The sequence below is a fragment of the Rheinheimera pacifica genome (assembly GCF_024809855.1).
Lineage (GTDB): Bacteria > Pseudomonadota > Gammaproteobacteria > Enterobacterales > Alteromonadaceae > Alishewanella > Alishewanella pacifica_A.
The window spans coordinates 57,672-109,111 of the sequence record NZ_JANUEM010000014.1 but is presented as its reverse complement, the minus strand read 5'-3'; the positions used below and the strand labels follow the sequence as shown (position 1 = coordinate 109,111).

At 50.2% G+C, this 51,440-nt stretch carries 56 protein-coding genes and 1 riboswitch (1 of these 57 only partly in view); of the genes, 5 read left to right on the top strand and 51 right to left on the bottom strand.

The window, feature by feature from the left end:
• From M2404_RS16485 to flgB, 47 genes are all read right to left on the bottom strand, one after another.
• The coding region (locus M2404_RS16485) for a fibronectin type III domain-containing protein (RefSeq protein ID WP_259240855.1) at positions 1-977 on the bottom strand (977 nt) is incomplete at its 3' end.
• A gap of 361 nt (positions 978-1,338) precedes the next feature.
• A complete protein-coding gene (locus M2404_RS16480) occupies positions 1,339-1,761 on the bottom strand; it encodes a hypothetical protein (RefSeq protein WP_259240854.1) in 423 nt (140 codons plus the stop codon).
• Entirely contained in the window at positions 1,754-3,082 is a 1,329-nt protein-coding gene (locus M2404_RS16475) for a FliI/YscN family ATPase (protein ID WP_259240853.1), read from the bottom strand. Before M2404_RS16475 ends, M2404_RS16480 begins: the two co-directional genes overlap by 8 nt.
• Positions 3,069-3,704: a FliH/SctL family protein gene (locus M2404_RS16470; RefSeq protein ID WP_259240852.1), complete on the bottom strand. Its 636-nt coding sequence runs from the start codon at positions 3,702-3,704 to the stop codon at positions 3,069-3,071. The genes M2404_RS16475 and M2404_RS16470 overlap by 14 nt, the downstream gene beginning before the upstream one ends.
• A 2-nt stretch (positions 3,705-3,706) precedes the next feature.
• On the bottom strand, positions 3,707-4,726 hold the full coding sequence (locus M2404_RS16465; RefSeq protein ID WP_259240851.1) for a FliG C-terminal domain-containing protein: 1,020 nt from the start codon (positions 4,724-4,726) through the stop codon (positions 3,707-3,709).
• Entirely contained in the window at positions 4,707-6,434 is a 1,728-nt protein-coding gene (fliF, locus tag M2404_RS16460) for a flagellar basal-body MS-ring/collar protein FliF (protein ID WP_259240850.1), read from the bottom strand. Before fliF ends, M2404_RS16465 begins: the two co-directional genes overlap by 20 nt.
• 10 nt (positions 6,435-6,444) lie before the next feature.
• A complete protein-coding gene (fliE, locus tag M2404_RS16455; protein WP_259240849.1) occupies positions 6,445-6,765 on the bottom strand; it encodes a flagellar hook-basal body complex protein FliE in 321 nt (106 codons plus the stop codon).
• Positions 6,766-6,772: 7 nt separating this feature from the next.
• A complete protein-coding gene (locus M2404_RS16450; protein ID WP_259240848.1) occupies positions 6,773-8,086 on the bottom strand; it encodes a sigma-54-dependent transcriptional regulator in 1,314 nt (437 codons plus the stop codon).
• 17 nt (positions 8,087-8,103) lie between these two features.
• On the bottom strand, positions 8,104-8,958 hold the full coding sequence (locus M2404_RS16445) for an OmpA family protein (protein ID WP_259240847.1): 855 nt from the start codon (positions 8,956-8,958) through the stop codon (positions 8,104-8,106).
• A gap of 148 nt (positions 8,959-9,106) precedes the next feature.
• Positions 9,107-9,196, bottom strand: a riboswitch (cyclic di-GMP riboswitch).
• Positions 9,197-9,499: 303 nt separating this feature from the next.
• Positions 9,500-11,572, bottom strand: a complete 2,073-nt coding sequence (gene flhA / locus M2404_RS16440) for a flagellar biosynthesis protein FlhA (protein WP_259240846.1) — start codon at positions 11,570-11,572, stop codon at positions 9,500-9,502.
• Positions 11,573-11,575: 3 nt separating this feature from the next.
• Positions 11,576-12,727 (bottom strand): flagellar biosynthesis protein FlhB, encoded by a 1,152-nt coding sequence (flhB, locus tag M2404_RS16435; RefSeq protein ID WP_259240845.1) that lies wholly within the window; start codon positions 12,725-12,727, stop codon positions 11,576-11,578.
• 3 nt (positions 12,728-12,730) lie between these two features.
• On the bottom strand, positions 12,731-13,510 hold the full coding sequence (gene fliR, locus M2404_RS16430) for a flagellar biosynthetic protein FliR (RefSeq protein ID WP_259240844.1): 780 nt from the start codon (positions 13,508-13,510) through the stop codon (positions 12,731-12,733).
• Positions 13,507-13,776, bottom strand: coding sequence for a flagellar biosynthetic protein FliQ (locus tag M2404_RS16425; protein ID WP_259240843.1), 270 nt, complete (start codon positions 13,774-13,776; stop codon positions 13,507-13,509). Before M2404_RS16425 ends, fliR begins: the two co-directional genes overlap by 4 nt.
• A 25-nt stretch (positions 13,777-13,801) precedes the next feature.
• The gene (gene fliP, locus M2404_RS16420; RefSeq protein ID WP_259240842.1) at positions 13,802-14,551 is read right to left on the bottom strand and encodes a flagellar type III secretion system pore protein FliP; all 750 of its coding nucleotides are present in this window, start codon (positions 14,549-14,551) and stop codon (positions 13,802-13,804) included.
• Positions 14,544-14,906: a FliM/FliN family flagellar motor switch protein gene (locus M2404_RS16415; protein ID WP_310503105.1), complete on the bottom strand. Its 363-nt coding sequence runs from the start codon at positions 14,904-14,906 to the stop codon at positions 14,544-14,546. The genes fliP and M2404_RS16415 overlap by 8 nt, the downstream gene beginning before the upstream one ends.
• Complete coding sequence (locus M2404_RS16410) at positions 14,903-15,787, bottom strand: FliM/FliN family flagellar motor switch protein (protein ID WP_259240841.1); 885 nt, start codon at positions 15,785-15,787, stop codon at positions 14,903-14,905. Before M2404_RS16410 ends, M2404_RS16415 begins: the two co-directional genes overlap by 4 nt.
• Positions 15,788-15,798: 11 nt before the next feature.
• Positions 15,799-16,206, bottom strand: coding sequence for a PilZ domain-containing protein (locus M2404_RS16405; protein WP_259240840.1), 408 nt, complete (start codon positions 16,204-16,206; stop codon positions 15,799-15,801).
• Entirely contained in the window at positions 16,193-17,200 is a 1,008-nt protein-coding gene (locus tag M2404_RS16400) for a flagellar motor protein MotB (protein WP_259240839.1), read from the bottom strand. The genes M2404_RS16405 and M2404_RS16400 overlap by 14 nt, the downstream gene beginning before the upstream one ends.
• Complete coding sequence (motA, locus tag M2404_RS16395; protein ID WP_259240838.1) at positions 17,200-18,057, bottom strand: flagellar motor stator protein MotA; 858 nt, start codon at positions 18,055-18,057, stop codon at positions 17,200-17,202. The genes M2404_RS16400 and motA overlap by 1 nt, the downstream gene beginning before the upstream one ends.
• Before the next feature lie 19 nt (positions 18,058-18,076).
• Entirely contained in the window at positions 18,077-18,796 is a 720-nt protein-coding gene (locus M2404_RS16390; RefSeq protein ID WP_259240837.1) for a FliA/WhiG family RNA polymerase sigma factor, read from the bottom strand.
• A gap of 9 nt (positions 18,797-18,805) precedes the next feature.
• Positions 18,806-19,231, bottom strand: a complete 426-nt coding sequence (locus tag M2404_RS16385; RefSeq protein WP_259240836.1) for a flagellar basal body-associated FliL family protein — start codon at positions 19,229-19,231, stop codon at positions 18,806-18,808.
• A 14-nt stretch (positions 19,232-19,245) separates the two neighbouring features.
• Complete coding sequence (locus tag M2404_RS16380; protein WP_259240835.1) at positions 19,246-20,370, bottom strand: flagellar hook-length control protein FliK; 1,125 nt, start codon at positions 20,368-20,370, stop codon at positions 19,246-19,248.
• A complete protein-coding gene (locus M2404_RS16375; RefSeq protein ID WP_259240834.1) occupies positions 20,367-20,693 on the bottom strand; it encodes a hypothetical protein in 327 nt (108 codons plus the stop codon). Before M2404_RS16375 ends, M2404_RS16380 begins: the two co-directional genes overlap by 4 nt.
• A 256-nt stretch (positions 20,694-20,949) precedes the next feature.
• On the bottom strand, positions 20,950-21,342 hold the full coding sequence (fliS, locus tag M2404_RS16370; RefSeq protein ID WP_259240833.1) for a flagellar export chaperone FliS: 393 nt from the start codon (positions 21,340-21,342) through the stop codon (positions 20,950-20,952).
• Between the two features lie 17 nt (positions 21,343-21,359).
• Positions 21,360-22,655 carry a flagellar filament capping protein FliD gene (fliD, locus tag M2404_RS16365; protein WP_259240832.1) on the bottom strand — a complete coding sequence of 432 codons (1,296 nt, stop codon included), beginning with the start codon at positions 22,653-22,655 and terminating at the stop codon, positions 21,360-21,362.
• Positions 22,656-22,748: 93 nt separating this feature from the next.
• Positions 22,749-23,615: a flagellin N-terminal helical domain-containing protein gene (locus tag M2404_RS16360; RefSeq protein WP_259240831.1), complete on the bottom strand. Its 867-nt coding sequence runs from the start codon at positions 23,613-23,615 to the stop codon at positions 22,749-22,751.
• Between the two features lie 96 nt (positions 23,616-23,711).
• Positions 23,712-24,677: a vWA domain-containing protein gene (locus M2404_RS16355; protein WP_259240830.1), complete on the bottom strand. Its 966-nt coding sequence runs from the start codon at positions 24,675-24,677 to the stop codon at positions 23,712-23,714.
• A complete protein-coding gene (locus tag M2404_RS16350) occupies positions 24,677-25,735 on the bottom strand; it encodes a VWA domain-containing protein (protein WP_259240829.1) in 1,059 nt (352 codons plus the stop codon). Before M2404_RS16350 ends, M2404_RS16355 begins: the two co-directional genes overlap by 1 nt.
• Before the next feature lie 10 nt (positions 25,736-25,745).
• Entirely contained in the window at positions 25,746-26,516 is a 771-nt protein-coding gene (locus M2404_RS16345; RefSeq protein ID WP_259240828.1) for a MotA/TolQ/ExbB proton channel family protein, read from the bottom strand.
• 148 nt (positions 26,517-26,664) lie between these two features.
• Complete coding sequence (locus M2404_RS16340) at positions 26,665-28,644, bottom strand: PEGA domain-containing protein (RefSeq protein WP_259240827.1); 1,980 nt, start codon at positions 28,642-28,644, stop codon at positions 26,665-26,667.
• A gap of 12 nt (positions 28,645-28,656) precedes the next feature.
• Entirely contained in the window at positions 28,657-30,093 is a 1,437-nt protein-coding gene (locus M2404_RS16335; RefSeq protein ID WP_259240826.1) for a hypothetical protein, read from the bottom strand.
• A 32-nt stretch (positions 30,094-30,125) separates the two neighbouring features.
• Positions 30,126-31,412 (bottom strand): hypothetical protein, encoded by a 1,287-nt coding sequence (locus M2404_RS16330; protein ID WP_259240825.1) that lies wholly within the window; start codon positions 31,410-31,412, stop codon positions 30,126-30,128.
• 79 nt (positions 31,413-31,491) lie between these two features.
• On the bottom strand, positions 31,492-32,040 hold the full coding sequence (locus M2404_RS16325) for a hypothetical protein (RefSeq protein WP_259240824.1): 549 nt from the start codon (positions 32,038-32,040) through the stop codon (positions 31,492-31,494).
• Between the two features lie 132 nt (positions 32,041-32,172).
• Positions 32,173-32,439: a hypothetical protein gene (locus M2404_RS16320; protein ID WP_259240823.1), complete on the bottom strand. Its 267-nt coding sequence runs from the start codon at positions 32,437-32,439 to the stop codon at positions 32,173-32,175.
• Entirely contained in the window at positions 32,439-33,746 is a 1,308-nt protein-coding gene (locus M2404_RS16315; RefSeq protein WP_259240822.1) for a motility associated factor glycosyltransferase family protein, read from the bottom strand. The genes M2404_RS16320 and M2404_RS16315 overlap by 1 nt, the downstream gene beginning before the upstream one ends.
• A gap of 7 nt (positions 33,747-33,753) precedes the next feature.
• Positions 33,754-34,776 carry a hypothetical protein gene (locus tag M2404_RS16310; RefSeq protein ID WP_259240821.1) on the bottom strand — a complete coding sequence of 341 codons (1,023 nt, stop codon included), beginning with the start codon at positions 34,774-34,776 and terminating at the stop codon, positions 33,754-33,756.
• Positions 34,777-34,789: 13 nt separating this feature from the next.
• Positions 34,790-35,686: a flagellar hook-associated protein FlgL gene (flgL, locus tag M2404_RS16305; protein ID WP_259240820.1), complete on the bottom strand. Its 897-nt coding sequence runs from the start codon at positions 35,684-35,686 to the stop codon at positions 34,790-34,792.
• A gap of 10 nt (positions 35,687-35,696) precedes the next feature.
• On the bottom strand, positions 35,697-37,019 hold the full coding sequence (flgK, locus tag M2404_RS16300; protein WP_259240819.1) for a flagellar hook-associated protein FlgK: 1,323 nt from the start codon (positions 37,017-37,019) through the stop codon (positions 35,697-35,699).
• Complete coding sequence (locus tag M2404_RS16295; protein ID WP_259240818.1) at positions 37,016-37,492, bottom strand: rod-binding protein; 477 nt, start codon at positions 37,490-37,492, stop codon at positions 37,016-37,018. The genes flgK and M2404_RS16295 overlap by 4 nt, the downstream gene beginning before the upstream one ends.
• Positions 37,493-38,587 carry a flagellar basal body P-ring protein FlgI gene (locus M2404_RS16290; protein ID WP_310503104.1) on the bottom strand — a complete coding sequence of 365 codons (1,095 nt, stop codon included), beginning with the start codon at positions 38,585-38,587 and terminating at the stop codon, positions 37,493-37,495.
• A 10-nt stretch (positions 38,588-38,597) separates the two neighbouring features.
• On the bottom strand, positions 38,598-39,263 hold the full coding sequence (gene flgH / locus M2404_RS16285; protein WP_259240817.1) for a flagellar basal body L-ring protein FlgH: 666 nt from the start codon (positions 39,261-39,263) through the stop codon (positions 38,598-38,600).
• A gap of 4 nt (positions 39,264-39,267) precedes the next feature.
• Positions 39,268-40,053: a flagellar basal-body rod protein FlgG gene (flgG, locus tag M2404_RS16280; protein ID WP_259240816.1), complete on the bottom strand. Its 786-nt coding sequence runs from the start codon at positions 40,051-40,053 to the stop codon at positions 39,268-39,270.
• A 12-nt stretch (positions 40,054-40,065) separates the two neighbouring features.
• Positions 40,066-40,800, bottom strand: coding sequence for a flagellar basal body rod protein FlgF (locus M2404_RS16275; RefSeq protein ID WP_259240815.1), 735 nt, complete (start codon positions 40,798-40,800; stop codon positions 40,066-40,068).
• 12 nt (positions 40,801-40,812) lie between these two features.
• Positions 40,813-42,006, bottom strand: coding sequence for a flagellar hook protein FlgE (gene flgE / locus M2404_RS16270; RefSeq protein ID WP_310503103.1), 1,194 nt, complete (start codon positions 42,004-42,006; stop codon positions 40,813-40,815).
• Positions 42,007-42,018: 12 nt separating this feature from the next.
• On the bottom strand, positions 42,019-42,702 hold the full coding sequence (locus M2404_RS16265) for a flagellar hook assembly protein FlgD (RefSeq protein WP_259240814.1): 684 nt from the start codon (positions 42,700-42,702) through the stop codon (positions 42,019-42,021).
• Between the two features lie 12 nt (positions 42,703-42,714).
• On the bottom strand, positions 42,715-43,134 hold the full coding sequence (gene flgC, locus M2404_RS16260; RefSeq protein WP_259240813.1) for a flagellar basal body rod protein FlgC: 420 nt from the start codon (positions 43,132-43,134) through the stop codon (positions 42,715-42,717).
• 2 nt (positions 43,135-43,136) lie between these two features.
• Positions 43,137-43,505, bottom strand: a complete 369-nt coding sequence (flgB, locus tag M2404_RS16255) for a flagellar basal body rod protein FlgB (protein ID WP_310503102.1) — start codon at positions 43,503-43,505, stop codon at positions 43,137-43,139.
• 99 nt (positions 43,506-43,604) lie between these two features.
• Between flgB and flgA the strand changes: the two genes are divergently transcribed.
• From flgA to M2404_RS16230, 5 genes are all read left to right on the top strand, one after another.
• Positions 43,605-44,375: a flagellar basal body P-ring formation chaperone FlgA gene (flgA, locus tag M2404_RS16250; protein WP_259240812.1), complete on the top strand. Its 771-nt coding sequence runs from the start codon at positions 43,605-43,607 to the stop codon at positions 44,373-44,375.
• A 63-nt stretch (positions 44,376-44,438) separates the two neighbouring features.
• Positions 44,439-44,729, top strand: coding sequence for a flagellar biosynthesis anti-sigma factor FlgM (gene flgM / locus M2404_RS16245; protein ID WP_259240811.1), 291 nt, complete (start codon positions 44,439-44,441; stop codon positions 44,727-44,729).
• Positions 44,726-45,157: a flagellar protein FlgN gene (gene flgN, locus M2404_RS16240; RefSeq protein ID WP_259240810.1), complete on the top strand. Its 432-nt coding sequence runs from the start codon at positions 44,726-44,728 to the stop codon at positions 45,155-45,157. Before flgM ends, flgN begins: the two co-directional genes overlap by 4 nt.
• Before the next feature lie 35 nt (positions 45,158-45,192).
• The gene (locus M2404_RS16235; protein WP_259240809.1) at positions 45,193-45,624 is read left to right on the top strand and encodes a bactofilin family protein; all 432 of its coding nucleotides are present in this window, start codon (positions 45,193-45,195) and stop codon (positions 45,622-45,624) included.
• A gap of 190 nt (positions 45,625-45,814) precedes the next feature.
• Positions 45,815-47,008 (top strand): GGDEF domain-containing protein, encoded by a 1,194-nt coding sequence (locus M2404_RS16230; RefSeq protein ID WP_259240808.1) that lies wholly within the window; start codon positions 45,815-45,817, stop codon positions 47,006-47,008.
• 187 nt (positions 47,009-47,195) lie between these two features.
• Here the strand turns inward: M2404_RS16230 and M2404_RS16225 are convergent, their stop codons facing one another.
• The 4 genes in view from M2404_RS16225 to M2404_RS16210 are tightly spaced (at most 47 nt apart) and all read right to left on the bottom strand, a layout consistent with a single transcriptional unit that may run on beyond the window.
• On the bottom strand, positions 47,196-47,549 hold the full coding sequence (locus M2404_RS16225) for an immunity protein Imm33 domain-containing protein (RefSeq protein WP_259240807.1): 354 nt from the start codon (positions 47,547-47,549) through the stop codon (positions 47,196-47,198).
• Positions 47,546-48,625 (bottom strand): RHS repeat domain-containing protein, encoded by a 1,080-nt coding sequence (locus tag M2404_RS16220; protein ID WP_473091815.1) that lies wholly within the window; start codon positions 48,623-48,625, stop codon positions 47,546-47,548. Before M2404_RS16220 ends, M2404_RS16225 begins: the two co-directional genes overlap by 4 nt.
• A 47-nt stretch (positions 48,626-48,672) precedes the next feature.
• Positions 48,673-49,152, bottom strand: coding sequence for a hypothetical protein (locus M2404_RS16215; RefSeq protein ID WP_259240805.1), 480 nt, complete (start codon positions 49,150-49,152; stop codon positions 48,673-48,675).
• Positions 49,153-49,156: 4 nt separating this feature from the next.
• Positions 49,157-51,440: the final stretch of a chitobiase/beta-hexosaminidase C-terminal domain-containing protein gene (locus M2404_RS16210; protein WP_259240804.1), read on the bottom strand. The gene runs 8,147 nt beyond the window's last position; 2,284 of the gene's 10,431 nt are visible here — the last part of the coding sequence; the start codon falls outside the window, past its right edge — the gene reads right to left on this strand; the stop codon is at positions 49,157-49,159.

Here is a 51,440-nt window from a genome sequence, read left to right as displayed (position 1 = left end):
TTCTCTACCACATTAACATAGTTCGCCGGCCCCGGTTGTGCCCAGGTTAAACTTACCGTTCCACGGGAAGTGGTTGCGCCGGTAATATTGGGTGCCTGTGCCAGCGAAATCACTCTCGTGGCCGACCAGCCGCTGCAGCCACCGGCATTACACGCCCGCACCCGGAATGAGTAACTGCCCAACTCATAATTTAGTAACGATACCGAAGTTTGGTTCGCCCTCACTTTATTTGTCCAGGTACTCCCTATTAACTGCTCCAGCTCATAACGGGTAGCCGTCGCAACCGTATTCCACGCCACGCTGAGGTTACCTTGATAACTGTATGTTGTCTGGCTGACATTCGAGCTAATACCCGGTGCAACGGCTGGCGGGTAGCTAACCTGCACCGTTGCAGTAGCACTATAACCTGAGCAATTACTGCCAATACAAGCTCTCACTCTATAGCCATAGGTACCATCTGCTTTACCGGTATAAGCTATACTCCGATCAGCAGAGTTTTGTACTTCAAGCCAACCTCCGGTATTTATTTGTTCTTCAAGGCGATAGCTATTTGCACCAGTAACAGCATCCCAACTGACACTATAACTGCCATTATTACTTAATGAGGGTGCTGTCGGTTTGGCAGGTGGCGGTATGGTTACAGACACAACAACTGAAATAGTGTCATGCTTAGTGGTTTCCCTTACCCACTCGCTAATTTGATTATTGTAATAACGTCGGGTTATCCACAATTCATAACTGTAAGTACCACTACTGAGGCCGGTAACAATCACAGAAGTGCCGCTATTTGCTACAACACGTGTTTCTACCCCTGCTTTTAGCTCCTGCACTTTGAAATTCTGCGTATCTGTGGGAAGAGACTGCCATGCCAGGGTAAAACTACCGGAGGTATTGGTAGAGGTAGGGTACTGGGTAAAGCTAACTGCCTGGCTAGCCAATGGAAATACAAACAATAATGCTAATATCCAACGTCGCATACTTCCTCATCCTTGAATAATAATGCCCCTGAATGACGAAGCATTTTGTACACAACGCAAAGTTGTAATTTATTTCTGCAAAATAAGCAAATTAATTTTATTTTGATATTAACAAACAATAGTTATGTAACGGAAACTACAAAAAATGAGTTATCGGCTCAATGTAGAATGTGATCCGCCATACCTGGCCCCACAGTGCGTTTTGATAAACCTTACACGATTCGGTTAAACCCTCGTCATCAGCGGTATATCTGCTTTAATTGAAAGCCTTTGGTGCAAACGGTATAAATGGGAAAACTAAAAAAATTGCCGCGAAGATAGATCGGGCTGCGCGTCTAAAAGTATCTTAATTTAGCTGTTTTCAGCAGTCGGAAGCCAACTGACGCTGATACATTTGCATTGCCAGCTCGTCCTGTTGTTTTTGCTCGCGCCGTTGTTGTTGCAGTAACTGATGCTGGCGGCGTTTTTCCAGTACCTGCTCTATCGCCAGATTATAGGCAGCCTGTTTGTTGCAGGCCTGTTGCTGCATGCTTGCTTCCTGCTGCGCCAGCAAGCTGCGGTGTTGTTGTTGCTGCGCCATATCATGCATGATCACCTTTAAACCCGACAAATTCTGCAGGCTGAGGCTGCATACCATCTGGCGGCTGGTTTCCATGCTGTCGATATGTTGCGCCAGCAGGCTGCTGCGCTGCTGCTCATATTCGGCCTGACGTTGCAGCTGGCTGTGCCGGCTGCGCATGATATCGAAGTTATCCTGTTGCGTTTGCAGATATTTTTTAAGCATGCTGCGCCACCAAAGTTGCCAGTTGTTGTTCGGTTTGGCTGAAATCAACCTGTTCATGTAAACCCTGACACAGGAACTGCTCTATTTTCGGATACAACGCCACGGCGCGATCCAGCTCGCTGTCTTTCCCGGCCTGATAAGCCCCCAGCGGTATCAGCTCTTGTACCTGCTGATACCGGCTGTATAAACGTTTTAAGCTGTAACAGCTTTTTAGCTGCTGCTCAGAGACAATATTCGGCATAACCCGGCTGATGGAGGCACCGATATCTATCGCCGGATAATGGCCGCGTTCGGCCAGCTCGCGGCTTAATACCACATGGCCATCCAGAATAGCGCGGGCGGCGTCGGCTATCGGGTCTTGCTGGTCGTCACCTTCGGCCAGCACGGTGTAAATGGCTGTCATACTGCCATTGCTGTCACTGCTGTTACCGGCACGCTCTACCAACTGGGTAAGTTTGCTAAACACTGACGGCGGATAACCACGGGTAGCCGGCGGCTCGCCGACTGACAGCGCAATTTCGCGCTGTGCCTGGGCATAGCGGGTTAATGAATCTACCAGTAACAGTACATGCAAACCCTGATCGCGAAACCAGGCTGCCAAACGGTGTGCCAGCTCGGCACTGCGCATCCGCAGCAACGGCGACTGATCGGCCGGTGCCGCCACAACAATGGCTTTTTTCATGCCTTCAGGGCCGAGGCTATGTTCAATAAAATCTTTTACTTCCCAGCCACGCTCACCTACTAAGCCAACTATCACCACATCAGCACTGGTAAAACGTGTCATCATGCCGAGCAATTTACTTTTACCCACGCCTGACCCGGCAAATAAACCCAACCGCTGGCCCTGGCCAACGGTAAATAAACCATTAATGGCTTTTATACCAACATCAAGCGGCGTACTAACGCCCTTTTTCTGCATCGGGTTTACCGCCGCCAACTGGCTGCTGATATGCTCACCTTTGGTTAATACCGGACCGCCATCAAGTGGCTGCATCAGGCCATCAAGCACCCGCCCCAGCAAAGCCCGGCTTACAGTTAATGCAGCCGCGTTTACCTGCGGCCTGACTCTGGCACCGGTTGTTAGTGCACTGGCGTTGGTAAGCGGCATTAAAAATGCCTGTTCGCGGTCAAAACCGACTACTTCAGCCTCAACCCACTGGCCATCCTGCATTTCTACCTGATAGCGCTGCCCCAGCGTATACTGGCCACCGGCGACGGTAAGCACCATGCCGTTTACCCGCACCAAAGTGCCAAAGCTCTGGTATAAGGCCCCGGCATCTAACCGGCTGCCTACCTGTTGCAAGCGGTTAAGCAGGCTCATCGGTGCTCTCAAGCTGTTGCTTCAACTGCGGTAACATCTGGCTTAAACGCTGGCGAAAATCGAGTAAATGCAGCTGAGACAGGCCAACAAATTCAGCGCTACGCGGTGCCAGCCTGGCGTCGGGTTGCAGGTTAATCGTACCAAGGGCGGCAATGTCCAGTTGTTGCCATAACGCAAAATCTGCCGGGGCCAGCCGGATAGTATGGATCTGTTCATCTACCTGCAATAAAGCCAGTACACTGGTGACAGCCTGCTGCAAGTGCGCAGGTTGCAGGCTAAGTTCAGCCTCAAGCGTCAGTGTGGCCAGTTGGCTGACCAGTTCAAATATGGCCCGGGCCAGTTGTTTTTCCTGCTGTTGCTGTTGTTGCAGCAGTTGCTGTTGTAGCTGCTGCAATTGTTGTTCAAACTGCTGGCGCAGTTGCTGTATCGCCTGTTGCTGGCGGGCATCAGCCTGTTGCAACGCCTGTTGCTCGGCTTGCTGTTGTGCCTGTTGGCGGCCTTGCTCTGCCCCTTGCAACCTGCCTTCCTGCATACCGCGCTCATAAGCCTGCTGCAGTTGCTGTTCGGGGCTTTGCCGGCTCAGATCGCGCTGTACACCGGGGAAACGATACAGATCGGCCATAGTTATCCCAGCGTTGCTTCTTCGTATAAGCGGTAATCTACTTCGCCTTTGGCCATCATCTGGCGGATCATGCGCATTATTTCGGCCCGGGCTGCTTCAACTTTGGTAACCGTTTGCGCTTTGGTGCCTTCAATTTGCTGGCGGTAAACCTGCGCCAGCCGTTTTGGCAGGGCCGACATAATGCTGTCCAGCATGGCCGGTTCGCAGCCTTTTAATGCCACTACCCATAGCTCGTCCGGTATTTCGTTCAGTAAGTACGCCAGCACATCTTCGCTTTGCCGTGCCAGTGAGGCAAAGTCGTACATTTTGTCCTGCACAGCTTCGGCCGTTTCAGCGTTATGCTGCTTTAGCAGTTCCATTACTTCAGCTTTATTGCCGTTGTAACGGTTCATAATTTCTGCCACTTTTTCCACGCCATTAACGCGGGCACCTACCTGTTCGCCAACAAATTCAATGCAGGCTTCCAGTGTATGGCGTAAATCATCCATTACGTGTTCACTAACTTCACGCAGGCTGGCAATACGAAACAGAATGTCGTCATGCTTTTGTTTAGGAAACAGCGCAATAACGGCAGAGGCTTGCTCGGGCGGTAAAAATGCCAGCAACAATGCCTGCATTTGCACATGCTCCTGCTCTAAAAAGCGTGCCAATAACTCAGGCGGTACCCATTCCAGCCGGCGTAAATCATCCGCCAGTGCGCCGCCGTAAATATCATCCAGCATGCCACGCGCCAGCTTACGGCCAACGGCTTTGTCCAGCGCCCGCTCCAGATACAGCCTTGAAGCACCACTGACTCCGCTTTCACTGCGGTAGCAGTCAAAAAAATCGTTTAAAATTAATGCTACGTCGTCCTGCGTTACGTTGGTGATCTTCGCCATCCGCTCTGACAACGCCCGCACTTCATGCCGGCTGAGCTTTTTAATAATACCGGCGGCATTTTCTTCGCCCATGCTTAGCAGCAATATGGCCGCCCGATCTAAATCGGTAATAGTGCGGCTATGTTCAGACCTTAGTTGATTCAATGCTGACTCCTCGCTCTACCCAATATTTAATCACTGCGGTTACCCGGTCAGATTCTTTACTGGCCAAAAGCTGCATATGGCTGATTTGCTCAGCAAATTCAGAACCAATTTTAGGCAGATTAATGGCGTTAAAACCCGGTTGTGGTATATCACTCTGAGCGGCATCAGCATTGCTGTCTGCGGTATTTTTTACATTTGCTTGTGCATTCAGTGCTGCCAGTGGTTCATCCGGCAAGGTGGCGTAAGCGTGGTCGGTTTCCGGTTCGCGCTGCTTTTTACCCGAGATCAGATGGTTAACCAAAGGCCGCACGCCAAACAGGATCAACGCCAGCGCGATTAAACTGCCAAATACATAGCGGGCATATTCTTTTACTTCAGGTAACTGCCACCAGGGTAGGCCTGCCTGCGGCTCGCCTGATAGCTCTGCAGCAACAAAACCAAAACTGGTAATATTAAACTGATCGCCACGCTCGGCCTGAAAACCGGTGGCCGTTTTTACCATTTCACCCAGTTGCTGTAACTGAGGCTGAGTCCAGCCGGTATCGCCTGCAGCAGCTTCATTTACCAGCACCGACACGCTCATCGACTTTAACCGGCCCACTTCAAAGCGGGTGTGCGTGACTGCACGGCCGTTGTCAAACTGGCGGCTGCTTTCATTGCGCTCTGAAGTACGCTGGTTATTATCATCGGCTTGCTGATTAGCTGGTAATGGCGGTTGATTTGCCAGCGAACCGGGAATGCCCATTGCCAGTTGATCAAGCATGGTATCGGTTTTTATTGATTCAGACCGCATGACCGAGGCTGGGTCTACCACTTCGCGGGTTTCTTCTATCACACTAAAATCAACGTCTGACGATACCTGGATCCGGTAGTTACCATCACCCAGAATAGGCAGCAGCATAATGGCGGCACGTTGCTCAATATTACGTTCCAGCTTTTGAATAAAAGCCAGTTTTTTGTCTGTTTCCTTGCCAATCGGGGCATCGTCGTACAATTCGCCGGTAAGCAACTTACCACGCTGATCTACTACCGATACTTTGCGTGGGTCCAGCCCCGGCACACTGCCACTGATCAGGCTGACAATTGCTTCAACCTGAGTTGGTTTAAGCTCATAGCCCGGCGCTAAATCAACCATTACTGAAGCAGCAGATTTTTCTTCCTGGCGGCCAACAAATAAATTGCGTTTAGGCACAGCCAGATGCACCCGGCTGTTACGCACACCATCCATAGTAATAATGGTACGGGCCAGTTCGCCTTCCAGTGCATGCTGGTATTGCATAGACTCCATAAACTGGCTGGTACCCATCGTCACTTTCTCACCGATGGTTGACAATCCCTCTGGCATGGCAGCTTTAATACCGCGTGCAGCCAGCGTAATACGGGCATCTGCCAGACGATCCTGCGGCACCATAATATTGCCGGTGTCGGTATCAATCCGAAAGGCGACTTTTTCTTTGTCGAGCACTTCCAGAATACCGGCTTTGTCGTAATGCTCCTGATTGCCATACAAAGGCACATAGTTTTTAGCTGAAGTCCATAAAATCAGTACTATCGTCGCCGCCACCAGAGTGGCCAGCAAAGCGATAGAGGCTATGCTGCGGTCGCCACCCGGTAACCGGTTAAACCTGCTGGACAAGTTAATGACTTTCTCGCGAAAGTTGCCCTCAATATGTGCAGCAGGCATTTTTTTTATCACTTCGCCTTTCATTACATTGTCCTTACAGTGACATCCGCATTACATCATCAATGCCGCTCAGTACTTTATTACGCGCCTGCAGCAGCATGGAGAAACTTAAACTGGCTTTCTGGCTGGCTATCATAGCGCCCACCACATCGTCAGACTGGCCGGTGTCTACTGCCGTCATCATGTCGGCGGCAATATTCTGCTGCTGGTTGATTGAGCGGATCACCTGTGAAAAGTCGCTACCGATGCCGCTGTCATTATTAGCCGGTGCAATGCGCTCATTACTGGCAGCCTGCTGCAATGCTGTCATCATCTCCAGCATCTGGCTCTGGCTGTTTATTGGTGAAATCATCATAAATTCCTTAAGAAGCTAATGCGTCTATGTCTACACCATGCTCACGCATAGCAGCTAATTTGTAGCGCAGAGCGCGGGTACTCACACCCAGCGCCTGTGCCGTGCGGGTGCGGTGGCCATTACACTTGTTCAGTACATCGAGAATGTAATCAAACTCGGCATTTTTCTTACTTTGCTTAAGCAGGCTGGCACAAATAGCGGCAGCCTGCGGGTGGCATTGCGGTAAATTCAGATCGGCTATCTGCAGTTCGATGCCGCGCGCCATAACCAGGGCTCGCTGCATAACATTTTCCAGCTCACGCACATTACCCGGCCAGTTGTATTGCAGCATCACGTCGGCCGCGCTGCGGCTTAAACGGTATTTGCCGTTACCGTATTTATTAATAAAAAACTCTGCCAGTGGCAAAATATCATCACGCCGCTCGCGCAGTGCCGGCCAGCTTAGTGGCAAAACATCCAGCCGGTAGAATAAGTCTTCGCGAAATAGCCCGTGTTCTACCTGAGTGCGTAAATTTTTATTGCTGGCAGCAATAACGCGGATATCCAGCTTAATGCGGTTGTTACTGCCAAGGCGTTCCAATTCCCGCTCTTGCAGTACCCGTAATAGTTTGGCCTGCAGGGCCAGGGGTAACTCAGAAATTTCATCCAGTAAAATGCTGCCGCCGTTGGCAGCCTCAAATTTGCCAATTTGCTGGCTGACAGCGCCGGTAAAAGCGCCCTTGTTGTAACCAAACAGCATGGCCTCAAGCATATGTTCCGGAATAGCCGCGCAATTAACAGCAATAAAAGGTTTACCGGCGCGGTCTGATGCCTGGTGAATAAACTGCGCCAACCGCTCTTTACCTGTGCCCGACTCGCCCAGGATCAACACGCTGGCTTCAGTCTGCGCAGCCCGGTTCGCCAGTTGCAGGATCTGACGGCTGGCATGCGACACGGCCACTAAATCTTTCAGCCCCTTACTCATGGCCGTAGCGTTACGGATTGAGGTTTTTAACTGCGAGGCAAAAAAAGGTTTAAGTAAATAATCAATAGCGCCGCTTTGTAAGGTATCTGAAGCCAATTCACTTTGGTCGTTGTTTACCATACTGATAATTTGCGCCGCAGGTAGCTTGCGGTAAACCAGTGTTACCAGATCCGGTAGTGTCATTTGCGGCATGCCACTGTCAATAAATACCAGTGCTGGCTGGTAGTCATGGCACAGGCTGATTATCTCAGTCACAGAGTGGGTGTGTAATAAACAATACCCTTCAGCACTGATACATTGCTGTATCTCGGCAGCGGGTTTATGTGAGTCTATCCATAGTACGTAGGGTGAATTCATGGTTAGTCAGATCCTGCTCAGGAAGTGGTTCGGATTAACCGGATGGACACCCGGCGATGAGACTGCTCAGCCTTACCCTGGCTGTGCAGCAACGGATAACGGTTACCATGGGCGCGTACTTCCAGCATGCTGGCTTTTACCCCCAGCTCTATCAGGCGGGCAGCCACATCATCGGCCCTTTCTTTTGATAGTTGCCGGTTAGCCAATGCCGTGCCAACGTCGTCGGTATGGCCATCAATCAGAATTTTCTTAACAGAAGGGTCAAGCTGCAGATAACGCGCCAGTTTTTGCAATACCGGCAATTGCGTACGGTCAACCACACTTTGGCCTGAGGCAAAAACAATGTCAGTGTCACGGGCCTGCTGCCAGGACAACGGCGACATTTTTGCCACACAACCGCGAAACTGCTCTACCGCCTCATGGCCTCGCACACTGGTAAGTAATAACTGTTGCTGCTGCCGGCTATTACCCAGCTCAAACTGCAGCCAGGCACCAGCCTGCACTTGCTGAAATAACGGTAATGCGGCCTGTAAGAAGCTTACCCGGCTATCGTGATACAGCTCGGCGATATAAGGCAGGCTTTCCAGTTGGATAACATCAGGTTGCCAATCAGCATTGCGGGCGGCAACAGTGGCTTGCTCTAAAGCGGGGTAAGGCTGCGCCAGTTCAACGTCAAGCTGTAACGGCTGGCCGGGTTCCAGCGCAAAGCTCACCTGGCCCAGCCCGCTAACCCGCTGCTGTAAACGGCAATGAAAGGCGCTGCTGTCAAGCTGCCACTGCGCCTGCTCGGCTGGCTGGATCAGCACAGAGCCCGCAATGGCAGTGCCAATTGCAGAAGTGCTGAACCACAAGCTAAGAGAAAACCAAGACACATTGATACCCTTTTATTTAACCGTAACCTGTATCGCAATGCGATACGCCACTGGCTTAAGAAAATAAAAGGAAAACTGCATAGAAAGCGCCCGGCACTAACGCGGGCAGCCGCGCAGGCAGAGACACATCACGAGGATGGCGCCAAGCTAATGCAACCCCGCTATCATAACGTTATTAAACGCCGTAGACCGGAGGCTTTGCGTCCTGCCCTTTCGGTGCAGTTTGCCTTTTAATTGTCTTAACCGGTTCATAAAACATAAAATGATTTATGAACCTAAACTGAATAATATAAAAGATATCTAAATTACTATTGTCTGGCAAGTCAAACTTTAAAAAGATCTTTCATGATCTTAAAGATCATATAGTTAAAACCCCAAATTGTTACATATTTAACCACTTTTCTGCCTCAACTGCTCAGACCAGATCTTATTTAAAAATGACTAACTATTTATAAAACCTGCACAACTATCTAAATACATTATTCAGCATACCGCAGTGCTGTGACAGCACGATGACAGCCCGGGCCAACAACATATTAGGTCAGCCCAGTGTACCTATTACATTTACCCGTAATGTTTCCGGGATTTCATTATATGAAAGCACTGCCAGCGAGTTTTGTGTAAAAGTGCGGGCATAGCGCGCTAGCAAAGGCCGTAATTGTGGCACTACCACTAATGCCGGAGTATTACCCTGTTGCTGCATCTGGCTGCAGATAAGTGGCATATTGCGCTGAAACTGGCTTAACAGATTGGGCGCTACCGGAAAACTGTCTAACGCAACTTTACCGGCCTGCATGGCCTGGTTCAGCGCACTCTGTAAGGTTTGTTCCAGCTTTTCATCCAGCGTAAAGGCGGCCAGTTCATCTTTATCACCGCTTATTTGCCGCACCAACGCCCGCTGCAGCGCACAGCGCACGTCTGAGGTAAGTAAAATAGGATCTTTGGTTACTTCGCTGCTGTCCAGTAAGGTGCTGGCGATGGTCAGAATATCGCCCAGGCTTACCTGTTCCCGCAGCATCAGCCGGTATACTTTTAACTGTACAGTGGCACTGAGTGCTTTATCCAACGCTTCTGCCAGCACCGGTGCTACTGCCGCCAGCCGTTTATTCAGCTGCTTTACGTCTTCATAAACAAACAGCTCAGACAAATTTTCTTTAATAACCTTGCCGGCATGGGTAGCAATAATAGTCGCCAGATCCACCACCGAATAACCCAGGTTCAGTGCCTTGGCGCGGGTATTGTTGTCAACCCATACCGCTTCGAGGCCATAAGCCGGGTCACGGGTAATTTCACCGTCAAGCTGACCATAAATTTCGCCGGTGTTAAGTGCCAGCAACTGCTGCGGGTTTAACCGGCCACTGGCTAACGGCACCCCGGCCAGTTTAATACGGTATTCCTGCGGGTTTAGCTGCAGATTGTCGCGTACCCGTACTTCCGGTAATAAAAAGCCACTTTGCTCTGACAGCGTTTTGCGGATACCGCGTAAGGTTTGCACCAGTTCTTCGCCTTTATCTTTGTCGGCCAGATACACCAGACGAAAGCCCAGCTCTATTGATAAACGGTCAATATGTGGAATGTCGTCCCAGCCCAGTGCTTTTGGCGTTTGCGCTATGCTTTCGGTTAACAGCTCTGCCTGAACCAACTCGCCTTTATCTACCTGCTGTTGTAAACGCCAGGCTACGTATACCAGAGGCAGGCCAAAGCTGATAAAAGCCAGCGCCGGCATACCCGGCACCAGCCCCAGGATCAACATAATACCGCCGGTAGTCAGCAACACTCTGGGAGAGGCCAGCAGCTGTTTGCCTACCTCATCAGACATTTCGCCTTCGTCATTCATCCGGGTGACGATAATTGCTGCCGCAACGGCCAGCAGTAACGATGGGATCTGAGCTACCAGGCCATCACCTATGGTGAGTAACGCAAAGCGTTGAAACGCCTCACCCATGCTCAGACCGTGCTGGAATACCCCGATGCTGATACCACCAAGCAGGTTAATGACCAGAATAACTAAACCGGCAATCGCATCACCACGGACAAACTTGGACGCACCATCCATTGACCCGTAAAAATCTGCTTCGCGGGCAACTTCATTACGCCGCTCTTTGGCTTGTTCCGGGCCAATCAAACCGGCGTTCATATCGGCATCTATGGCCATTTGCTTGCCGGGTAAAGCGTCCAGCGTAAAACGGGCAGCCACCTCTGAAATACGCTCGCCACCTTTGGTGATAACCACAAAGTTAATCACCATCAGAATAATAAATACCACCATACCGACAACATAGTTGCCGCCAATGACTACCTCACCAAAGGCCTGGATCACCCGGCCAGCAACGTCTGTCCCCTCATGGCCATGTAGCAATACTACCCGGGTAGAGGCAATATTCAGCGTCAGCCGCATCAGCGTTGCCACCAGCAGCACGGTAGGAAATACCGAAAAGTCCAATGGCTTTTTACTTGAAACGGCTACCAGCAGCACAATCACCGACAGCACTATATTGAAGGTAAACAGCGCGTCCAGCATCCAGGCCGGTAACGGTAATACCACCATCGCCAGAATGGCCAGCAGCAGTATGGGAATAGCGGTATAAGGTTGGGTAAGAGTACGCCAGTTCACTGTTTAACTACCTCTGACATTAGCGTTGTCTAACAACGATTTCGGAATATCCAGCGCAGGCAACGGTGCAGGTTGCTGGCCACGGCCATATTTGTAGGCTTTTAACTGCATTACGTAGGTCAATACATAGGCTATTGCCGTATACAAGCCTTTAGGCACTTCCTGATCCACGCGGGTGGAATAATAAATAGCCCGCGCCAGCACCGGCACTTCTAACACTTCTATCTTATGGCGCTGGCCTACCGCTTTGATCCGCAGCGCCATTTCATCTATGCCTTTGGCGACCACATAAGGTGCTCTGGCATCTTTTTCGCTGTAGCGGATGGCCACTGCATAGTGCGTTGGGTTCATTACGATCACATCTGCTTTAGGCACGCGCTCTTCAATACGCCGGTTGGCCATTTGAAACTGGATCTGGCGGATCCGGCCTTTTATCTCCGGGCTGCCATCAGCAGATTTACGCTCTTCTTTTACTTCCTGCTTGGTCATTTTCAGTTCTTTCGCAACTTTATGCGCCTGGTAAGGTACATCAATTGCGGCGACCAGTAGCAACGCAGTGACCGTCAACATCAGGCAAAGTGCCAGTAAGCCCATGCCTTCCTGCAAGGCTGCATTCACATCCAGCCGCTGCAACATTAATAGCCGTTGCCATAATTGGCTGAGAAACAAGTACAGGCAGCCGGCCAGCAGCGCTATCTTTAAAATTGACTTAGCCAGTTCTACCAAAGAATTAAGGCTGACCATTCTGGCCAACCCTTTTAGCGGATCCAGCTGTTTAAAACGCGGGCTGAATAATTTAGCAGAAAAAATATAGCCTCCTGGCATACCGCCAATAACCAGCATCGCCATAAACAGCAAAAACAAAAACGGGAACAAAGTTGCCAGCATATCGCCTACAGCTTGTCCCATCGCCCGCGGCATCAATTTTTCATCGGCTAGCATCGCATTGTTCAGCTGTAAACTGCGCTGCATCAGTTGCATAAACAGCGTCAGAAACAGCTGGGCAAACCACAATAAACCGGCCACTCCCAGCATTAACAGTACCGCCGTATTAAGCTCTTTAGAGCGGGCTACCTGCCCTTCTTTTTGCCCTTTTTCTAACCGCTTTGCTGTGGGTTGCTCCGACTTTTCCTGAGCGCTGTTTTGCTCTGCCATCGGCTACCTCATCAGCAAATAAAGGTTATCCAGCATCTCGTTAATCATTACAGAAAAACGAAAGCCGGTTTGCACCACGGTCAGATACACACACACAAAACCCAGCACCATGTTCATCGGAAAACCAAGCACAAAGATATTCAGCGAAGGCGCAGCGCGGGTAGCGACGCCAAATGTCAGATTAACCAATAACATTGCAATGACGCCGGGCAGTGCAACCAACACAGCAGCGCCAAACATCCAGCCAAACATTTGTAACAACACGGTGATATTCAACTGATATAAGCTGCTACCTACCGGCCAAAGTGAAAAACTATCTACCAGCACCGCAAGTACCAGCAAATGACCGCCCAGTGCGAAAAATAACAATGCCCCCATCATCCAGAATAAATGCCCCAGCAACGGTGCAGAATCACCGGTAGCCGGGTCCATCATAGTGGCCATAGATAACCCCATCTGCATCGACAGCATCATCCCGGACATCATCAGTACTTCAAACAGCATACGTACCGCTAAGCCCATCATAATGCCAAAGCCAATTTGTTCGAACGTGATGACTGCGCTGTCTAAAGAAAACGGGTCTACTGTTGGCATAGCTGGCAACATCGGGGCGAGTAAAAAGCTGATAAACACTGCCAACAAAATTCTGGCTCGCGGCGGTACAGCAGGGTTATCAAAGGCTGGCATGGCCCATAATAATGCCGACAAGCGAACAAAAGGCCACCAGACAGCTCCTATCCAGCTCATCAGTTCAGCACTGGTGAGCGAAATTAACGAACTCACCCAAATACTCCGGGGATAATCACCATCAGGTTACGAAACCAGTCTACCAGGGTTTGCAAAATCCAGTTGCCGGCAAATACCAGCATTAATAATGTCAGTACCATACGGGGCAAAAATGTCAGGGTTTGTTCCTGAATAGACGTAGCAGCCTGAAACACGGCAATAATTAAACCCAGGATCAGGCTGGGCACCACCATTACCAATAAAATTTTGATGATGGTATACACAGCCTGGGCAACAAGTTCGGTACTCTGATCCGGGCTCATTATTTAACTCCGTTCATGGCTAATCTCACGGTATTGTCCCAAAGGTTGCTGCCAGAGTACCGGCCACCATCGACCAGCCATCTGCCAGCACAAAAATCATTAACTTAAACGGCAGGCTGATAATAAGCGGTGATAGCATCATCATACCCATCGACATCAGTACGCTGGCCACCACCATATCAATAATCAAAAATGGCAAGAACAGCATAAAACCGATCTGGAATGCCGTGGTCAGTTCGCTTAGTACAAAAGCCGGGATCAACACTTCAATTGGCACCTCAGCAGCGGCCATAGACGTAGGCTCCTGAGCTATTAGCAGCACCTGATGCAGCTCACTTTCGCGTGTTTGTGCCAGCATAAACTGCCGTAATGGTTGTTCTGCACGTGCCAGGGCTTGTTCAAGCGTCATTTCTTCGGCCTGGTAGGGTTTAAAGGCATTTTGATAAACGTCCTGCCACACCGGGCGCATAATCAGCAGTGTCAACATCAGTGAGATGCCAATCAGTACACGGTTCGGCGGGCTTTGCTGCAAACCCAGCGCCTGGCGCAAAATGGCCAGTACAATCACAATACGGGTGAATGATGTCAGCACCATCAACATACCGGGGATCAGGCTTAGCACTGTCATCAGCAGCACAATCTGCAGCTTTACGCTGTAATCCTGACCGCCATCTGCATCACGTACTGACAGCAGCGTTAAGTCATTTGCCATTGCCGTACCGCTTAGCAACATAGCTGCCAGCAGTAATAACAAGGTCAGCAGTGGCCTACTCATGATGCTCAGATGCCGCCTTACGGTTGACAAACTTAAGGCCATATTTGCCATCAACCATTACCACCTCAGCTTTGGCAAACAATACACCATTTACTTTTACATCCAGCGCTTCGCCTACGGCTTTGTCCAGCGGCAGCACATCGCCGACACTGGCCCGGCTAAGCTCGCCCAGCGTAACTTCAGCACTGGCCACTTCTAATGTGACCGTCAGCGGCACATCACGAAACATCGACAAACCATCGCCTGTGGTACCGGCACTGTCAGTACCCTGCTCGAAGATATCGTCCATCTCCATCATATCCAGCCCGGCCAAAGCCGCATCCAGACCTTTGCTGTTATTCAGGTTTTCGTTCATGCTTGTTTCTCTTTATTAACGATATCGGTAATCTGGAATACCAGGCTGTTGGCTTCTTCTGCCACTTTGCCCAGAAATAATGCTGTCTGGTTAAGCTGGAATGTCATAGCACTGCCAAACTCAATTGGCAGTACAGCGCCATCCAGACAGGCCTGTAACTGGCGCAGGCTGACTTTTTTGCGCACCATTTCAACCCGGCACTGCACCGGCACCTGCGGCCAGTGCGATATATCTGCTGCACTGGCACTAACAACACTGTGGTATTGCGGCGCAACAAAGAACTCCAGCGGTAGCCATAAAAACCAGCTAATCACATCACTGCCAAGCAACAGCCGTACCTTTAAAGGCAGATACTGAAACCGGGCCGGTTCCATTTGCTGCTTTACTGCACTGGCCGGTAGTGCTGATTGCTCTTTAAACAACAGCTGCTGCATGGCCTGTAGCTGGCGCTGGGCAATGCGGCTGCAAATGCGTAGCTCTGAAGCGCTTAACTCGGTTTTTTCTTCACCGGGCAGCACTTTGCTAAGCTGGCCGCCAAGCGATAAATCCGCCAGATGGTGTACGCTGGTGTAATCCAGTGCCAGATAACAATTGGTGTCGGTTGGCACCAGCACCGGACACTGTAATAACAACCGCCCCGGCTCTGCCAGCCAACTGTCCAGCGCAGTGCCCTGACATAACGTCAGTTCAATACTAAACTCAATATCGGTCAGCAATTTGCTCAGTTCTGTCTCTGCCGCCTGTGCCAGATCTGCTAAGCGCTGTTTCGCCTGTTTACCGGCCGCGCTGAAGCGGCGTTGGTCCAGTGTCAGTGCAAAAGGCTGGCAATGAGTGGCCTGGTCAGCCGGGATCAGCAAAGTAGGGGTTTTCATCTTATTCATCTGCAGTTACGTTATCCGTGGCTTTGGGCTTTGGCATCGCGCGATGCCCGGTAGGCTTTTTTACTTAAGCGGCGCAGTAAATTCAGCCGCTGTTCGCGCTTAGCGTCCAGCCAGCTGATACCCAGAAACACCAGTTTGTCGCTAACCTGGCGGCGGTATACCACCTCAGCTTTAATTTTGAACTGGTTGTCATATTCAACCACAACGATATCCGGTACTGTTTTTGTCAGCGGTGCCAATAAACCTGCGCCACCCAAGCTCATGTCTTTTACCACGGCCTGGCATATATGGCGGCCAAACAGGCCGCTTTGCCACAACTTTACCGCTATACCTTTGGTCTGCGTTTCATGGGGTTGACTTGCCGAACTAAAGTACCAGCGCAAATATTTGCGTGACACATCAGGCTTAGTTGCTACCATCTTCTACCCTCACTCCTGAACGGCCAACGGGCTGATTACGCTGTGCTTCCTGTGCGGCCTGCTGTACGGCATTGTTCTGATTATCGGGCGAAAACAGCTGGTTGAGTTCAGCCTCGGCGGCACTGGTTAAGATCAGTAATTCAATGCGCCGGTTAGCGCTGTCGCCACTGTCTTGCTCGTTTAGCGGCCGGGTAGCCGAAAATGCAGCCACCTGTGCTACCCGCCCAACCGGCATGCCCCCGGCAGCCAGTACCTGGCGGGCCTGCAAAGCGCGGTCCCCGGACAACTCCCAGTTACTGTACTGGCTGCCACTAAAAGCCGTGCTGTCGGTGTGGCCGGAAATAATCAGTTTGTTTTGTACTTTTTTAAACACCGGCCCCAGGCTAAGCAATAAATCTTCAAAAAACGGTGTCATACGCATTTGGCCGCGGATAAACATTTGCTGCTTTTTGTTGTCACGGATAATAACCCGTAAGCCCGATGGCACGATGTCCAGTTGGATATGCTCCTGTGCCATCAGCTCAGCAGCTAGCTGTTCAAAGGCCTGCAACAACAAACTCAGTTCAGCCGGGCTGTCGAACTGGCCATCAATCAGTGAATTCAGCTTATCGCCCTTACCTGCCAGTGGCCTGTCCTCACCTGAAGGCACCTGCAGATATTCTGACATGCCGGGCAACGGGTTATCCGGCGGCAAGGCATTGGCAGAATTCTGATCAATTACCGAAGGGGTACCGCCTAAATCGACCGGGAACGGGCTATTGCCCGGTTCAAACGGTGCCGGGCTGCCTTCAAAAATAGAGTGGGTACGCATATAGTTGGCAATTTCAGCGCGCTCTTTTATATTCGAGACTTCTAAAATCCACAACACCATAAAGAACGCCATCATCGCCAGCGTAAAATCGGCAAAGGCGACTTTCCAGGCGCCGCCAGATTTGGTTTTGCCAGAGCTGCGCTGACTGCGTTTAATAATAACCGGCGAGCTGGAGCTGTTCATCAGGCGGCCTTATCGTTAATCCATTGTTCCATCGTGGTAAACGACGGCTTTTGCTCTTCGTTAATCATGCGACGGCCGGAGTCGGTTGCGACTATCGCCACATGACCTTTGGCGTGGGCCACCAAAATAGCGCGCACACATTCAAGCAGAGCCACCTGCTTTTTAACGTATTGCTCCATAGCGGAACTTAACGGGGCCATCAGACAATAGCAGCCAAAAATACCAATAAAGGTACCCACCAGTGCAGCCGCAACGTGATAACCAATATTGCTTAGCGGGCCATCCAGATGCTGCATAGTAATAATAATGCCGCCCACCGCAGCCAGAATGCCAAAACCAGGCATCGCCTCTGCAATGGTTGCCATCGCAGATGAGGGCTTTAGCTTTTGCTGTTCAATGGTGTAAATTTCCTGCTCCAGCAGGCTGTCAAAGTCGTGGGCGTTTAACTTACCCATGCTCATCAGACGTAGGTTGTCGCAAACAAACACCACCAGTGCTTCATGTTCCAGCACCAGTGGATAGGCAAGAAAGACCGAGCTGGTTTGCGGGTTTTCAACATGCTCGTCCAGTTCACGTAAGCCTTTGCTTTTGGCCAGATCCAACAACGAGTACATTAATAACAACAGCTCGCGGTACAAGGCACTGCTGTCTTTGTGTTTTATAAACTGCGACTTCAGCTGCGACCACATTTCTTTTAACACATAGCCGGAATTACCCACTACCAAAGCACCGAAACCGGCACCAAAAATAATAAGAAATTCGGCTGGTTGCCATAATGTCGCCACATTACCGCCAGCAAACATATAACCACCTACAACGGCGCCCAGTACGATAATAAAACCTATTATTTTTTGCATTGTTCTGCTTCCTGTACCTTTACCATTGCGCCAGCTTTTTGCTGAGCATTTCCACTGATTGCTTATGTAACTGGCAAACTCTGGACTCAGTTAACTCCAGTACCAGTGCAATCTCTTTCATATTTAACTCATGGGTGTAATACAGCTGTAGCAGCAATTTATTGCGTTCAGGCAGCGATGCCATCGCCTTTGTCAGTGACAGCTTAAGTTCAAACTGGCTTAAACTGCTGCTGCCAAGCTGAGCCTCAGCCTGTTGTTCCAGCAATAAATCCAGGCTTTCCATCGCTTCGGCCTGGCCGACATATTGCAGCTCAAGCAAGGTTTTTTGATCAATGTCCAGCGCCTGGCACAGCTCGTCATCAGTGGGCACACGGCCCAGTTGCCGGGTAAGCTCACGGCTTTTATCCCGTAACTGATGTGACTGCTGGCGTAATTGCCGTGGCCGCCAGTCGATGCGGCGAAATTCATCCAGCATGGCACCACGGACACGCTTAAAGGCATAAGACTCAAACTGGTCGTCTACATCACGGCCATAGCGGCGCAGCGCACTTAGCAGGCCCATCAGACCAATTTGTTGTAAGTCGTCTCTATCTACCATACTGCCAACCAGGCTGCGTAGATGTGCCGCCGCCCGTTTTACCAGATAGCCGTAACGGTTCAGCAAAGCACTTTCCTGCGCCGGGCTGAACTTAAAACTGCTCGGTTGTTCCGGATCAGACCATTGGGACGTAGCCAGCATAAAACGGCCTTACTGAATAAACACATTAGTAACCAGTACCTGTTCAATCTGATAACTGAACTTGTTCTGGCGCAGGGTTTGGTTAAACTTATCCAGCAATGTGCCTTGCACCTGAGGAATATCCTTAAAGGCATCTTTCGCATCGCCATGGCTGATATTGCTAAAATGCGCCACCAGCGTATTACGCAGTAACGGCGAGGCATCGGGCAGTTGTGCCATTACCTGGCTGTCGTGGCTGAGCAGTGTCAGCTCCAGCACCAGATAACGCGAATGTTGTGCATGGTCAACGCTGATAACAAAGCGGTCCAGCGGATAAAACAGTGGCTTGCTCTGCTCCGCAACCGGGCTTTGTTGCTGGCCAAACCAAAAATACGCTGCACCACCGCCAACGGCCAGCAGTAACACTGCTGCAATGACTAACACTAAAGCTTTCATGTCTTACTGTTCTCCTATATCAGCCGGTTAAGCCAGCCAGTGGTTAGCTGCGCTGACGCTGAGCTACTTAGTTCTGTCACGTCGTCGGCAAAATGGGCAGCAATATGCTCAGGCTCAGCATGTTGCTGCCCTGCCTGCTGCTGTGATTGCTGGCGTACATCTATATCAAGCAGTTGTTCACTGTCCAGCCGCTGTGCCAGTTGCTGGCGCAGCTGCTCCAGGTTTTGTTGCATAGCGTCACGCATCTGATTATTGCTGGCGTATAGCTGCACCGTAGTGCGGTCGCCATCAACACTGACACTCAGTTCAATTAACCCCAGTTGTGGTGGGTCCAGCCGGATTTGCGCCCGCTGAATTTGCTGGCCCAGCTGTAAATTAATTTTGTCAGATAATAAATACACCAGCTTCTGGCCCCACTGGCTGCTTTGCAGGCCCAGTTGGTCAGCCTTCCACTGAAACGCTGGTTCTGCGGATGTTGTGCTGGCAGCTATCTGCGCGGTGGCTACGCCGCTAACTGCAGCAGTGTCACTGCTAAGCGGGCGCACCAGCTCAGTAGCCTGGCGGATAAAATGCTGCAAAGACATTGGCGTAACAGGCAAAGCCGTGTTTGTGCCTGTCAGCGGCAAATCTTTTGTAGTGTTGTAGGCGCTGCTGTTTAGCAGTGCAGCGCTATAGTCTTTGTCAGTAAAACCTGATAACCCTGCACTGCTTTGCGGCGTACTCTCCGTGCGCATTTGGTTTAGTGTGGGCAATGGCCCAAAATTAAGTGCGGATAGCAGTAAAGGGTCTATTGATATTTCTGCGGCATCGTCTGGCAGCAGCACAGTATCAGTTATGACAGCGCTATTATCCGTTTCGGTGCTACTTTCAGGCACTTCGGCCCCTTCAGGTAACATACCGGTTTCAGCTATCGCTGCTGTTATCAGGTTTACCTGTGTTATTTCTGCCAGCAGCATCTCCGTCTGTGCCGATAGCTCTGTATAACGGCCAGAAGATGCGGCGGTGTCTGGCTGGTTTAACACAAACACTAAACTGTCAGCGCTCTCTTCAGCGCCCCCACCAGAGTTGTGGTTTGGCAGCACCCCGGCTGCAGCGCCGCTGCTGTTGGCAATAGGCTGGCCGACCTGTAACTGGCTCATAGCCCTTCACCCTCAATAGTTTGTTTATAGGCCAGCACACCCGGCCGGTTTTGATTAAATTGCTTCATCTGCGCCTCCGTGCGGTGCATCTCATCTTTAGCCAGCGTGATCACCTGCTGGTAGCTCTGCTGCAGGGCAGTAAGCTGGCTTGAAAATTGCTCGCGGGCACCGGCAAGATCTAGCTGCCGGAGCAGCGCCATAAACTGGTGATCCAGGTTGCGCAATAGCGGCCAATTCTGCGCCTTTGCTGCCAACAGCAAGTTCTGCTGCAGTTTTAACAGCTGTTTTGCCACATCAACTGCCTGTAAATGGTTTAACGGCACATTCAGCCCCTGTTCAACTTCGCTAAGCAGAATGATTTAGCAACTGTCAGGCCACAATTCAAACCAATGATTTATAAGTGTTTTTAAAGCAGCACTGCTAAAAAGCGGAAGTATTACTTCCGCTGATCGGAAGCAAGCAGCTACCGCTTGCCGCACATTTAGCAGCCAGATAGCAAAAACCGCTGCCTGGCAGCGGTTTTCAAGGGGTCAGAGCACTTGAAACAGCGGAAAGATACCGGCAGGCCGTAAAGTGGTATCAGGCCGCGCTTTGTGCCAGCCCTTGCCAGCCTTCTTGCAGGTTGGTCATGATCACCCGCACGGTATCCAGCGAAGTTAAATCGTTTTTCAGGCTGGCGTTAAGCAGTGCCTGGCCGCAGTGCTGATACAGTTTCTGCATATTGGCAGCCACTTCACCACCATTTTGCTGGTCCAGCGATGCATCCAGCCCGCCCAGAATTTTTAGCATGCGCTCAATACCGGCGGCTTTTTTATCAAAACGTTTTGCCTGAATATGGCCCTCGGTGCGCGACAGTTCATCAAGAAAACCATCAAATAACATTAGCACCAGCTTGTGAATATCAGCCCCGGCAGCTTTGCCCTCTACTGCTGTACTTTTATAAGCCTGATAACCATTGCCAAAATCTAACATAAGCTGTCTCTCACTAGTTAAAACTGACCCATAGAGCTTTCAAGCTGCGCTATGGTAATTTGCATCTGGGTAAACTGACTCAGATAACGCTTGTAGGTTAATTCCATGGAATAATCATGCCGCTTTTGTTTCTCGGTCACTAAATCCAGGCTGGCCTGCAGTGTTTTTTGCTTATCACCCAGTAAACCACCATAACTTTTGCTGTAGGGTTCTACTGTCTTTTCCAGCTTGGCCAGCACCCCGGTGTCAGAGGTTAGCATGGCTTCCAGTGCCGCCGGGTCATCCGCCAGGGCTTTTTCAAACCGGTCGCTGTTAATACTCAGCTTACCGTTGCGGTCAAACTCCAGGCCAACGCTATATAGTGTTTTACCGTCAATCTCGCCCTGAAAAGCGGCACGGAACTGGTTTTGTATACTGCGCGCCATACTGTCATTTTTCAGGTTGGCATCGCCGGTAATACTGCTGACAATGCCATTGTAACCATCAATAAACTTTTGCACATTGGCTTTAATCGCTGTCTGATCCTGGCCAATTTTGATATTTACCGGGCTGTCGCCGGCAGCCTGAGCTTTAACCAGATCAAGCGTTACACCTTCAATCACGTCGGTTAAAGTATTGCTGGCGCTGGTAACATTAATGGCACTGTCACTACCTAAACGCACTATCGCGTCCTGAGCCTTTTTTAACTCCTGTTTTGCTGCCAGGGCCGCCGTAATATCGGCACCAGCCGCATCTGCACCAGCGTTAAAACCCAGTGTCAGCTCATTGGCTGCACCGCTTTCATCGCTTGAGATCACTAAAAAGGTTTCATTGCCGCTGCGCATTAACGTGGCGCTAACGCCAGGGTTATCGGCATGGCTGTTAATTGCCTTGGCCAGATCTGCCAGCTTGGCATTAGCGGGTAGCCCGGCCATATCGACAGAAAAACTGCTGCCGCCCAAATCAATAGTAAACTCACCATCTGTTGCCAGCGCAGCTGTGGGGTCAAATGACATGGCTAACTGATGGTTTTGTGCCAGTTGCTGCACAAAAATATCGTAACTACCAGCCACCGCTTTACCGCTGGCTGTAACAGCTAAAGTTGACTCGCTGGTGCTACTGGCGGTATTGGCCAGCAAGCTGCTGTCAGCTTTGCGGAAATCTTTCAGTTGGGTTAAAAAGCTACCCATCGAGGTTTGTAATTTTTTAATGGCATTAAGCTGGGCAGTAAACTGTTTTGACTTAGCCGACAGTAAATTATCTTTACCGGCACGGTCAATCTGGGTGTACTGGCGGGCCAGAGTCTGGGGATCAATACTTAAATAAGACGCCATAATGTATACCTTCTGCCACCAACTATTACCTGAAAAACACCCCGCCAGCTAAAGCCGGCAGGGTTATAACACTGTTGTTACCCTGGCAGCGTATTAACGCAGCAGTGAACCAATCATTTGTGTTGTGCTGTTAGACGCGCTCAGTACAGAAATACCTGAGTTCATCAGTAACTGCTGTTTGGTCATATTTGAGGTTTCTTTGGCGAAATCTGCATCCATCAGTTGGCCAGCTGCAGACTGAGTATTTTCCATCATATTGGTCACGTTATTAATAGAGTGATCCAAACGGTTCATACTGGCACCCAGCTCAGAACGGGCTGCGCCAATTGCATTTAGTAAGGTATCTACCTGGCCCATAATGGTCTGGGCATCAGTTTGGTCATCTGCGTTAACACCACTAGCGAAACCAGCAGCAAACTCTGTTGCTGTCATAGCGGTTGTAATATTGCCTAACTGCGTGCTGATATCAACTTCTAAGGTTTCTGCGCTCGTAGCACCAATTTGAAAGGTCACTGCATCCTGAAGTTTACCATCGGTTTCATCAAGTAACTTGGTGCCAGAACCATAAGACGTATTGCCGATAATATTTTCTAACTCACTTTTCAACGCTGTAAACTCAGAGTTTAATGCCGTATATTCAGAAGAGTTGTTGGTACCGTTAGCACCTTGCGTTGCCAGCTCTTTCATGCGGTACGCAATGTTAGTCATTTCTTCAAACGCACCTTCAGCGGTTTGCAGCATAGACATAGCATTGTTAGCGTTATAGATAGCCGCTTCCTGGCCACGAACCTGCGCATTTAAACGGTTGGCAATTTGTAAGCCTGCTGCGTCATCTTTAGCAGAGTTAATTTTAAAGCCTGAGCCTAAACGCTCTAACGCTACCGATAAATCGTTATTAGTACGGCCCAGTTGGTTTTGAATTGATTTTGACGCTGCATTAGATTGAATTGATAAAGCCATCGTGAAATCTCCTGTGATTGATGCTCACAGAGTTAAAGCGACAGCGGTGTGGCAGAACTAAAATCTTTTTTAGCAGATTTTTTTAAGCCGCTAGCCCTAAAATGCCAGGCCGACAAAAGCACCGCGGTTGCGCTTAGCCACAGCCTGCATAAAGGCGGCAAATTGTGCTGCGTCACCACCAACGGGCCGGTAAAAACCGATACCATGAATTCGAAAACGTGGCTCACCGGCCGCATCGGCATTTTTGCCGGTAATAGTGCCAACAATGGCATCCAGGCTGGAGGAGCGGTAATCATCGCCAAATACATACAGGCTAACTTTGCCTTTTGTTTTGCTGTACAAGTCCAGCGCACGTAAAATACCCACCTCAGGTGCACTGCCACCACCGGTAAAACGCTTCATCCGGTCCATGGCACGCTGGCGCATACTGGTTGAGTCACTCAGCCACTGGCCTTCCTGGCCGGGGTATAAAAAGGTGCCATCGGCAGCCATAACCTGAAAACCTTTCATTTGCGGGTGATTCACTAAAATATCATTTACGACATTAATCACCTGCTGCCATTTATTGCCTGCTACCATTGAGCCCGAATTATCAATAACAAAGATCACATAATCGGCATCGGTTGGAATACCGCCCACTTCGTCTGACGGTTTATCGGTAGATTTAGGCACATTCAGCATGGCTGTGGCCTGACGCAGTTCATTGCGCAATGAACTGGCCTGATCCTGCAATTGCTGTAACGTTTGCTGGGCACGGGGAATAGAAGACTCCAGCGATTTCAGCTGCTCTGTGACAGAAGCCGAACGGGCCTGAGCAGCCGCAAGCTGCTGCTGTTTATCTGACACCGCGCCTTTTAACAGCTCTACGTTAAGTTGCGCCGCCAACACCTGCTCTACCATAGTGCTTAAATTATCCGGCCCCAGTTCAGTTTCGCTTTCACCATTTTTAGCCAGCAACACCAGTAGTACCACAGCACCAAAGGCACAGGAGATAATATCGAGAAACGACAGCGTAAAAATTTCCACCGGCGGCCGTTTTATTCTGCGCATACGTCCTGCCACTATGGCCACTCCTTTGCCGGCGCCAAAAAGGTACCCTGCGTTACCTGCGACCAGCTCCAGTACATAGCCGACGCATAAGGATCACCCTCTATTGGTAGCAAAATCACATTCATCCGCAGCCCCTGACCAGCGCGTTTAACGGTTTCAACCAACAGCTCCTGCCGGCACTGTGACGAAATTGACTTTTTACTGGTCAGCAAACCACGGCAGCGCACGCCAAGGCCATCACCCAGTGTTGGTAAGCCATCGGTAATTAAGTACACGTCTGTGACATTTGGGTGCAACTCTCGCAGTTTTTGCAAGCCAATTTGCAAATTGGTACCACCATTTGGCACCAGCTTGCCAATATCACGCACTATAGCATTCATTGAGTCAGAAACCTGGGCAGAGCTGGCCGGGCGTTGGCCTAACATAATGGCGTCTTCAGAGAAAGCCACTACGGTTACTTTGGCGTTTTTTGGTAAACGGGCCAGCAGCCACTGCGCTGCCCGCCTGCTACGCTGCCACTTGGGCAGCGCCAGCTTCTGGTTATCGGGCAGCGCCATATAGCGCAACACTTCAAGCAGGTTTTCGCCCATCATCGATGCTGACTTGTCCAGCAAAATACCAATTTCCTGGCCCTCGACCTTCAGCCCGGTAATATAATTTTGCTGGCCGCTGCCGCTTAGTTGTACGTTGGCATCCGGTACCGGCAAGCGGGCGATGGCGGCCAGTTGTTTTTCCAGATCGGCCACTACCGCCAGTTCAGTGGAAATTTGCTGCAGCAGTTTGCTTTGGTCGCTGCTGGTATCGCTTTGCGACAGCTTAACATCCTGCTGGCTGGCCGATTCCAGTGCAATTTTGTCGTTCAGTTCATCAATTGATTTTTGCAGTTGCTCGCGCTGCTGCTGGGCGGCGTTTAGCTCCTGCTGCAACTTATTGGTTTCGTCGGTGGGTTCTGGCACAAAGGCGTTAAAATCGACCAGAATTAAGATCAGAATAACCGCGCCCAGCCCACAGGCCATCACATCCAGAAATGACAGATTAAAACCATCTTCAGCGCGCCGTTTTAGTTTCATAGCGTACTAATCAGTTATGTAAATGCGCTAACAGGTGTTTCTCGCAGGACTGCTGTGTATTTAACACCATGGTGTCCTGCCTGCCATTAAGAATATGCATAAAATACATTAAAATCAGTGAAATAAATAACGCTACCAGCGTTGAGTTAAAGGCAACCCCCAGCGAGGCTGTCATACCGGCAATATCACCGGCCAGCGCCTTATCTGCCTGCGCCAGTGCCTGGCCAATACCGCGCACAGTACCAACAAAGCCAATACTGGGAATGGCCCAGATAATATAACGCACCATACTATTACCGCTTTCCAGCTGTGCCGCCAGGCTTTCTACAGAGGATTCAATAGCGTCGGCAGCATGCTGTACATTACGGGTATTTTTAAAACGCCGGATACAGTTGATCCAGGTTGCCATGGCCGGGTTATCTTTGTAAGACGAGGCTTCCAGCTCAGACAGCGCCAGCTCTACGTCCAGCGGCAGGCTTTTGTCATAGTCACGCAAAAAATCACGGGTATACAGGGTTTCTTCATCTAGCAGCCGCCATAGTTTGTAACCCATCAAAAACAGGCAAAACAGCAGCAACGAAAAACATACCTGTTGCTCCATGTCTTTTATAATCACCCAGACAGAAAACAAACCACTGCTGCCCTCGGCAGCCAGAATTGCAGCTGCGGTTGGCCGCACTATGCCTTCATAAAACAAATGCACCAGGGTAAAACAACCCGCCAGCACCAACACACTGGTAATAATGCCGGGGTTCATTGCGGCAGAATCTTTGTTACGCATAAATGTGCTGCTCCGCTCGTCAGATATTAATAGGGAAATCCTGTGGCGCATCCAGTGATACAAAATAAGCCGCCGCAGATCCAGCTACAGCCAGTAGCACCAGGGCCAGTATGATGCGTTTTTTCATAGTTAACTCCTGCTCTTGATACTATTGATAGCGGGCAATCCGAAAGCCAACATCGTCTTGCGGCCCGTTCCCTTCGTTACGGATACTGGCTCTGAGCTCTTTTAAGCGGCCGGATTTATACGACGCTCCTTTGATCACATACCCCTGTCCGCCGCTGGCACCGCGATAATCGGTATACTGTTTTGTCGTATCGGGCGCGGTTACCGCATAAGCATCATGCACCCATTCTCGTACATTACCATCCAGATCATAAAAACCGGCCCGGTCAGCACGGAAACTGCCTACCGGCGCTTTACCGGCAAAGCCGTCGTTATAATCGCGGAAAAAGAAAGTTTGTTGCCCTTGTACCGATTTGTCGGCAAAGTTGCCCTGTTTATCGCGTAGCCGATCTTCATTGCCCCATACATAGGTGGTTCTGGCAGCACGCCGGTTGTGCTTGGCAATAAACTCCCATTCGGCTTCGGTTAGCAGCCGGTAACCGGGGCTGTCGGCATTAATGCCCACCACTCTGTCGCCTTGCAGGTTATAAAATACTGCCAGCCCTTCCTGCACACTTAACCAGTTGCTGAATTTAACGGCGTCCAGCCAGGATACCTGGGTTACCGGCAACGCCGAGCCACCGGTTTGTCCTTTAAAAGTGCCATACTGAGCTTCAGTGATCTCATGAGCCGACACCCAGATATTACGGCTGAAATTAACATTAAGCGGGTGCTCATTGCGGCCCCGATCTGCCTCATTGGCCGGTGAGCCCATGGTAAAGGCTTTAAGTTGTACTTCAATAAGACTAATGCCCAGTGTTTGGGCAAACAACGGTTTACCTTCACGGCGGCGGGCATCAAATTCTGTCAGCATGTCGGCTTGCACGGTCTGCGTTTGCCGCTGGCTGGGCGTAACAGTGCGGCTGACGGTACGGTAACCGGTTTTACGAAATTCAACATTCTGCGCTAATGCCTGCAACGACAAGGTGAGCGGGGTTTGCCCTACCGTCTTGCCATTGATCAGTACATCGGCCGTATGATTAGCACTAAAACGAACCTGACCCATTTCTGCTTTCAGCTCAAAATTCAGTGTACGCTGCTCTGCCGGTTTTAGCGTAACGCTTTGCGACTGCGCCAGGTAACCGGCCTTTTCATAGCGCACGGTATAAGCTTTACCGGCATCAATACTGGCCGGGCTACTGGCCGGTTTACCATTTAAAAGCAGCACGCCGTCTTGTGGCGTGGTAGCTACGGTGAGTACAGCTTGCAGCGGCTGTAAAAAATAATCCCGTGCCGCTTTGGGCTGGCGGTAGGTTATGTCGATAGTATCCTGCACCGGCTCATAGCCTTCCAGCTGAACCTGTACCTGATAGCTGCCGCCATTTTGCGGTATAACCAATGGTGTTTTACCCACAGCCTGGCCATTTACTGTAACGCTGGCCCCTGCCGGGCGCGACGCCAGTGTCAGGTCTCCCGATACCGGTGTTAATGTCAGCGTTTTGGCAATCTCATCAGCAATAGCCGCTGTCAGCATCAGGCTTTGTGGCTGAAAATACGGCTGTTCGGCACTGATTTGATACTCACCCGGTGCAAAACGGCCTGCCAGCGTTGGCCCCTGGCTGTGTAGCTGGCCATTGACTGTCCAACTGATATCCGCCACCTCAGGCACTGTATTCAGTGTAATACTGGCTGGCATTGGCTGTAGTGTAACCGCCAGATTGCTTTGTTCACTGCTTAGCACTAACCGCTGTAATGGCTCAAACTTATCGGCGCTGACTACAATTTCTGCGCGCGAGCCCAACATATAGAGTTTATTTTCGATAAAAAAGCCGCTGCCCGACACCACTGCAAAACGCTGGGTTTGCGCGGCTTCAGCTGGCAATACGGTAACGGTAAAACCTTTTAATAAAAACAGCCAGGCCAGATAGCTGGCCATAACCAAAGCCAACAGCACAATACTGCTGAGCACTATCCATTTGCGCTTGCGTTTATCTGATGCGATAGACGTATCAATCCGACTCACTGCTTATTCCTCTCAGATCCGGGTTTTGCATTGTAGCTGTACAGCAGGCATAGCCGGGCTAACCTCAACACTGATAATTTCAGTACGATAGCCTTTACAACTGCCTTCAAACTGATAAGTGCCGGGCAACAGGTTGATGGTTTTCTCTTTTACTTCACCGACATTACCCACCCCGAGTACCCGGATACTAGTGCGGCCATCACTTTTTACCAGCACCGGCACCGGTTGTGCCTGAGCCTGCAGCAAGCTTTGTAACTGGTTAAGCTGCTGCGCCAGCTTGTCGCTTTGCGTAGTTAACGGCTGCGCTGCCGCTATTGCTTCATTGGCGCGCTGGCGGATATTGGCATCGCTAAGGCGTTGCGGGCTGGCTAAAAATGTCTGCAAGCGCTGCCCGGCCTGAATAATCTGATTAGCGTTTTGCAACGCCTGCTGCAATACCGGGTTATCGGCATTTAATTTCAGGCCATTTTCTGCCAGCATTTTTACTGTCGGCCATTCATCAACCTCAATAAATACCTGAATTTGCTGCTCGGTCTGCGCAGCTGCTCCCGCTTTTTCTGCACTATCCAGCCGGCGCTGTAAACTCACTAACTCCGGCCGGTTGCTATCAATATTGCGCGCCCGGGCCAATGCCTGGCGGGCAGTGGCGTAATCAGCCTGATCCAAAGCAGCAACAGCCTGCGCCACAACATCAGCAAATGATTGTTGCTGTGCTTGCTGGTTTAACGCAGCCAAACGTTGCTGTGCCTGTTGCTCTGCCGGATCTAACCGGCGAATACTCTCCAGCAACGTTTTTTGCTTACTGACATTGTTTTCCAGCTGCGCTACCCGTACCTGTTGCCACAGTTCCTGCACTTGCGTTGCCACATCCAGCCGCTGCTGCAACTGCAATGCCGGCTGATATAGCGGATTTACCGTCAGCGCCCGGCTGTTGTTAAGCTGCGCCGCCGTCAGGTCGGTATTGGTAAATGCTGCACTGGCTGTCTGGTATGCGGTTTCATAAGTCTTGACATAGTTTTGCTGTAATGTGCTGCTTTGCTGCTGAATGTCGCGCAGCAAAGTACCGGTTTCACTGTACAGTTGCTGGCCGTACAGCCGGTAAGCTTGCTGCATGTTTTGCTGTAAGGTATTTACCGTAGCGCTTTGCCAGGCAAAAAGATGCGGATCTGCGGCCAGCTGATTAACCTGATTATTGGTGTCTGACAGCATTTGTTGTAAAGCCTTACGGGCTTGCTCGTCCTGAACCTCTGGTACAGCAGGCGCAGACGTTGCAGATAACGGCGCGCCCGGTGCGGTACCGGCAACCGGGGCCGAAGCAGCAAACCTGTTTGACGCCAGCCACACCACAAGCAATAAAAGTAACACCGCAAAAAAACCGGCTATTACTTTGATATAAAATGCCTTTTGTGACTGTTTATCGTGCTTTATTACATCATCTAACGCTGCCACATCCGGCTCCTTGCCCGAAGCTTAAGACACATTTACAACTGCTGATTTGGTGTTGCTTCTAACTGATAAATTTCAAACAGCTTTTGTCTTAACTGGGTGTATTGCTCAGTAGCTGTACCTTTAAGCTCAATAGTCTGCTCGTTAAGTTCGACTACCTGCGGTGTCACTTTAATATCCAGGCTTTGCCCCATTTCACTGAGCACGTCACGTTGTGCACTCAGCTCGCGGTTTGTTTGTATTGCCTGGCTAAGGCTGTAAATTGCTGCCGCACCTGCCGCAATAGCGCCAACTTCACCGATAGCTGAATTAGAGTTTTTCACCAACATAATGCCCAGTACTGCACTACCGGCAGCAACTAATTGCTGAGTGGTGCGCTCTGCTTTTTTCTTGCGGATATCGGCAGCAATCGGCAGGGTTTCGCGCTGATACTTACGATAGGCTTCGTCTGACTCGGCATAAAAAGCTTCATAGCTGTCTTGCAGTTGGTCAATAAACTGTTCATCTTTTGCCTGTAGCAAGTTTACCCGTTGCAACATCGGGTCATTTGCTGCCGGTGCACCGTTCAGATCGAATACGGTTTGCCGTGAGGTAAAGCTTTTTCTTTTGCTGACCAGATAAGGTGAAAAGGCTTCCTGGCTATACATAGCGGCATAGCGTAAATCTGATACCTGCTGAATTTTCTTTTTATCTGCCTCTGATTTTTTAATCAGCAAATCGTAAACATAAGCGGCAATATCGTTAAATACCGGCGAGTAAGGGTTTTGATCTTTACGCAGAGCATCACGATAAAAGGCTTCACCTACCTGATGCTCAAAGGTTTTCTCTCCCCAAATATCGTTGGTAGCATCCATTACCCGCACACTGATGCGCACGGTTTCGGTATCCGAATAATTGATTTTGCCAAGTACATACACATCGGCAGAAACCGACGCGTCCGGAGTAACATTAATCGAGCCAAATACTTTGGTTGCCGCCAGTGCTTTTTTGGTATCAATGGCAAAGCGGTTTGCTTCCAACCGCCGTACCTGTGGCCAGATATCTTCTTCAGCCACTTTTTTGTCATCAATATTGCCTTTGGCATCCAGCGGAATGCCCGGATCAAATACCGGCACGGCTACATCCAGATAAATGGCAGACTGATATTTAAACTCGCGTTCTGTCTTACCCAACTCAGCTGTTTTTGCCTGGCCGCCAATAGCAGGGCCTACGCTACTGACATTAGTTTGGGTAGACTGACAACCACTAAGCGCCAGTGCAATCAGGGTACAGGCAGCCGCCAGCCAGTTTTTATAGTGTTGCAAAAAAGAACGAGGTTGCATTGCCAGCTCCATTTCTAAATGATTCACAGCTATTTTAAATTATTCACAGCCAATCTGAATTATTCACAACTATTCTAAATTATTCGCAGCCATATTGTGTCATCAAAGCGCTGAAATGTTTTTTCTCAGTGTCAGTCGTTGCACCTGCCAGGCCTTGTTTTACCGTGTCACACACAGCAGAGTTACCTTGCTGCCCTTTACCTTTCTGGGTTGCTTTTGACGGTGACGTCTCTGGCTCTTTCGCATTATCAGCATGTTGTGTCTGTTCAGTACCGGCTGATTGTGCAGCCTGCGCATTATTGCCGGCAGTAGCATCTGCCTCGCTGCCTGCTCCGGCGCCAGCGGCACTGATCCGCCCGGCACCGCTACTTATTGCCTCAGTCATACATTTTTCAGTTTGATTCAGATTGGCGGCAAAATCAGCGTCCATGCGTTCCAGTAGCTCGGCTTTGGTCAATTCGCTGCCATCAATATCTTTAAAGTCAATCAGTGAACAATCGCCGTAAGAGGTAACCGCCCCGGCAGCAGGCTGCGGTGAATTTTGCTGGGCACAAGCCGGAAGTGTTAATAAGATTAACGAAAAGCTGAACAACCATGATCGGGCGCGGAAAATAGTTTCGCTGGGCATCCTTTACTCCTTACCGGCAAGGCTGGCTATATAACATTGCCTCTCAGGCTGGCAGACAACGATACAAGACAGCAGGTTAGCTCTGTATTATTACCCTATATTAGGGTTAATTTGGCTTATTGACCAGCTAAATCAGGCTGAAGATGTTGCCAGCAAGTCTTGCAGTTCGTATTCAAGATAATCAGCCAGGCCTGACCAGTCACGGTTTTGCTGGCACTGCAGCACGGCGGTTAATAGCTGGTGCAACTGAGCGATCTGTTGTGGTGCGGCACCGGCAAACAACGTAATAAGTTGCCCGGCAAGGGTTGCCAGCTCTAGCGCCGGCTGCGTAGTGATACCCAGCCGGAACTGCAGCGCCAGCGCTTTAAGGTGCTGCCTGTATTGCGTAACTGTGTCCATTAGCGTGTAAGCTCCGCATGGTATTGCGTACCGGCAATCACCGCACCGGCTTTCGAAGTATTAACAAAGCTGACAGCAGGTTGCTTGCTGATATAACGCTCTAAGCCGGTCAGGTAAGTAAGCAGGTTGCGTAAGGTGGGCACTTTTTCGCCAAAGCCATTAATAACCTGTTCGGTAGCCGCCTGGTACCCTGGCCCTAAAGCACCGTTTTGCCAGTTGGCGTGGGTTTTATTGTGGCTAAAGGCAAAGTCGGCACCAAACAACAACACACGCCTGGCGCCCATTTTTACCGCCAGATCAACGGCGGGGTGTATGACACTGCCATGGCTGAATAACGCCGCAGCCGCTAATTGTTTGCGCACCGGGTTAAACACTGCGCTGTCACTTAAGGCAATATAACGTGTACCGGGGAAATGCTGTAATAATTCGGGATTAGCCAGCGGAAAATACACCAAACTACTGGCAGCGGTTAAGCTGCTGCAGGGCAAATGCTTTAATGTAATTTTATGGTCACGGCTGACAATAATATCCGGCCTGATATCCTGCAATACCAAGGCTTTTACTGCGGTGTCCACACAGATCAGTAAAGGTGCATTAGCCTGCTGCTGCGCTTGCCTAATAAAGCCGTAATGTTGCTCCAGCGAAGGCCCGGCCCCTATCACGTAAACATCTTTATCTGCTGCTAAAGAGTTAAATAACGCCTGTACCTGTTGATCTTGCTGCCAGTAAGGCTGGTTTTGCTGCAGCCGCGGTAAAAACCTGCTGATATCCTGTTTTAAACGCTGCGCGGCATAACCGGCTTCAAGTTCGCTGTACAAACGATCGCGGGTTTTCATATTGCTATCACTGGCCAAAACTAATTCAGACGGCAGTACGGCAAATGGCAGCTGAATATCGCTCTGGCTGGCAGCCAGTTGTAAGCTTACCCGGCTATCACTCAGCCAGTGCCGTTGATCAAGCAATTGCAGCACCAGCGCAAAAATATACTCATTTAAAATACAGATACTTAACTGCTGCAGGCGATCACGGCTAAGCAACTGTTGCTGCATATCGCCAAGGCCGGTACCGTACAATGTTATATGTGGGTAGTGTTGCGGTAGTTTACTGATTTGCTGCAGGGCTTCCTGCTGCCGGTTATGGCGGCTGGTTAGCTGAATGCCGTTAATCAGCAGAGTATTGTCCAGCCCTTCTATCAGTTGCACTGCAGGTCGGTGTTCTTCAGCGGCAGCCTGTTGTAGCACATTGGCCAAAGCGGGCCAGCGGCTGGCAATTACGCGCATATTTTGCGCAAAACAGTCGTTATTCATTAATCTGTTAACCCAAACCAAATTCAACCAGGCTGCGGGTAATATTGGCTTGCGACATCACCACCGACACCGAACTTTTACTGCCACTTTGCATTTCGATACGCAGTTGCTGACTAAGCGCATTAAGTTCAGTGTTATCGTTCTGGCTTTGCGAAATCGCCACCAGTTGCGCCTGCAATGCCGCACGTTGTGCCTGCACTTTACCCAGCGCGTCTTTTAATTGTTGCTGCGCCAGCTGAATTTGCTGGCTATAAGCCTGCACGTTGTCGGCTGTTGCTGCGGCTTTACCCAACTGAGCCAATGTGCTGTCAGCAGCCTGTAGCTTTACACTTACCGGGTTACCTGCGGCAACGCGCACACCCTGGCCACTGATGAGCCAGGGTTCCTGCAGCTTACGGGCATCGCGCGCTTCGGCAGAGAAATACAGTTGCTGATTATTGCTGCTCACACTGATTTGCTGTTGAGCAAAGGCTTGCTGCACAGTGTGCAGATTTTGCTCTGCGCTTTGGCCTGCCGGTAAGCTGATACTGACAGCACTGCCACTGCGGCCCAGCAAAATACTAACTTGCTCGTTTTGGCGCCGCTCGGACAATAAATCTATATTGTTGCCCAGGCTGGCCTTTACCGGTGCCGGTTGCGCACTGGCTGGGGTAAGATCGGCATTAAGGCCAGAGCTGCTGTGTACCAGTTTCTGTTCAAGTTGCGCTAACTGCTGCTGTGCCTGTTGTTGCTGTTGTGCGGATAACTTGCTGTTACCCGGTGCATTCAGCTGCCGGCGCAGGTTTTCCAGCGCCTGATATGCCTGGCGGATATTGCGCTCGGTTTGATCTGTCTGGCTAAGCTGTTTACTGACATCTGCTGCCAGCGCCCATTTGCTTAATACCTGTATCTGCCGCGATTGCCGGGATACCGGTACCGTGCGGCCGGTATCGTCAGAACGTACAGCCTTGATCACAGCAGCACGGTCTGCCGCATTTAGCGGCGTTAGCGCACTGTTACTGACCTTATCAACCGCACCGGATAGCTGCATAGCTGCACCTTATTTAAACGTAAGAAAACAAGGTAAGCCGAGAGACACTGGAATACACTTTCAGCGACGACTCATAAGACGCCATAGCCTGATTCATTTTGACGTAGGCTTCCGGGTAATCCACTTCTTTAATGTCATCACGCAGTGTTTCGGTAAAGAGTGCTATATCCTCATTGCCCAGCGCCATATCGTCCAGCGAAGCTAAAGTGCCACCAATGCGGGTAATTTCGCCGCTTACCGTAGCCAGAAAGCTACTGATATGGCCCAGCATATCGCGTGATTCATCGCCCACACCGCCAGCAGGCGCGGTGCTGATTAAATCCAGATAGGTTTGCATTTCATTTAAAAAATTCACGCCCGGATCCAGTGCGCTACCAACGATATTGCCCGGCACACTGGAATTATCTGACACAGCAATCTGCCGTACACGGCTGTCGCCGTTGTACTGATACACCCCGGCGCCATCGCGTTCAAACGGTTTAACGTCGGTTAAGCTGCCTGAAAAGTAATAATTGCCATTGCCGTCTTTGGCATTAAGTAAATCCACTATACCCGGCATTAATACTGCCAGTTCCTGGCTAAATGCTTCCAGCTCGGCCTGGCCCATAGTGCCATCGGCCGCCGTGGTGACAATCTCCTGTACTGAGTACAGTGTATTGACAATGCTGCTCAGTTGGGTTTCCTGCTGGCCCAGATTAAAATGTACAGCGTTCATATTCGATTTGTACTGATCCAGTTTAGTCAGCTCGCTGTTTAACGTTAACAGCATCACTGAGCCTAAAGGGTCATCTGATGGGTTTTGGATCCGTTGGTTAGTTGCAAGCTGGGTAGATAACTTGCTGTATTCAGCAGTAGACTGCTGAATATTACGGATAGTGGTTAGGTGATACTGATTGCTGCTAACGCGCATAGCCACGGCCTCAGAAGATATTGATCAGGGTTTTAAACAATTGATCCGCTGTGCTGATCACCCGGGCATTAGCGTCATAGAGCTGCTGGTAATACATCAGGTTAGCGGCTTCTTCGTCCAGGTTTACGCCGCTCACGCTGTCACGCGCGGCCACAGCATTGTTGTTTAGTACCTGGGCAGTTTTCACGCTGCTTTGCACCTGCTTGCTTTGAATAGCCAGATCGCCGATTAACGTATCATAGCCAGCTGTGCCACCATTTAATGACGCCACCAGATTAGCAATATTGCCGTTGTCGCCACGGCCACCGGCCGGATTACCCAAACCGTCGTTACCGATAAAGGCCAGGCCATCCGGTTGCAAATCAGGGTTGACACTAATTGTGCCCAGTACATCAGCCGGGTTGTACAAAAACAGCGGCTCACCTGGCTGGCCGTTTAAATCGAAGCCCTGTGACAGCGCAGTATTTACTGAGTCGGCAATATTAGTAACTATTTGCTCCAGTTGCAGTTTACTCGGTTGCAGCACATTTACATCGACATTAAGTAAACCGCCGATACGGCCACCGACAAACTCGTTAAGACCGAAGTTCTGGCCGTTAAAGCTAACATTAACCGCAGTGCCATTTACGCTGACTGCCGAAGATTTAGAGCCAACCACCAGCGGTGCGCCGTTTTTACTGCTGATATTGATATTGCCATCACCCGGATCGACAATATCTACGCCCATATAACCAGACAGTTCGGTGATGAGCACTTCGCGGGCATCAGCCAACTCTGCGGTAGGCTGGCCCAGCGCCTGCGCTTTACTTATTTTGCTGTTTAGCTCGGCAATCTGTTGTGCCAACGAACTACTGTTATCTGCAAGGTTGCTTAATTCTTTGCCGAGTTTGTCTTGCTGATCTGACAAGGCACCATTAATTTGCGACAAGTCTTGTACCAGTGCCTGTGCGGCGGACAATACCTGCTGACGGTAAGCGCTTGAATCGGGGGCAGACATGGCGGCGTTAAAAGCCGCACTGATACCGGCAACGGCATCATTCAGGTTCAGCGACTCAGTGCCGAGTATTTGTTCCAGATACCCCAGATAGCTTTGAAAACCTTCGTAATAGCTTACATCTGAACTGGTGCGCCAGATATCGTCATTCAGAAAATCATTAACGATGCGATCAACCTTAGTCACCTTAACGCCGTTTAAGCCCCCGGCAGCGGTTTCCAGATACACCGTTTGGCGGCTATAGCCCTTTACGGCAGCATTAGCCACGTTCTGGCCTACCACGTTTAGTGCATTGTTAGCCGCGTTAAGGCCAGACACACCGTTTAAAAGCATACTCATAAGCTGGGTTTCCCGCCGCTGTCGGCCTGCCATAATGGCTGGCTAAATCCGCTGTTACTGTATTTTGGCGCAACCAGACTCAGCGCCGTCTTATCAGGTAAAGCGACGGCTTCGGCCAGTTGCTTAAATTTATTTTCAGTTTGTACCAGGCCATCGCCTAACTGCCGCACTATGGCTTCGGCTAAACCGAGCTGCTGCCTGGACGCCAGGTGTTGTGCCAGTTGGGCATCGTGCATATCGCGAAATGTTTGTGCCTCACTGCTGCCAAACAGGCCGTTATCACCGGCAATAGCATCGGTACCGGCGTGCATGTTTTTTAGTACCAGCTGCAAAAATATCGCTTCAAACTGCTCTGCCGCTTTAGTCAGCCGGGCGGCAGGATCCTGGTTGCTATCTATGCCTGCGGCAGCGCGTGGGTCTATCGCCAGCCCTTCGCCAGGTAAAGCGTAACTGGTTAACGAGGTTATATTCATTCAGATCACCAGCAAATCAGCATCCAGCGCACCGGCGTTATCCAGCGCAATCAGGATCGACATCAGTTCTGCCGGAGTTGCCCCCAGCGCATTAATGGCCTGTACTATAGCGTCCAGCGAGCTGCCTTCCGGCCACAACATCATGTTGGCTGTGCGCTCCTGCACATCAACCCCACTGTTTTGTACCGGTGTTGTCGTACCGCCACTAAAAGGCAATGGCTGGCTTACACCCTGTTGCTCACTGATCGTAATGGTTAAACTGCCGTGGCTGACTGCAGCGCGTTTTACCCGCACTACGTCGTTCATCACCACAGTACCGGTGCGGCTGTTAAATACCACGCGCGGCCGCTGGCTGCCTTCTTCTACGTCAATGTCCTGTAACATCGACATAAAGGTAATACGGCTGTTCGCGTCTACCGGAGCGCTGACAACCAGCTTGCCTTTATGCTCGGCTCTGGCAACGTCAGGCCCAAACACCTGATTAATGGCGGTAACAACATTGCGGGCAGTCTGATAATTGGGTTGCTTCAGGTTAAGCACGACCTGAGCGGCAGGTTCATATAATTGCTGCACGCTGCGCTCAACAATAGCGCCGGACGGAATAATACCGGCAGTGGGCACATTAACGGTAACCGACGAGCCATTCTGGCCGGTGGCATTTAAGCCCCCTACCACCAGGTTACCCTGCGCCAGCGCATATACTTTGCCGTCAACCCCGCGCAGCGGCGTCAGCATCAGGCTGCCACCATGCAGGCTTTTGGCGTCACCCAGTGACATAATGGTTACGTCCATGGTTTGCCCGGGGCTGGCATTGGCCGGTAACGTAGCGGTAACGGCAACCGCCGCCACATTTTTTGACTTCGGCAGGCTGTTTTCATCCAGCTGCACACCAAACTGTTTCAGCATATTGTTTAATGACTGGGCAGCAAACCTGATTTGCGCTTTATCGCCCGAGCCTGGTAACCCCACCACCAGGCCATAGCCCACCAGTTGGTTATCGCGCACACCCTGAATATCGACCAGATCAAGCAGCGGCCGGGCTTGTAACAATACGGGCCATAACAGCAACAGCACGGCAGTTATACAATGTTTCATAACACCTCAGTTAAAACGGGTTAAGAAAGCGGTTAAACAAGCGGGTAAACCAACCAGCCTGGCTGGCACTGGCTAAATCGCCTTTGCCGGAATAACTAATACGGGCATCGGCAATACGCTGCGACGAGATGCGGTTGGTAACATCAATATCTTCCGGCCGCACCAGCCCCTGCAGGCGGATATACTCATCGCCCTGGTTCAGCTTGATCCATTTTTCGCCACGGATTGCCAGAGCGCCGTTGGGCAATACATCGGTTACCCGCACGGTAATAGAGCCGCGCAGAAAGTTCTGCTGGCTGGCGGCACTTTCGCCGTCAAACTGTGAACGTGAGTTCAGCTGCATAGCCAGCTCTGAGGTATTTAAGTTACCTACCAGCGGCACGCCAACATTAATGCCGGTGCTTCTGTCTATGCTGGAATCAGCACTTTTACTCGATTGGGTACGCTCATTCAGCTCAACTGTCAGAATATCGCCGACCCTGTAGGCACGTTTATCTTCGTACAGGGTAAACATATAACGGTCGCTGTACAGGCTGCCGTGCTGCTGGCCCGGCAGCGGCTCATCAGCGCTGCGCTGCGCCACCACCTGCTCCCAGTCGGCTTCATGTACCAGCGGTGGCTGGCTGGCACAGGCGCTTAGCAGTAACATAATGATTAAGGCGCTACAGGCTTTCATAGGCTTACAGGCTCTGGTTAATAAAGCGCAGCATTTCATCGGCCGCCGATACCACTTTGGCGTTCATTTCGTAGGCGCGCTGCACCGCTATCATGCTGACCATTTCATCAACCACACTAACGTTAGAGCCTTCAATGGTATGTTGTTGCAAGGCACCCAGTGCGTCTTCTCCGGGAACACCTTCTACCGCTTCACCTGAGGCTGCAGTAGCGCGGAATAAATTGCCACCCAGTGCTTCTAAACCGGCAGGATTAACAAAGTTAACGGTTAAAATCTGCCCCAGTTCTACCGGATCAGCCTGGCCGGCAACAACAGCAGTAACGGTACCGTCGCGGCCAATGGTTACTTTGGTGGAGTTCTCTGGTATAGCGATATTTTGCAGCAGTGGCAGGCCGTTGGCATTGACGATTAATGAATCGGCGTTTAGCTGAAACTGGCCACTGCGGCTATACAATATTTCGCCGTCCGGGTTTTCAATCTGGAAAAAGCCCTGCCCGGCAATGGCGATATCCAGCGGGTTGTCACTTTTTTCAAAGCTGCCTTCGGTAAAAATTTTCTGGGTGCCGTTAATCCGTACACCGGTACCCACCTGAATGCCCGACGGCACCTGGTTTAGCTCGTCAGCCTGAGTGCCCGGCTGGCGCTGTACCTGATAAAACAAATCTTCAAACACGACGCGGTCTTTTTTAAAGCCTGCGGTACTAACGTTAGCCAGATTGTTTGAGATGGTGGTCATGCGCATATCCTGCGCGGCTAAACCGGTTTTACTAACCCATAAGGCAGAGTTCATGTGCTGCTCCTGTTAACTGTTGCCACTTACCAGCTTGTTACCGGCTACCGCCAGTTCGTCAGCGGTTTTCATCATGCGGATATTCATTTCAAACTGGCGGCTGATATTCATGGTGTTTACCATCTCTTCCACCGCATTAACATTGGCGCCTTCCAGCGCGCCGGTACGCAGGGTAATCGTTAAATCTGCCGGTAATTGCTCCTGCTGTTGTGGCCGTAACAGGCCATCCAGCCCTTTTACCAGAGTGTCATCACCCACACTGACCATTTTTAACCGGCCTTCCTGGGCAATAACACCACCGCCTATCGGCAACAAATTAATAGTGCCATCGCTGCTGATGTCGATATCACCAAACTCCGGTAACACTATGTCGCCTTGCTCACCCTGTACCGCATAGCCGTTTAGCATTAAGCGGCCATCGGCATCTACCTGCAGGTTGCCGGCACGGGTATAGGCTTCATTACCGTTGGCATCGGCTATAGCTAAAAAGCCGCCGTCGCTCAGTACAATGTCCAGATCACGGCCGGTTTGTTGCACCGGGCCATTAGCCAGATTGGTAAACACCGGCAGTAACTGCGCCTGATAACGGGTACGAAAGCCGTCACCGGCAATCATCATTGCCTGCGCCTGTTCAATATCTGCTTTAAAACCGGGCGTATTAACGTTGGCCAAATTATTGGCGCTAACACGCAGTGCCGTCTGGTTGAGTTCGGCCCCTGATACAGCGGTATAAATTAAGCGTTCCATAACGGCTTACCTTTAGGTGGCGTTAAATAAAACCTGCATCATCTGATCGGCCGTGCTGATAGTTTTGGCATTCGCCTGGTAGTTTTGCTGAAACGCCATTAAATCAACCAACTGCTCGCTGATATCTACGTTAGAGCCAACATAGGCGCCCGACAGCAAAGCACCAAAACTACCAGCATCCGGTGTGCCATACAGGGCTGCGCCAGATTCATTAGTGGCATACCAAACGGTTTTATTACCGGTTTGCAGGCCATTGATATTGGCAAAGTTAGCCAGTACTACCTGGCCTTGCAGCTTGGTTTCACCATTGGTAAAAGTGGCAAATACTTCACCGGTTTCGGCTATTGCTACCCCGGCAAACTCACCTGCGGTATAGCCGTTAGGGTCGTTTTTATAAATATTAAAACCGCTGCCAAACTGGGTGCTTTTGGTTAGGTTAATGCCAAAGTCCATTACCGCAGCACCGGTGGTTGGGGTGTAACTGAGCGCCACTGTTGCCGGAGCAGCAGGTGCAGTTAACTGGCCGTCGGCATCAAATGTCAGGTTGGCAGGTGTTGTCAAATCCGTGCCATTAACAAAGTAGTGCGCCTGCCAGGTATTGGGCCCGGTATGCACAAAATACTGCGTTAAGGTATGGCTGTTGCCCAAAGAGTCGAATATTTCGCTCGACTGTGAGTAGTTATAGCTACTGCCCACCGCCGGATCGAATGGCACAGCTATTACATCACTGGCTGAGCTTAAATTAAGCGAAAAAGCTACTTCGGTAGAAGCCTGTGCCGGGATATTGGCCGCTTCAATTTTTAAATCAGTGAGTACGCCAGGTACCAGGTTGCCGTCGGCATCTACGCCGTAGCCTTGTAAGCGGTTGCCGCTGCTGTTAACAATGTTCTGATCTTTATCCAGATCAAAGCGGCCTGCCTGGGTGTAAGCCATACGGCCGTTTTCAGCAACAACAAAAAAACCTTTACCGGTAATAGCTAAATCCAGCGCTGAGCCGGTATTTACCACACCGCCTTCACGGGTAAAGTTTTCTTTAATATCACTTACGTCTACCCCGCCGCGCTGGCCGCCGTTGTACACTGAGGCAAATTCAGCGCTGCCACTTTTAAAACCGGCAGTACCTGAGTTGGCAATGTTATGGCTGGTAACTTCCAGTGCTTTTTGCGTGGTTTTCAACCCGCTTAACCCGATATTAAACATAGACATAATACTGATTCCTTAACTGTTGCCGCCAAAGGCCAGCTGATTGGTATCTAACAGAGCGTGGTTACCCAGGCCGTTGACTTGCAAAATAATGTCGTCTTTATTACTACCGACAGACACCCGCTCAACTTCGCCACTTAACAAGGTGGTAAGCGGGTTTGGCTGTCCGTTAATATAAGCATCGGCCTGCACGTAATAACCACCAGCCGCCTGTTCATCAAAGGCAAACCGCAGGGTACCGATGCCACTGTAAGGCAGTGTTTGCTGCTGCATTAATTTACCTTCAGCGTTATATAGCCGCAGTTCAATGCTGTCGGCTTCAACACCCAGATTAAGCGCACCTTTTACCTGACCGGCCTGCTCCAGCACTATGGTTTCAGCGGCAACATCAACCTGAGTACCAATTAACGCTGTGGCCTGTAATGCCTGCTGGCTGCTTTGCAGAGCCAGGTTTTTACCGGAATCTATTTTCAGGCTTTGCAGGCTTTCAACATTGGCAAACTCGGCCAGTTGGCTGACATATTGGGTGCCTTCCATTGGGTCCAGTGGGTTCTGGTGGCTGATTTGCGCCACCAGTAACTCCAGAAACATGGTTGATAGCCCTTCTGCGCCGGTAGTACCGTTATCAGTACCGTTTTTTGCTATCGTACTGTCATTAGTCGTATTAACATTGTTTGCGAAGCCGCTGATTGCACTCACGCTATTGCTCCTTTACTGGCCGCCAAGCCGCAGCACGCTTTGCTGCATACTGGAAACCCGGCCCATTACTTCTACCGAGGTTTGATAACTGCGCGACGCAGACATCATGTCAGCCATTTCTTCCAGCACATTAACGTTGGAATAAAATACATAACCGTCTTGATTCGCCAGTGGGTTATTCGGCTCATAGCGCTGCTCTACCGGCCGGCTGGAGGTAGTCACACCCAGCATTTGTACTTCGGCAGACAAACTCTGGCTGTCTGCCGTTTGTTTATATAACGCAGCAAATACCGGCTTTAATGCCCTGAATGCCCCGGTTTCAGTAGCAGAAGCCGTGTCGGCATTGGCTAAATTTGAGGCGATGGTATCCAGGCGCATTACCTGAGCACGCATTGCGCTGCCGCTGACGTCATAAATGCTGTTAAATGACATGCTTACTCTCCTTTAATGGCTTTTTGCAGGCCGCTGATTTTCATATTCATAAAAGTAAGGCTGGTTTGAAAATCCATGCTGTTGGCAGCGAAATTAGCCTGCTCAATATTCAGCTCGGCCGTGTTGCCATCGGCAGATACCTGGTACGGCGTGCGATACAGTAACTGATGCCCGTTTTGTGCGACCTGATACGGTTTGTCCATGCCGTTGCTCATGTTGTAAGCCACATCCTGCATAACTTGCTTGTAGTTGATATCCCGCGCTTTAAAACCAGGCGTATCGACATTGGCCAGATTGCCTGCAATAATTTCAGCTCGGTCCAGGCGTAGCTGTAATGAAAACGGGTGTACACCAAGCGCTTTATCAAACATATTCAGGTTGCTCTCTTTACACAGATTGCCTTTGCTTACCCTGGGTTTTACAAGCTCTGTGCCACAATTAAAAAGCGATATGTATCAATGAATTGCTATATGAATACGCCAGAATCATCACCCAAAGCGGAAGTAACGCTTCCGCAGCGGAAGCTGGCGCTTTTTCCTGCAGCCTGCACCATCCTGGCGCTGTTACTGCTAATCGTCTGGCCAGCGCAGGCCACACCCGGGTCTACGCCAGAGCAACAGCTTAAACAGCATATTCAACAAGAGCTGCAACAGTACCTACGCCAGTTAGGGGTAAAAGCCCGCCAGCAGGAGATCCAGCTTAATTTACCCTCAGCACTGAACGACAGCCGCTGCGACAAGCTTGATATCAGCCGCCGCCAGCAAACCGAGCCACCGCTGGGCCGGGTTAGCTACAGTTTAAGCTGCACCTCGCCGCAGCGCTGGCAAAGCCGGGCGGTGGCACAAGTAAAACTATTTTTACCGCTGGTAGTAGCCAGCCGTACGCTGGAGCGCGATGAAGTGCTCACTGCTGATATGCTCAGCCTGCAGGATTTGGATATCAGTAACATACGCCACGGCCTGGAGTTTGATGCCACAACCCTGCTGGGCATGACAGTAAAACGCCGTATAAATGCAGGCAGCCCGGTTAGCCGCCATCTGCTACAGGCGGCTTATCTGGTGCAAAAAGGTGCGCAGATCACTTTGCAGTACCGTGGCGATGGCTTTGCTGTTGCCACCAGTGCTATAGCCCTTAGTGATGGCCAGCTGGGCGAGCGGATCAGTGTGCAGAATGTCAGTTCCGGTAAAGTAATTGATGCCATCGTAACCGGAGAAAATAATGCAGAAACCACACAGAAATAAATTAAAGTTTCACCGGTACCGCGCCGCTTTAATTCAACAGAGCCAAATTGTGGAACATACAGTATGCAAATAGATCCGAAAAACCCGCTACAGGTAAACCCGGTAAACCGGCTGACACAAGAGCAACACAGTGCAGAGCCAGCCAAAGCCCGGGTAGCAGACAAAACTGAAGCTGGTGTCAGTCAGGTCAGTGCCTTTAGCCGTTCATTGGAACAAACCTTTCAGGCACTGTCAGACAAAGACAGTGTAGATATGGCCAAGGTGCAGCAACTTAAACAAGCTATCGCCAATGGTGAGTTGCGGCTGGATGAAGACGCGCTGGTTAGCGCTATGCTGGAAATGCACAAACGATGAGCGCTCAGCTGCTGAAACAATTTATCAGCAGCCTGCAACAGGATGTGCAGCGGCTGGATCAGCTGAATCAGTTACTGGAACAACAGTATGAACTGATGAGCCAACGCGACAGCACCCAGCTGCAGCAGTTGAACCAACAGTCACTGCAACTGATGACAACACTCGAGCTTAGCCACAACGAACGCGACGCGCTGCTGCAACAGTTTGGTTTGCAAAATAACCGCGACGGTATGCGCCAACTGGTAAGCCGCTTACCGGCACCGGTGCAGCACGGTACCCGCCAGTTACTGCAGGAACTGACATTAAAAGCCCGCTTATGCCACGCCCAGAACGAAAAAAGCGGTAAGCTACTGGCCAGCCAGCGCCAGCTCATGCAAAAACTCACCGGGATGGACAGCCGCACCAGCTATCCCGCCATGCCGCTGTAACTGCGGCCAACCTTTACCACAGGAAGCCAACAACCATGTTTTCAGCTAAAGCTATGCAGGATAAAACCGGTACTAAACATGCAACATTGCTTTCTGAAGGCTGTGAATTACAGGGCGACCTGATGCTCGATTGTAATATGCAAATTGACGGCCAGTTGCTGGGTAATATCCGCAGTAGTCATGCAGTAACCATTAGCCAACCCGGCCGGGTACAAGGCAAAGTTTACGCCCGTCATCTAATCATAAAAGGCCACGCCGAAGGCGAATTTTATGCCGAGCAGGTTGAAATTCTGCAATCGGGCGTACTAAATGGTACTATTTACAGCGATAATCTGAGCATTGAATCAGGTGGCCGCTTTACCGGTGAAGTACAGGCAGCAGATGCCAGCAGAAAAACCGGCAGCAGTAAACCTGTATTGCCACTGCACAATGCCAGAGGCAAAGTGCTGAGTATGACTACAGCATAAAATGGCACCAATTAACACTACTTATACCCAATGGATTTCAAGATGCACGTAGGCGGCAAGTGAGCGAATCCCCATGAGCATAGCAATACTATGTGATTGGGGTGAGTGAACGCAGCCAACAACCGTGCATCTTGAAAGACGACGGGTATATTAACGCTACCAATTAAATATCACCGAGGTTTGGGTGCATTTGTTTGTTCTGTTACCGCTGCTGCTGATCCTGTTGTTGCAATGGCAGTTTGCTCCGCTGGCCTCAACCATCAGCGCTCAGTTTCCGCACATTGTTGCAGCCATGCTATTGCTAACAGCCACTCTGGCCAGCCTGATGCGGCAATGGCACTGGTTATACAGCCTAAGTCTGCTTGGCAGCCACTATTATGTAGTGCAACAGGCGCTGCAACGCCCGTTAACCGACCCAACAACTGCGGCCCTTAGTTTTACCCTGCCGCTGTTGTTCACCGTGCTGATACTATTACTGCAGCTGCAGCAAAAACCGCAATTGCTTACCCCACGCGGAGTATTACTGCTACTGCTGATGCTACTGGCGCCTCCGCTACTGCTATTGTTGCCACTGGCCGATTGGCTGGCATTGTTACCCCTGCCAGCCGCCTTTTTTCAGCCGGTATCAGCACAATTTTTGCTTAGTTGGGGCCAGTTATGGTGGGTAGCGGTTATCGCTGCCTGTTGGTTAGGGTTACTCAATTTTTACGCTGCCAACAGCCAGCGCTGGGGCCAGTTTGCCGCCTGGTTGGCCATAATGCTGTTTTATCTGTTAATCCAGCAACCACAGATGTCGGGCTGGATGACACTGGCAGCCAGTTTAAGTTTGCTGCTGAGCCTGGCCAGCCAGATGCTGCAACTGGCCTATATTGACGAGCTAACCCAGTTACCGCAGCGGCGCGCCTTGTTAAACCACTTAAGCCGACTTGGCCGGCGCAGTGCGGTTACTATGCTGGATGTTGATCACTTTAAAAAATTTAACGACACCTACGGCCACGATGTTGGCGATCAGGTATTAAAACTACTGGGTTCTTTACTTGGCAGCGAACGCGGCCTAAGTGCTTACCGCTACGGCGGCGAAGAGTTTACGCTGGTATTTCGCCACAATAATAAAGACACCCTGGCAGAAAAGCTGGAACAGGTGCGCGCTAAAGTTGCAGAATACCCACTGGTGATCCGCCAGCAAACCCGGCCACAAGACAGTAAGCAAGGCAAGCAACAACGCGGCAATACGCCAGGCAGTAAAACCGTGCATGTTACCATCAGCTTAGGCTGCGCCATCCGCGCCCCCGGCGAAACCACAGAACAACTGCTAAAACGCGCCGACGAAGCACTATACAGCGCCAAAAAAGCCGGTCGTAACAGAGTGGCTTTTGCAAAATAGGGTGTTAAATTCGCAGCAATTTTAATTGCTTATATGCTTCTTACTTTTACTTGAGCAAGGTGGCTATTGGGCATAAAAGAGTAAAATACAAAGCAACGCCCATTACTGACAGGACATCTCAAAATACTGAACCGCCTCTATAGAAATTTTATAAACCTCGCATTACATCACAGGCAAAAACCAAAATTTAGACGTCAAGCAAGCTCTCATCGAACCATACGTCTTCGTAATCCCCAGCGATAAGAAACCTCCATCCGGGCGCCAACCCCATATACTTTTTGACCTGGGGACACCAATCGTCAAGATGCTCAACGTGCAACGGTTTAAAGAAAACCGCATCATCGGATAACTCTTCACCAGCATAAATATACCACCCAGTAGTATCACCTTCCGGCGGATGGCGAAAACCATTAATAGGCACAATTCCTTCACGAACATTGCTAGCGATACCAACTTTAAGATCGCCTGGAGAAGCAAGAAATTCTGCGTCATATTTTTTACACAATTCCTTTTGCAAATCTTCTATAGCTGAAGTCGTCATAACCCTAGCTCCTGTTTCTGTTGCTTGGAGTATCGACTCATCTCTGCCCCCTGCCTTGCTGAACATGCTGGGCATTGTGGCTGAACCGCATCCAAGCTTCGCATCTTGGCCTGATCAATCGTACCCGTTTCGTAATACTCCTTAACGAGAGGAGTCTTGTGATCGGCAACCTGTCTGTTTGCGATATTTCCGCAATCAACACATGGTTGATTCTGTACTGACTCTCGCTGGGCTTTCGTCGTAGCACCAGATGGTCGTTTATATGGAGTCGTAATGTCTGGTGTTTTCTTTTTAACAGCATTAATAACACCTTCTGCGCCCTCAACCAGTTTACCGCCAACTTTACCAACTGCTTCAATTTTCTTTCCGACAATACCAAACATCGATTGGGCCGCGCCACTGAAATCCCCCTCCATGCCAGCATTAAACGCGTTTACAATATCCGGAACGGGATTTATAACATTATCAAATATCCATGTAGCTGCCTGCTGGCTCACAGAGGGCTGATAAAGCTGCTCCCACAGAACTTGCTCAGCTGATGGCTTTTGCCCACTGGCCACTTTAGCCGCATTTTGCAAATTAGCACTCTGGTTGCCTTTGCTCACGTCTTCCGTCTTCGAGCTGCCCTGCGTTTGGGCCGCTTTTGCCGTATCTTCCTTCTGCTTCTCTATCGCTGAGTTACATTGTTTTCCACGCTGGTTATGGCAATCATATCCCGTTGGGTCGGTATAGCTTAACGGGTTATTAAATACATAGGTATACCGGTTTAAACTCTGTGCATCGCGTGGGTCTTGCACGATTGGGTCTGCCTGGATAAAGCGCCCCAGCTCCGGGTCGTATATCCGCCCGCCCATATGAATAATGCTGGCATGGTCTACCTGAATATGCCCGGTATAGCCTTTTTGCGTAATATTCAGCAAAGCGGCAAGATTTGGCAGTTGGCTAAATGGGTTTGTATAACCCTGCCAGCTGTTGGCATTTCTGCGTTTACCAAAGGCATCAAAGCTGGCCGTTTCTACGATAGTGCCATTGGCATCGGTAATCACACTGCCCGAGCCTAAGTGGTCGTTAAACACATAGTGCAGGCATTTGACTGCCAGTACTCTGACTTTTTGGACTTTAACTACACAGGAATTCCTAAATGCTTTTTAATTGCAAGCACCGCACTACTCTTTTTTCCATCGTAGTATTCTTCTAACCTTTTTCTGACATGCTCAGAAAACCAGACGCTAAATAACTCCAGGTCTTTAACTTCAGATAAGCTTGCTGGGTTTGACTTCCCATCTTGGTAAATAAAATACTCATCAGAACCAACTGGTTTATGTAAGAATTTGCCTGATAGCAGGAACTCGCCATCCAACTCAACTTTACCAATTTCCAGCCATTTACCATGTTTAGGTTCACCTTTCCCTACGAAAATGCGGAATGCGATTGGGAGGCCCAACAACAAATCAGGAATTGTTGCAGAATCCGACAAGTAGTCAAAAAAGGTAAATTCCTGTCCAATACAATTGACACAAAAAGTAAAACTTTTATCACCCAACGGAACTGCATAAACTTTTCCCAAGTTTCCGGAATGTCTCATTTTTTTCTCGACGACCATATATTTATTTCCAGTCCAATCTTAACCTGTTAGGGGAATTATCTTGCAAATCTCCAAACTCCCTTCGTGTCGCCATCATGTAGAACGGACGATTAGGGTTGAAATCCGCGACTCCATTTATCATATTTCTTGCGGTTCCACCTACACTTCTAGCCCCTCCATAATAATCTATAAGCTGTTGCTCTCTGCCTCTAATAGCATGGCGATTTATAGAAAAACGATCAACAGTGGGAGGTAAGAACCCCTCAGAATTCAAGTGCGGCTGACCTATTGCTCTCCTATTAACCAATTCCTCCGGAGTGCCATACCCACCAGTTCTCCCAGCATAGACCTGCCCCGTATCTGGATTAAATCTAGTATAAGTGACATATAGATAAGGTTCTTTGGAGTCATTAGCGACATCACCAGACATCGACAGTACTGCTCCAAGTATCCCACCTTTTGCTACGTGTTTAAGCCCTGACATCAGGGACTCCCCAGCCCCGACAGCCCCAGCTTGGCCACTACCGTTAAGCCCTATAGCTATTAAACCCAAAGCATCTTGATACCTGTCAAGGTCTCGCCCACCGCGCTTGGCTTTTTGCTCTAGCTGTCGAAGCTCACGCATTTGCTCAGGTGTTGGCTTTTGCCCACTGGCCACTTTAGCCGCATTTTGCAAATTAGCACTCTGGTTGCCTTTGCTCACGTCTTCCGTCTTCGAGCTGCCCTGGGTTTGGGCCGCTTTTGCCGTATCTTCCTTCTGTTGCTCTATCGCTGAGTTACATTGTTTTCCACGCTGGTTATGACAGTCATATCCCGTTGGGTCGGTATAGCTTAACGGGTTATTAAATACATAGGTATACCGGTTTAAGCTTTGCGCATCGCGCGGGTCTTGCACGATTGGGTCTGCCTGGATAAAGCGCCCCAGCTCCGGGTCGTATATCCGCCCGCCCATATGGATAACCGCAGCATGGTCTACCTGAATATGGCCGGTATAGCCTTTTTGCGTAATGTTGAGCAAAGCTGCAAGATTTGGCAGTTGGCTAAATGGGTTTGTATAGCCCTGCCAGCTGTTGGCATTTCTGCGTTTACCAAAGGCATCAAAGCTGGCTGTTTCCACGATAGCGCCATTGGCATCGGTAATCACACTGCCCGAGCCTAAGTGGTCGTTAAACACATAGTGCAGCGTGGTGGCACCTGTGCTTTTTATCGTGTGAATAGCAATATCACGGATATAGCGCTTTATTTCACTGCTGCCGTCCGGCTGGTAAATCGCTTCATGGCCACCTACGTAGTAAGTCACCATATCGCCACCGGCTTTTTTGTCTATCCGTTTTACCAGCTTTTCTGTCGCATCGTAATTAAAGCGGCTTTCACCCTGGTTTGACCAAATAGTGTGCGGCTTATCAAACGCGGTGTAATCTACCCGTCGCGTTAAGCTGCTGCCCGCATAACGGTGTGTCTGGTTGCCTCGGGCATCGTAACAAAAACGCCGGGTGCCAATTTGGCTTACTGCGTGTACACCCGGTGTCACACTGCACGAGCTGGCTTTAGTGCCATATTGGTAGGTAGCCGCGTTTTCTACATCCGACTTGGTCAGAATATTGCCGTTATCCAGATAGGTCATCCGCTGGCTCAGCACGCCATTAAAAGTGACCGTTTCCAGCCTATTTAACTCGTCATAACCAAAGCTCTCGATTAAATCGGCACTACCAAAGGCATTTAGGTTACTGCGGTAGCGCAGGTTACCCAACTGGTCATAGCGATAGTACTGGTGTTGAATAAGGCCAAAACCAGCAAACAGCCCGGTTAAACGGCCAGATTTAGCGTCATAGTCGCGATCTACCTGTATATGGTTAGCTGCCTCAGCCTGTGTCAGGTTTTGATAAGCATCAACCTCCCGCATCCGGTAGTACGCCTGGCCGGTTTTTACCTCAAAAATCCGGTTCATATGGCCATGGGCATACTGGTATTGCTGGCCATAGCCGTTACCGGCAATATCCATATCGCGGAACAGCCGGCCGTATTCGTCGTAATAGTACGTCCGGCTCCAGCTCTTGTTGTCTATCTGGTAACTTTCGGTAAAGGGCCGGTGGTAGCTGTCATAGCTATAGCTGGTAATGCTGCCGTTATGGCTTTGTTGCTGGATAAAAGGCGTATTTGCATAGTTAAAGCTGTAGCTAAGCGACGTGGCACCGTGCACCGTATTGGTACTAACAATCTGGCCAACAGCATTGCGGTAATGGGTTTTTACTATGCCGTCCGGGCTGGTGCGGCTTGCATCTTCGCCCAGCGCATTAAAGCCATAA

What these genes read in the sequence shown, in the direction of transcription:
- M2404_RS16480 (WP_259240854.1), bottom strand. Translation starts at nt 1,761, where the DNA reads ATGCTTAAAAAATATCTGCAAACGCAACAGGATAACTTCGATATCATG.
- M2404_RS16475 (WP_259240853.1), bottom strand. Translation starts at nt 3,082, where the DNA reads ATGAGCCTGCTTAACCGCTTGCAACAGGTAGGCAGCCGGTTAGATGCC.
- M2404_RS16470 (WP_259240852.1), bottom strand. Translation starts at nt 3,704, where the DNA reads ATGGCCGATCTGTATCGTTTCCCCGGTGTACAGCGCGATCTGAGCCGG.
- fliF (WP_259240850.1), bottom strand. Translation starts at nt 6,434, where the DNA reads ATGAAAGGCGAAGTGATAAAAAAAATGCCTGCTGCACATATTGAGGGC.
- fliE (WP_259240849.1), bottom strand. Translation starts at nt 6,765, where the DNA reads ATGATGATTTCACCAATAAACAGCCAGAGCCAGATGCTGGAGATGATG.
- M2404_RS16450 (WP_259240848.1), bottom strand. Translation starts at nt 8,086, where the DNA reads ATGAATTCACCCTACGTACTATGGATAGACTCACATAAACCCGCTGCC.
- flhB (WP_259240845.1), bottom strand. Translation starts at nt 12,727, where the DNA reads ATGGCAGAGCAAAACAGCGCTCAGGAAAAGTCGGAGCAACCCACAGCA.
- M2404_RS16425 (WP_259240843.1), bottom strand. Translation starts at nt 13,776, where the DNA reads ATGAGCCCGGATCAGAGTACCGAACTTGTTGCCCAGGCTGTGTATACC.
- fliP (WP_259240842.1), bottom strand. Translation starts at nt 14,551, where the DNA reads ATGAGTAGGCCACTGCTGACCTTGTTATTACTGCTGGCAGCTATGTTG.
- M2404_RS16415 (WP_310503105.1), bottom strand. Translation starts at nt 14,906, where the DNA reads ATGAACGAAAACCTGAATAACAGCAAAGGTCTGGATGCGGCTTTGGCC.
- M2404_RS16410 (WP_259240841.1), bottom strand. Translation starts at nt 15,787, where the DNA reads ATGAATAAGATGAAAACCCCTACTTTGCTGATCCCGGCTGACCAGGCC.
- M2404_RS16405 (WP_259240840.1), bottom strand. Translation starts at nt 16,206, where the DNA reads ATGGTAGCAACTAAGCCTGATGTGTCACGCAAATATTTGCGCTGGTAC.
- M2404_RS16400 (WP_259240839.1), bottom strand. Translation starts at nt 17,200, where the DNA reads ATGAACAGCTCCAGCTCGCCGGTTATTATTAAACGCAGTCAGCGCAGC.
- motA (WP_259240838.1), bottom strand. Translation starts at nt 18,057, where the DNA reads ATGCAAAAAATAATAGGTTTTATTATCGTACTGGGCGCCGTTGTAGGT.
- M2404_RS16390 (WP_259240837.1), bottom strand. Translation starts at nt 18,796, where the DNA reads ATGCTGGCTACGTCCCAATGGTCTGATCCGGAACAACCGAGCAGTTTT.
- M2404_RS16385 (WP_259240836.1), bottom strand. Translation starts at nt 19,231, where the DNA reads ATGAAAGCTTTAGTGTTAGTCATTGCAGCAGTGTTACTGCTGGCCGTT.
- M2404_RS16380 (WP_259240835.1), bottom strand. Translation starts at nt 20,370, where the DNA reads ATGAGCCAGTTACAGGTCGGCCAGCCTATTGCCAACAGCAGCGGCGCT.
- fliS (WP_259240833.1), bottom strand. Translation starts at nt 21,342, where the DNA reads ATGTTAGATTTTGGCAATGGTTATCAGGCTTATAAAAGTACAGCAGTA.
- fliD (WP_259240832.1), bottom strand. Translation starts at nt 22,655, where the DNA reads ATGGCGTCTTATTTAAGTATTGATCCCCAGACTCTGGCCCGCCAGTAC.
- M2404_RS16360 (WP_259240831.1), bottom strand. Translation starts at nt 23,615, where the DNA reads ATGGCTTTATCAATTCAATCTAATGCAGCGTCAAAATCAATTCAAAAC.
- M2404_RS16350 (WP_259240829.1), bottom strand. Translation starts at nt 25,735, where the DNA reads ATGAAACTAAAACGGCGCGCTGAAGATGGTTTTAATCTGTCATTTCTG.
- M2404_RS16345 (WP_259240828.1), bottom strand. Translation starts at nt 26,516, where the DNA reads ATGCGTAACAAAGATTCTGCCGCAATGAACCCCGGCATTATTACCAGT.
- M2404_RS16330 (WP_259240825.1), bottom strand. Translation starts at nt 31,412, where the DNA reads ATGCAACCTCGTTCTTTTTTGCAACACTATAAAAACTGGCTGGCGGCT.
- M2404_RS16325 (WP_259240824.1), bottom strand. Translation starts at nt 32,040, where the DNA reads ATGCCCAGCGAAACTATTTTCCGCGCCCGATCATGGTTGTTCAGCTTT.
- M2404_RS16320 (WP_259240823.1), bottom strand. Translation starts at nt 32,439, where the DNA reads ATGGACACAGTTACGCAATACAGGCAGCACCTTAAAGCGCTGGCGCTG.
- M2404_RS16315 (WP_259240822.1), bottom strand. Translation starts at nt 33,746, where the DNA reads ATGAATAACGACTGTTTTGCGCAAAATATGCGCGTAATTGCCAGCCGC.
- M2404_RS16310 (WP_259240821.1), bottom strand. Translation starts at nt 34,776, where the DNA reads ATGCAGCTATCCGGTGCGGTTGATAAGGTCAGTAACAGTGCGCTAACG.
- flgL (WP_259240820.1), bottom strand. Translation starts at nt 35,686, where the DNA reads ATGCGCGTTAGCAGCAATCAGTATCACCTAACCACTATCCGTAATATT.
- flgK (WP_259240819.1), bottom strand. Translation starts at nt 37,019, where the DNA reads ATGAGTATGCTTTTAAACGGTGTGTCTGGCCTTAACGCGGCTAACAAT.
- M2404_RS16295 (WP_259240818.1), bottom strand. Translation starts at nt 37,492, where the DNA reads ATGAATATAACCTCGTTAACCAGTTACGCTTTACCTGGCGAAGGGCTG.
- M2404_RS16290 (WP_310503104.1), bottom strand. Translation starts at nt 38,587, where the DNA reads ATGAAACATTGTATAACTGCCGTGCTGTTGCTGTTATGGCCCGTATTG.
- flgH (WP_259240817.1), bottom strand. Translation starts at nt 39,263, where the DNA reads ATGAAAGCCTGTAGCGCCTTAATCATTATGTTACTGCTAAGCGCCTGT.
- flgG (WP_259240816.1), bottom strand. Translation starts at nt 40,053, where the DNA reads ATGAACTCTGCCTTATGGGTTAGTAAAACCGGTTTAGCCGCGCAGGAT.
- M2404_RS16275 (WP_259240815.1), bottom strand. Translation starts at nt 40,800, where the DNA reads ATGGAACGCTTAATTTATACCGCTGTATCAGGGGCCGAACTCAACCAG.
- flgE (WP_310503103.1), bottom strand. Translation starts at nt 42,006, where the DNA reads ATGTCTATGTTTAATATCGGGTTAAGCGGGTTGAAAACCACGCAAAAA.
- flgC (WP_259240813.1), bottom strand. Translation starts at nt 43,134, where the DNA reads ATGTCATTTAACAGCATTTATGACGTCAGCGGCAGCGCAATGCGTGCT.
- flgB (WP_310503102.1), bottom strand. Translation starts at nt 43,505, where the DNA reads ATGTTTGATAAAGCGCTTGGTGTACACCCGTTTTCATTACAGCTACGC.
- flgA (WP_259240812.1), top strand. Translation starts at nt 43,605, where the DNA reads ATGAATACGCCAGAATCATCACCCAAAGCGGAAGTAACGCTTCCGCAG.
- flgM (WP_259240811.1), top strand. Translation starts at nt 44,439, where the DNA reads ATGCAAATAGATCCGAAAAACCCGCTACAGGTAAACCCGGTAAACCGG.
- flgN (WP_259240810.1), top strand. Translation starts at nt 44,726, where the DNA reads ATGAGCGCTCAGCTGCTGAAACAATTTATCAGCAGCCTGCAACAGGAT.
- M2404_RS16235 (WP_259240809.1), top strand. Translation starts at nt 45,193, where the DNA reads ATGTTTTCAGCTAAAGCTATGCAGGATAAAACCGGTACTAAACATGCA.
- M2404_RS16225 (WP_259240807.1), bottom strand. Translation starts at nt 47,549, where the DNA reads ATGACGACTTCAGCTATAGAAGATTTGCAAAAGGAATTGTGTAAAAAA.
- M2404_RS16215 (WP_259240805.1), bottom strand. Translation starts at nt 49,152, where the DNA reads ATGGTCGTCGAGAAAAAAATGAGACATTCCGGAAACTTGGGAAAAGTT.